The following is a 55,817-nucleotide window of genomic DNA, read 5'->3' as shown; positions in this document are numbered from 1 at the left end:
AAGCAGGTTCTCGCCGCCGCAGGCGGGCGTTTCCTGGGCGTTGGCCGGCGAAAGGGCCGCCAGCACGACGAGGAAGGAGAGTGCGAGGAGCACGTTGATCGCGGCGAGAAGCCACAGCCCGGTATCGGCCAGCCGGTCGGCGAGCGCTTCACGGCTTTTGTGAAGAAGGACTATCATGGTCGAACTCCCTGCATTTTCGGGCGGACCCTAGCGTCCTCTTCCTCATAATCCCTTAACGGGATCAGGCGCGGGGATGGGCGCGGTCGTAGATTTCGAGCAGGCGCGCCGAATCGACGCCGGTATAGACCTGCGTGGTGGAAAGGCTGGCATGGCCGAGCAGTTCCTGGATGGTGCGCAGGTCCCCGCCGCCGGCCAGAAGATGCGTGGCGAAGGAATGGCGCAGCGCATGGGGCGTGGCGCTGTCCGGCAGGCCGAGCGCGCCGCGCAGCTTCTGCATCTCGCGCTGGACGATGGCCGGCTGCAGGGGGCCGCCCCGCGCGCCGCGGAAGAGCGGCTTGTCTTCCGCAAGCTGGAAGGGGCAGAGCCTGATACAGTCTTCGACACCCGTTCGCGCCTGGGCGATCAGCGGCACGATGCGCGTCTTGTCGCCCTTGCCGGTGATGCGCAGGGAGGTGGGGCTGCCGGCAAAGTCCGCCGGGGTCAGCGACAGGGCCTCGGAAATACGCAGGCCGCAGCCATAGAGAAGGGTCAGCACGGCGGCGTTGCGCGTGCGGATCCAGGGTTCTTCGGCAAGCTGTTCCTGCGCATCGACGACGGCGATGGCCTGCTTGTCGGAAAGCGGCTTCGGCAGCGATTTCGGCTGTTTCGGCGAGCGAACGGCGGTCGCCCCGGCGGCATTGGCGAGGCCCTTGCGCTCCAGATGGCGCAGGAAGGAACGCAGGCCCGCAAGGCCGCGGCCGAGCGTGCGCGAACCCGCGCCGTCACGGCGGCGGGCGGCGAGGAAACCGCGCAGGTCCGCCGGGCGCAGGGCGCCGATGTCCTTCAGCCGGGCGGGGGCGGCGATATGCTGCGTCAGGAAGGCGAGGAACTGGCGCGTGTCGCGCTCATAGGCGTCCAGCGTGTTGTCGGAAAGCCGGCGTTCCTCGGCAAGGGCGCTGAGCCAGCCCTGCCGCTCGTCCATGAGCGTCTGGTCGGCGATGATGAGAAGTTCCGTCATGTCCTGTCTCTGATGTTCGGGGCAGGATGGCGGTTTCCGCTTAAGGATTTGCTAACGTTCTTCCTCCGGGCTGGGCAAGGAGTATCGCCTTCCTCTAGACACGGTGGGCTGTATAGAGACGGCTCTCTTTTCGAATCCGGGTCAATTCATGCTGCTGCGCTCCATGTCCGCCGAAAACTACCGCTCGCTCCGTTCGATCCGCATGGATCTCGGCCGGGTGAACCTCTTCGTTGGGGAAAACGGGGCCGGCAAGTCCAACCTCTATCGCTCGCTGCAACTGGTGCAGGCGGCGGTGCGTGGCACCTTCGCCAACGAGATCGCGGCGGAAGGCGGCATGGGATCGGCGCTGTGGACCGGCAAGCGCCGGCCGAACGAGCCGGTGCGCATCAGGCTCGAGGCCGAGCTGATGGACGAGGAGCGGGCGATCACCTTCCGCTACCGCATCGAGGCGGGCCTCAGGCCGCCGGCCTCCGCCGGCTTCGCCTTCGAGCCGCAGGTGAAGGCGGAGGAACTTTCCATCGAGACGGGCCGCCGGCCGGTGACGGTGATGAAGCGGTCCGGGCCGGGCATCATGGTGCGCAACGAGACGGGGCGCATGGCCGAATATCCCGAGCAGGCGCTGACGTCGGAGACGGCCATCGCGCTGCTCGGCGATGCCGGGCATTATCCAGAGATCGGCACCTTTCGCCGCGCCGTTTCGCAATGGCGGTTCTTTCACGGCTTCCGCACGGATCGCGATTCGGCGCTGCGCCAGCCCTGCCTTGCCGTCACCGCGCCGCTGCTCGACGAGGACGGGGCCAATATGGCGGCGGTCTTCGCCACGCTCGCCTGGACGCGGCAGGATACGGTCGATCTCGACCGGGCCGTCGCGGATGCCTTCGGCGGGGCGAAGCTTTCCGTGCCGGAGCCGGAGGAATTCGCCTCCTACGGGCTGGTCTTTCCGCATTTCCCGCAGCGCGTCTTCCAGCCGCGCGAGCTTTCCGACGGGCAGATTCGCTTCCTCTCGCTCGCCGCCGCGCTGCTCTCCTACCGCACGCCGCCATTGATCGCGCTCAACGAGCCGGAGGCCAGCCTTCATCCCGACATGCTGCCGGCGCTTGCCGAAATGATCGCGCGCGCCGCCCGCACGAGCCAGCTCTGGATCGTCACCCATTCGGAGCGGCTGGCGCGGGAGGTGGAAAGCCGCTGCGGGGTGCGGGCCAGGCGCGTCGTGCGTAAGGACGGGGCAACCTGGATCGACGGGATGCGGCTGACCGGCGAGATGGACGACGACGAATGAGCGGGGCGGCGATCTTTGCGGTTTTCTTCGCACGGCCGCGGGGGCATCTTCGCGGGCGATGAGCAGCGATTCGACCAATCTTTTCGGGGAAAGGCTTTTTCCGCGCACGGTGCCCGTGATGGTGCCGGTGCCGACGCCTGCGCCCTATTCCTATGCCGTGCCCGAGGGCATGGCGGTCGAGCCGGGCTCCATCGTGCAGGTGCCGCTCGGACCGCGGCTGGTGCCGGGCGTCGTCTGGGACGGCGGCGATGACGGCAGGGTCGATCCGAAAAAGCTGCGGCCCATCGAGAAGGTCTTCGACTGCCCGCCGCTTTCCAGGGAGATGCGCGATTTCCTCGACTGGGTCTCCGCCTATACGGTGACGCCGCCGGGCCTCGTCGCCCGCATGGCGCTACGCGCGCCGACGGCCTTCGATCCCGAGCCGATGATCGAGGGGCTGCGCTTCACCGGCCACCGGCCGGAACGGTTGACGAGCGCCCGCGAGCGCGTGCTGGAACTGGTCGAGGACGGCATTGCGTGGACCCGCTCGGGCCTTGCCCATGCCTCCGGCACCTCGACGAGCGTTATCGACGGGCTGGTCAAGCAGGGCAGTTTCGAGACTGTTTTCCTGCCGCCGCCGCCGGTGGTGGCCGCGCCCGATCCCGATTATGTCGCCCCCCGGCTCGAAGGGCCGCAGACGGAAAGTGCGGCGGAACTGGTCGAGAGCGTGCAGAAGGGCGTCTTCTCCGTCTCGCTGATCGACGGCATTACCGGCTCGGGCAAGACGGAGGTCTATTTCGAGGCCATCGCCGAGACGTTGCGGCGCGGCCGGCAGGTGCTGATCCTGCTGCCGGAAATCGCGCTGACGGCAAGTTTCCTTGAACGCTTCCAGGACCGTTTCGGCGCCAAGCCCGCCGAATGGCACTCGGACCTCGCCCCGCGGATGCGCGAGCGCGTGTGGCGGCAGGTGACGACGGGGGATGTGCGGGTGGTGGCCGGCGCGCGCTCGGCGCTGTTCCTGCCCTTCGAGAATCTTGGCCTCGTCATCGTCGATGAAGAGCACGACCCGGCCTACAAGCAGGAAGACCGTGTCTTCTACAATGCCCGCGACATGGCGGTGGTGCGCGCGCGCATCGGCGATTTCCCGGCCGTGCTGGTCTCGGCGACGCCTTCGGTGGAAAGCCGGGTCAACAGCGAGACCGGGCGCTACCGCAAGCTCCATTTGCCGACGCGCTACGGCGATGCGGCCCTGCCGGACCTGCATCTCGTCGACATGCGGCGGCATCCGCCGGCAAAAGGCGGTTTCCTCTCGCCGGTTCTGCTGCGCGGCATCGCCCGCACCATCGAGAAGGAGGAGCAGGCGCTGCTCTTCCTCAACCGGCGCGGTTATGCGCCGTTGACGCTCTGCCGGGTCTGCGGCCATCGCTTCCAGTGCCCGCAATGTTCGAGCTGGCTGGTGGAGCACCGTTTTCGCGGGCAGATCCAGTGCCATCATTGCGGCTATGCGGAGCGGACGCCCGAAGCCTGCCCGGAATGCGGCACCTTCGATCATCTGGCGGCCTGCGGGCCGGGGGTGGAGCGCATCGCGGAGGAGGTCGAGCGCCATTTCCCCGAGGCGCGGACCATCGTGCTTTCCTCCGATCTGATGGGCGTCAAGCGCCTGCGGCTGGAACTGGAAGCCATCGCGCGGGGCGAGGCGGATATCGTCATCGGCACGCAGCTCGTTGCCAAGGGGCACAATTTCCCGCTCATGTCACTGGTCGGGGTGGTGGATGCCGATCTCGGCCTCTCCAACGGCGATCCGCGCGCGGCTGAACGCACCTTCCAGCTTCTTTCGCAGGTCACGGGCCGCGCCGGGCGCTCGGGCCTCAAGAGCCACGGCCTCATCCAGACTTACCAGCCGGCCCATCCCGTCATGCAGGCCATCGTCTCGGGCGATGCGCAGGCCTTCTACGACCGCGAGATCGGCGAGCGGGAAAAGGCGCTGCTGCCGCCCTTCGGCCGGCTCGCCTCGGTCATCGTCTCGGCCGATACGCGCGGCGAGGCGGAAGCGCATGCGCGCGGATTGCGGCAGGCGGCACCCCATGCGGACGGAATTTCCATCCTCGGCCCGGCGGAAGCGCCGCTGGCGCTGGTGCGCGGCCGCCACCGTTTTCGCCTTCTGGTGCATGGCCGGCGGGGCAGCGACATGCAGGCCTTCCTGCGCGCCATGCTGGCCAACGGGCCGAAGGAGCGGGCCTCGCTGCAGGTGCAGCTCGATGTCGATCCGCAGAGTTTCCTGTGAAGTGCATGGTTAACAAAGAGTTGTGCGAAGTCGGCGCGTGCGCTTCAGTGCGCCGGGCGCTTGTGCGATAGAGAATCGCAGCAACCGACGGGAGAGGCGCCGAGATGGAATTCTACATCCCCACCGAGACGGGCGAGTTCCTGGCGTTCTGCGCGGCCATCGTGACGAGCCTGCTCGGCCTGATCGCGCTCTTCGCTCCCGGCACGGTGCTGAAACTCGCCGGTCTCCAGACGAAGGAAACCAGCCGCGAAGGGCTCGCCTTCGTCCGCTCCTCCGGCGGCTTTTATGCCGGCCTCGCCATCGTGGCGCTGATGATGGCGCAGAGCTGGATCTATATGGCGATCGGCGGCGGGTTCACCCTTGCCGCTTTCGGCCGCATCCTCTCGCTGATGTCGGATGGATCCTTCTCGCTGAAGAACCTTCTCGTGCTCGCCGTGCAGGCGGTGCTTGCCGGCCTGCCGCTGGGCTACGCCTTCGGCTTCATCTGACCCGAAAATCAGGCGATTGACGCTTTCCGGCGGCCGAACAGAGTGCGCGCAGTCAACTTTTGCCCCGACTGTGGCCGACTTATGGCGCATTCCTGCGTCCGGCGTGTTGCGAGTCCGGGTTTCCTATGCTAGACGAACCGCGAAATTCAGAAAAAGCGGGCGCCAAGGCCTGTGGGAACTGAAGATTACCGCAACGATTTCAGGTGGTTAGGACCGTAGCTTCGCTACTGCCCTGCGTCTTGAATGATAAGAAGAGAAGCTTGTGCCCGTGGCAGACACATCCCAGCTTGTTTCCGGTGTTGCAGAAAGATACGCGTCTTCGCTTTTCGACCTCGCTCAGGAAGCCGGTTCGGCTGACAGTGTCGGTGCCGATCTTGCCCGTTTCCAGGCTCTGATCAACGAAAGCGACGACCTGAAGCGGCTGATCGCCAGCCCTGTCTTCTCCGCCGAAGATCAGACCAAGGCCATTGCCGCCGTCGCCGCCAAGGCCGGCATCACGGGCCTCGTGGCAAACTTCCTCAAGGTGGTTGCGTCGAATCGTCGCCTCTTCGCCGTTCCCGGCATGATCCAGGCATACCGCGTCATCGCGGCCCGCGCCCGCGGCGAAATCACGGCCGATGTCACCTCGGCCCATGCGCTGACCGCAGCGCAGGAAAACGAATTGAAGGCGGCGCTGAAAGGCGTCACCGGCAAAGACGTGGCGGTTGCCGTCACCGTGGATCCGTCCATTCTCGGTGGTCTGATCGTCAAGGTGGGATCGCGCCAGATCGACACGTCCCTTCGCACCAAACTCTCTACTCTTAAGCTTGCACTGAAAGAGGTCGGCTGATGGATATCCGCGCCGCGGAAATTTCCGCAATTCTCAAAGATCAGATCAAAAACTTCGGCAAAGAGGCGGAAGTCTCGGAAGTCGGTCAGGTGCTTTCCGTCGGTGACGGTATCGCCCGCGTTTACGGCCTCGACAATGTCCAGGCCGGTGAAATGGTGGAGTTCCCCGGCGGCATCCGCGGCATGGCGCTGAACCTGGAAAGCGACAACGTCGGTGTCGTTATCTTCGGTTCGGACCGTGACATCAAGGAAGGCGACACCGTCAAGCGTACGGGCGCCATCGTTGACGTTCCGGTCGGTCCGGAACTGCTCGGCCGCGTCGTCGACGCGCTCGGCAACCCGATCGACGGCAAGGGCCCGATCAATGCCAAGCAGCGCGCCCGCGTTGACGTCAAGGCTCCGGGCATCATCCCGCGCAAGTCGGTTCATGAGCCGATGTCGACCGGCCTCAAGGCCATCGACGCCCTCATCCCGGTCGGTCGCGGTCAGCGCGAGCTCGTCATCGGCGACCGCCAGACCGGCAAGACCGCCATCATTCTGGACACGATCCTGAACCAGAAGGCCATCCACGACAACGGCCCGGACGGCGACAAGCTGTACTGCGTCTACGTCGCTATCGGCCAGAAGCGTTCGACCGTCGCCCAGTTCGTGAAGGTTCTCGAAGAGCGCGGCGCTCTCCAGTACTCGATCATCGTTGCCGCAACGGCTTCCGACCCGGCGCCGATGCAGTATCTCGCACCGTTCGCCGGCTGCGCGATGGGCGAATACTTCCGTGACAACGGCAAGCACGCCCTCATCGGCTACGACGACCTTTCCAAGCAGGCCGTTTCCTACCGCCAGATGTCGCTGCTGTTGCGCCGCCCGCCGGGCCGCGAAGCTTACCCGGGCGACGTCTTCTACCTGCATTCGCGTCTCCTCGAGCGCGCTGCAAAGCTCAACGACGACATGGGCGCTGGCTCGCTGACGGCTCTGCCGGTCATCGAAACCCAGGGTAACGACGTTTCGGCGTTCATCCCGACCAACGTGATCTCGATCACCGACGGCCAGATCTTCCTTGAAACGGACCTGTTCTACCAGGGTATCCGCCCGGCCGTTAACGTCGGTCTGTCGGTTTCCCGCGTCGGCTCGTCCGCGCAGATCAAGGCGATGAAGCAGGTCGCAGGCTCGATCAAGGGTGAACTCGCCCAGTATCGCGAAATGGCAGCCTTCGCCCAGTTCGGCTCGGACCTCGACGCCGCAACGCAGCGCCTGCTGAACCGCGGTGCCCGCCTGACCGAACTCCTGAAGCAGCCGCAGTTCTCGCCGCTGAAGACGGAAGAGCAGGTCGCGGTGATCTTCGCCGGCGTCAACGGCTACCTCGACAAGCTTCCGGTCGCTCAGGTCGGCAAGTTCGAACAGGGCCTGCTTGGCTACCTGCGCTCGGAAGGCAAGTCGATCCTCGACGCGATCCGCACCGAAAAGGCGATCAGCGACGACACGAAGGGCAAGCTCAAGGCTGCTCTCGACGCCTTCGCCAAGACCTTCGGCTGAGCTGACGGTTCCAGCCCTGCGCGCCGACAGGCGCGCGGGCGCTCCCGAACTTTGGATTTGACGCATGATCCTTCCGGATCGTGTTACAGGACGGAAAACGGATGCCTTCACTTAAGGATCTGAAAAACCGGATCGCCTCCGTCAAGGCGACGCAGAAGATCACCAAGGCGATGAAAATGGTCGCCGCGGCGAAGCTTCGACGCGCCCAGGAAGCGGCCGAGGCCGCCCGGCCCTATTCGCAGCGCATGAGCGCCGTTCTCGCGAACATCGGCCAGGACGACAGCGCGCCGCGTCTGATGACCGGCACGGGCAAGGACGATGTCCACCTGCTCGTCGTCTGCACGGCCGAACGCGGCCTGTGCGGCGGCTTCAACTCGCAGATCGCGCGTCTGGCGCGTGACCATACCCGCAAGCTTCTGGCAAGCGGCAAGACGGTCAAGATCATCTGCGTGGGCAAGAAGGGCTTCGATATCCTGCGCCGCGAATTCGCTTCGCTGATCGTCGACCGCGTCGACCTGCGCGAAGTCAAGCGCATCGGCTTCACCAATGCAGACGAGATCGGCCGCAAGGTCATCGGTCTCTTCGAGCAGGGTGAATTCGACGTCTGCACGCTGTTCTATTCCGAGTTCAAGTCGGTCATCGCGCAGATCCCGACCGCGCTCCAGCTCGTTCCGGCTTCCGCTCCCGCGGCCGCTGCCGAAACGACCGGTGCAACGGCGATCTACGACTACGAGCCGGACGCCAGCGCGATCCTCGGCGATCTCATTCCGCGCAACATTTCCGTGCAGATCTTCCGGGCCCTGCTCGAGAACGTCGCCGGCGAAATGGGCGCCAAGATGAGCGCCATGGACAACGCGACCCGCAATGCCGGTGAGATGATCAACAAGCTGACGCTCAACTATAACCGTCAGCGCCAGGCTCAGATCACCAAGGAACTCATCGAAATCATCTCGGGCGCTGAAGCGCTCTAAGGACCAGGACAAAGAGGGTAAGATACATGGCTAAGGCAGCTACCCCGAAAGAAACCGCAGTCGAAAAGAAGCCGGCTGCTGCGCGCAAGACGGCAACGAAGGCTGCCGATCCGGTAGCTTCCGCTGCTGCGACCGGCCGCGTCACCCAGGTTATCGGCGCCGTCGTCGACGTCGCCTTTGACGGCGCCCTGCCGCTCATCCTGAACGCGCTGGAAACCGACAACAACGGCAACCGCCTCGTTCTCGAAGTCGCCCAGCACCTCGGCGAAAACACCGTTCGCACGATCGCCATGGACTCGACCGAAGGTCTCGTCCGCGGTCAGCCGGTCGCCGACACGGGCGCTCCGATCTCGGTTCCGGTCGGCGATGAAACGCTCGGCCGCATCATGAACGTCATCGGCGAGCCGGTCGACGAAGCAGGCCCGCTCGTCACCTCCGCCAAGCGCGCCATCCACCAGGACGCTCCGGCCTATGTCGAGCAGTCCACGGAAGCGCAGATCCTCGTCACCGGCATCAAGGTCGTCGACCTTCTCGCGCCTTACGCAAAGGGCGGCAAGATCGGCCTCTTCGGCGGTGCAGGCGTCGGCAAGACCGTTCTCATCATGGAACTGATCAACAACGTCGCCAAGGCGCACGGTGGTTACTCGGTGTTCGCAGGCGTGGGTGAACGTACCCGCGAAGGCAACGACCTTTACCACGAAATGATCGAATCGGGCGTGAACAAGCACGGTGGCGGCGAAGGCTCCAAGGCTGCTCTCGTTTACGGCCAGATGAACGAACCGCCGGGCGCCCGCGCTCGCGTCGCCCTGACGGGTCTGACGATCGCTGAAGACTTCCGCGACAAGGGCCAGGACGTTCTGTTCTTCGTCGATAACATCTTCCGCTTCACGCAGGCCGGTTCCGAAGTGTCGGCTCTGCTCGGCCGTATCCCGTCGGCCGTGGGCTATCAGCCGACGCTCGCCACGGACATGGGCCAGATGCAGGAACGCATCACGACCACGACCAAGGGCTCGATCACCTCGGTTCAGGCCATCTACGTTCCCGCCGACGACTTGACCGACCCCGCGCCGGCCACCTCGTTCGCCCACCTCGACGCCACGACCGTTCTGTCGCGCTCGATCGCCGAAAAGGGTATCTACCCGGCCGTTGACCCGCTCGACTCCACGTCGCGCATGCTCGACCCGATGGTTGTCGGCGAAGAGCACTACGAAGTCGCCCGTAAAGTCCAGACGACCCTGCAGCGCTACAAGGCTCTCCAGGACATCATCGCGATCCTGGGCATGGACGAACTGTCGGAAGACGACAAGCTGGCCGTTGCCCGCGCCCGCAAGATCGAGCGCTTCCTGTCCCAGCCGTTCTTCGTGGCTGAAGTCTTCACCGGTTCGCCGGGCAAGCTCGTCGCTCTCGAAGACACGATCAAGGGCTTCAAGGGCCTCGTCAACGGCGAGTACGACCACCTTCCGGAAGCCGCCTTCTACATGGTCGGTTCCATGGAAGAAGCCATCGAGAAGGCCAAGAAGCTGGCTGCCGAAGCCGCTTGATGAAATCGGGGCGCCCGTCAGGGCGCCCTTTCCTGACCGGATTAGTCAAAAGAAGTGAATGGTCATGGCCGACAGTTTCAACTTTGAACTCGTTTCCCCCGAGCGCCTGCTGGTTTCCGGTAGCGTCAGCGAAGTCGTCATCCCGGCGACCGAGGGTGAGATGACCGTCATGGCCAACCATGCGCCGACCATGACGACGATCAAGCCGGGCATTGTCACCGTGAAGACGGCCGACGGCAAGAAGGACCGCTATGTGGTCTTCGGCGGCTTTGCCGACATCATCCCGACCGGCTGCACGCTGCTGGCCGAATCGGCCGTCCATGTCGACGAATTCAACAGCGACGACATCACGCGCCGCATCGATGTTGCCCGCAAGGAACTCGAGCATGTGAAGTCCGACGACCAGAAGTTCGGCATCGAGACCTATCTCGCCGAACTGACGACGCTGCAGGGCATCGTCATGCCGGTCTGATGGCAGGCATCATCGCGTAGACATCGAACCCGCCTCCGGCGGGTTTTTTGTTGCCCTGCATGCGCTGACAAGGTCCTCTTTACCTTACCGAAGGGAAAGCCGCTTCTTTCGTCGGCAACTTGCAGGCGATTTCCTCTTTCTTTACGGCCCTGCGCAAGATTGCGGTCAAACGCCCATCGCCATGAAGGCGAGGTCCAGCATCAGGATGGAATGAATGAGCACCAAGATCGTACCCGTCATCATGGCCGGCGGTAAGGGCACGCGCCTCTGGCCGCTGTCGCGCGCTTCCGCCCCCAAGCAGTTCCTCGAGTTCCTCGGCGAGACGACGCTCTTCCAGAAGACGCTGTCGCGCGTTTCCGACGCGGCGCTGTACGAGCCGCCCGTCATCGTCACCAATGCCGATTTCCGCTTCCTCGTCGCCGAGCAGGCGCGGGCGGCCGGCGTGCCGCTCACCTCGATCCTGCTGGAGCCGGTCGCGCGTAACACCGCACCCGCCCTTGCCGCCGCTGCCGCCGTGATCGCGGCCAAGCACGGCGAGGAGGCGATCATGCAGGTGCTGGCCTCCGACCACGAGATCGACGCCAATGCCGTCTATTTCGACTGCATCGCCAAGGCTGCCGCTGCCGCCCGCGCCGGCCGCCTCGTCACCTTCGGCATCACGCCCAGCGAGCCGGCCACGGGCTACGGCTATATCGAAACCGGCGAGGACCTCGGCAACGGCGCCCATGCCGTGCGCCGCTTCGTCGAGAAGCCGGATGCAGACCGTGCGACGGCCATGCTTGCGGCCGGCGGCTATCTCTGGAATTCCGGCATGTTCATGCTGCCGGTCGGCCTTTTCCTGCGCGAGCTTCAGCAATATGCGCCGGAGGTGCTGGCCGCGGCGAGCGAAGCGGTTTCCAAGGCGCATCACGACCTCGATTTCGAACGCCTCGACGAGACGGCCTTTGCCCGCGCGCCGGATATCTCCGTCGACTATGCGATCTTCGAGAAGACGCCGATCGCCGCCGTCGTGCTCTCGCCGATTTCCTGGTCGGACCTCGGTAGCTGGGATTCGGTCTGGAAAACGGGCCGGCAGGACGAGGCCGGCAACGTCGCCGACGGCAGCACGACGGTGCTCGACACGCGTAACTCGCTGGTCATCTCGCGCGATATCCATGTCGCCGTGCAGGGGCTGGAGAATATTGCGGTCATCGCCAGCGAGGATGCGGTCTATGTCGGGCGGCTGGAGGACAGCCAGAATGTCGGCAAGCTGGTGAAGCATCTTGCGGGCCTGCCGAAGACGGCGAAGCTGACCGAGACGCATCCGACGTCCTATCGCCCCTGGGGCGGTTATACCTCGGTGCTGAACGGCGAGCGCTTCCAGGTCAAGCGGCTGTTCGTGACGCCCGGCAAGCGGCTGTCGCTGCAAAAGCACCACCACCGTTCGGAGCACTGGATCGTCGTGCGCGGCACGGCGGAGGTGACCATCGGCGACCGCACGATCCCGCTGCGCGAGAACGAATCCGTCTATATTCCGCAGGGCGAGGTTCACCGGCTCTCCAATCCGGGCAAGATCCTGCTCGAGCTGATCGAGGTGCAGACCGGCTCCTATCTCGGCGAAGACGACATCATTCGCATCGAGGACGAGTTCGGCCGCGGCTGACCTCGCCTTTCAAAATTGCGCTGAAACGGGCGGGGCGTGGCGAGAGCCACGCCCCGCTTCACTTCGCCCCCTTGACATCCGGCCCCCGGAGGCCGACTTCACTTCGGCATCCCGACGCGAAGGAGACGAGCCATGAGCGAAGCAGCCCGCACGACGATCGACCAGGCCGAGGTCGACCGCTTTTCGGCGATGGCGGCCGAGTGGTGGGATCCGACGGGAAAATTCCGCCCGCTGCACAAGTTCAACCCCGTTCGTCTCACCTATATCCGCGACCTCGTTTCCGCCCAGTTCGGCCGCGACCCGCAGTCCCATCGCCCGCTGGAGGGCCTGCGCATCCTCGATATCGGCTGCGGCGGGGGGCTTCTGTCCGAGCCGATGGCGCGCATGGGGGCGGAAGTGCTCGGCGCGGACGCCTCTGAAAAGAATATCGGCATCGCGAAAGCCCATGCGGCGGGCAGCGGCGTGCCGGTCGACTACCGCGCCGTGACGGCCGAGGCTCTTGCGGAAGGCGGCGAGACCTTCGACGTCGTGCTCAATATGGAAGTGGTCGAGCATGTCTCCGACGTCGATTTCTTCCTGACCACCTGCGCCTCCATGGTGCGCCCCGGCGGCATGATGTTCGTCGCCACGATCAACCGCACGCTCAAGGCGGCGGCGCTCGCCATTTTCGCGGCCGAGAACGTGCTGCGCTGGCTGCCGCGCGGCACGCATCAATATGAAAAGCTGGTGCGGCCGGAAGAGATCGAAAAGCCGCTCACGGCCTCGGGCCTGACGATGACGGATCGCACGGGCGTCTTCTTCAATCCGCTGCTCAATCAGTGGAACCTGTCGAAGGACATGGACGTGAACTACATGCTGGTGGCGCGGCGCGCCTCCGCGTGATCAGTTCGTATCGTCGGGTAGCACGGGCAGGGCGGCGACCTCGACGCCTTCTTCCAGGAGATCGCGCACTTCTTCCGCCGTCGCCCGGCCGATGAGGCCGCGCTGCTCGGTTTCGCCGTAGTGGATCTTGCGGGCTTCCTCGGGAAAGCGCTCGCCGACATCCTCGGAATTGGCGCGGATGGTCGAGACGATCTCGCGAAGCTTCGTCATCATCTCGCGCTGGCCGGTCTGCACGGCGAGATCCTGCCGCTGCTGCTTCTTGCGCGCGGTGGAGACGGAAGGGGCCATCAGGCGCTTGGCGACATGGGCCGAGCCGCAGGTGGGGCAGGAGACGAGGGCCATCTTCTGCTGGCGGTCGAAATCGTCCGCCGAGCCGAACCAGCCCTCGAAAGCGTGCCCGTTGTCGCAGGTAAGTTCATAGCGGATCAAGCGGCAACGCCTCCCTTGACGGGATGATCGCCCGGGGCTTCGAGCGTGAAGGCGCGTCCGTTGCGCAGGTTCGGGATCTTGTCATGCGCCGCCTTGACGGCGGCGATGTCGATTTCCGCAAGCACGACCGCCTCGCCCGTTCCGCCCGCAGAGGCGAGCACGCGGCCCCAGGGGTCGACGATCATGGAATGGCCGAAGGTCTCGCGGCCGTCCTCATGCACGCCCCCTTGCGCGGCGGCGACGATATAGACGCCGTTCTCGATGGCGCGGGCGCGCAGCAGGATTTCCCAATGGGCTTCGCCCGTCTGGCGGGTGAAGGCGGCGGGCACGGAGATGATCTGCGCGCCCGCCTGAGCTTGCGTCTTGAAGAGTTCCGGGAAGCGCACGTCGTAGCAGATGGCAAAGCCGAGCCGTGCGAAGGGCAGGTCCGCCATGCGCGCCACCGCGCCCGGCGAATAGACCGCGCTTTCGCGCCAGCTCTCGCCATTGTCGAGGTCGACGTCGAACATGTGAATCTTGTCGTAGGCGCAGATGCGTGCACCGTCCGGGCCGAAGAGGAGGCCGCGGTTGGCGACCTTGCCGTCGGCAAGCGCGATGGCCGTGGAGCCGACATGGACATGGATGCCAAGCTCGGCGGCAAGCTGCGCGGCCGCCGCCACCACGAGGTCGTCCTCCTCTTGCCGCAGGATGGCGCGCAGGCCCGTGCGGTCGCGCTGGAGGGCCCCGGTCATTTCCGGTGTCTGGACATAGACCGCGCCCCTAGCGGCCGCCTCGCGCACGAGCCGGCGCATCGTCTCCACGTTGCGGACGGGGTCCGTCCCGGAGCACATCTGGATGGCGGCGATCGTGACGGGCATCGGGGTCTCCTCAGGCGGCCAGAAGCGCGTCGAGTTCGCCGGCGCGGTCCAGCGCATGCAGGTCGTCGCAGCCGCCGACATGGCGGCCATCGATGAAGATCTGCGGGAAGGTGTTGCGGCCGGCGCGCTCGATCATCTCCTGCCGCAGTTCGGGCGCGTGGGTGGCGTCGTGCTCCTGATAGGCGACGCCCTTCGTTTCGAGGAGTTTCTTGGCGGCGCTGCAATAGCCGCAGAACTGACGCGTGTAGATGACGACCGAAGCCATGCGTTTTCGCTCCAAAGCTTGAAAAACCTTATCTTTTATATAGGTCCGGGCAGCGCCCTTGCAAAGGTCAAAACGGTGACGTCCGCAACGCCGGCCCGTTTGAGGATGCGGGTGACGGCGGCAACCGTCGCGCCGGTCGTGTAGACATCGTCGACAAGCACGACGCGGCGGCCGAAAAGAGCCTCGCGACCTGCGGGGGTAATCGTGAAGGCGCCGCGCACATTGTCCTCGCGGGCGCGCGGGCCAAGGCCGATCTGGCGGCGGGTGCGCTTCGTGCGGCGCACGGCGTCGATCAGGACGGGCGTGCCGGAAAGCGCGCCGAGGGCCCGCGCCAGTTCGGCGGCCTGATTGAACTTGCGCCAGAGGAGGCGCAGGCGGTGCAGGGGCACGGGCACCACGACATCGGCCGCCTGAACGCTGCCGTCGCCGGCGCGCAGCATCCAGGCCGCCATCATCGGCGCAAGTTCGGTACGGTCGCGATATTTCAGCGCATGGACCAGACTGCGGGCGAGGTCGTCATAGAGCGCGACGGAGCGCAGCCGGTCGAAGGGCGGCGGGCTGGCTATGGCGTCGGCGCTGAGGATGCCGGGGCCGAGATCGTGCGAGAAAGGCGTGCCGAGCACCTCGCAATAGGGCCGTTCGATGAAGGCGAGCCCGGCCCAGCAAGCCGGGCAAAGGCTTGCCTTGCTGCCGAGAAGCACGCCGCAACCGGCGCAGACGGGTGGGTAGACGGTGTCGAGCGCAAGGCCCGCAAGGCCGCGCAGCCGGCGGGCGAGGGCCTGCCGGAGCGGGACTGCCGGCGCTTCATCGGCCCCGTTTTCGCTCATATGGTTGACAATAGCCGCGGTTCACGGCCAAAGCGACAGGGAATCCGAACTGGACCTTTCCCATGGAAACGCTTTTCGACCACGCCCTGATCGACACGAACCGCCTGCGGGCGCTGCGCGGCGAGCCGGCCGATTTCCTGCTCGACCTGGTGGCGCGCGAGCTTGCCGAACGGCTCGGCGTCATCGAGCGCCGCTTCGAGCACGCGGTCGAGCTGCACGGCCATACCGGCGCGGTGGCGCGCGCCCTTGCCGAAACCGGCAAGGTGGACGCCATCCTGCGCGTGGAGAGCGACGCGCGCTTTGCAGCGCCCGGCGAGGCGGTGATCGTCTCGCCGCTCGAGACCGTGCCGCTGGAGCCGCAATCGGTCAACCTGATCGTCTCGCCGCTCGCCCTGCATCTCACCAACGATACGCCGGGGGTCTTCGTGCAGATCCGCCGTGCGCTGAAGCCGGACGGGCTGTTCATGGCGGCCATTCCCGGCAGCGGCACGCTGCAGGAATTGCGCGAGGTCCTGCTGGCGGCGGAAAGCGAATTGACGGGCGGGGCCAGCCCCCGGGTGATCCCCTTCCCGGATGTGCGCGACGTGGGTGCGCTGCTCCAGCGCGGCGGCTTCGCGCTGCCGGTGACGGACAAGGAGACCTATACGGTCCGCTACGATTCGATCTTCCCGCTGATGAAGGACCTGCGCGCCATGGGCATGGCCAATCCGCTTGCCGGCCGCAGCCGCCGGCCGCTGGCGCGCGCGATCCTGCTCAGGGCGGCGGAGCTTTATGCCGAACGCTTCTGCGATCCGGACGGGCGCATCCGGGCGACCTTTTCGATCATCTATGTATCGGGCTGGGCGCCGCACGAAAGCCAGCAGAAGCCGCTGAAGCCCGGTTCGGCGGCGATGCGGCTTGCCGATGCGCTCAAGCAGACAGGTGGGCAAGAGTGATCAGTCCTCCAGTGTGAGGCTTTCGCTCAACATCTGGAACGTGTTGTCGAGGCTGTCGCCCAGGGCGGAAAGGCCGACGATCAGGCCGACGGCGACGAGGGCGGCCATCAGGCCGTATTCGATGGCCGTCGCGCCCTTGGCGTCGGCGAGGAATGACTTCAGAAATCGCATCATTCCCGCTCTCCCAAGGGTCTCGTTCAGCAGCCGCCGCCCGTTTCACTGCCGTTGACGATGCAGACGGCGCCCGGCATTTCCTGCAGGACGCTGCGGCGCACGGTATAGCGCTTGGTGCCGCTTTCCGCCGGGATCGAACCCGTCGAGATCATGTCGAAGTCGTCCGGCACATTGGCGATCATGCGCTTGTCGGTCTTCGCGGAGAGGACCGGGGTCAGGACCAGCGCCAGGGCGATCACGGCTGTACCGAAAAGGAGGGCAAGATTGAGGGCACCGGTCCGGGTGTCGCCGGCCGGCGTGAAATCCTTCTCCTGAACGGCTTTCCAGAAGTCTTCGTCACGCATCACAGGATCTCGTAAGCATTCATTGCAACGTTAGACCCAATCTTTGAACGAGGGTGCTAAACGTTTGCTTAACGGAGACTGAAAAATTGAGGGTAAATCCCTCGCTATCCCGCTCAGAGAAGGTCCATGAGGAAGGGGATGAGCGGTTCGTCGGCCGGCGGCATGGGATAGTCGCGCAGCGCCTTCGGGCGCACCCACTTGATCGCCTGCCCCTCGCGGCCCTGTGCGGTGCCCTCGAAGCGCCGGCAGACATAGAGCGGCATCAGCAGGTGGAAGTCGTCATAGGTGTGGCTGGCGAAGGTCAGCGGCGCAAGGCAGGGGATCTTCGTGGTGATGCCGAGTTCCTCGTCCAGCTCGCGGATCAGGGTTTCCTCGGGCGTCTCGCCCGGCTCCACCTTGCCGCCGGGGAATTCCCACAGGCCGGCGAGCTGCTTGCCTTCGGGGCGCTGCGCCAGAAGGATGCGGCCATCGGCATCGACCAGCGCGCAGGCGGCGACGAGAAGGATGCGGCGCTGTTTGGCAACGGTCTCGGTCATGCCGCGTTCGGTCCCCGGTAGCTGTATTCGTAGGCGTCCTTAAAGCCGGCGCGGCTGTAGAGCGCGCGGGCGGCGGCGTTATCCGCCTCGACCTGCACCCAGGCCTTGCGTGCGCCCTTGAGCTTGGCCCAGCGCAGGCTGGCATGCAGGATGGCGGTGCCGAGGCCCTGTCCGCGCCGTTCTTCGGCGACGCCGAGCTGGAGGATGCCGGCAAGGTCGTTGTCCTGCACGGCGATCGTCACGGCGGTCGGGCCGAAGTCGGGTTCCTCGAAGATGAAGAGGCCGGCTTCCGCCTTGATGGCGTTGATGATCTCGGTAAGGCCGGGCTTCAGCGCCGGGTCGTCGCCGGCCACGCGGATGCGCGCATCGACGAAGCGGCCGACATCGCGGCTCGGCAGGTGATCGAGGCCCTCGTCGCGCGGGAGGCTGGCGAGGTCGGCCATCATGACGGCGGTCCGGCCGGCATTCGCCCAGCCGGCCTCGTCCATGAAGGCGATCAGCTCCGGCGGCGCAAGCGGCGTCTGGCGCACGAGCAGCGGCCGGCCGTAATCGGCGAAGCGCTTTGCCGCCTTTTCAAGGCGGATCGCGATGTCGCGGGTATCGGACGGGTCGAGCGGGTTGACCGAGTTCAGCCGGCGCGAGGGGTGGCCCGCGGTCAGCCGGCAGAGCCAGCTTCCGTCATACTGAACCGTGGCCGCCGGCCAGGCACGAAAACCGACGGCCTCGAGCCGCCGGACTTTGGGGAGATCGCTCATCGTCGTCTTCTGTCCGGAAAGGGTCACGGATTCGCCGGTCTTTTAGCTGCGGTAGTCGCCGTTGATCTCGACATATTCCTTGGTGAGGTCGCAGGTCCACACCGTCGCGCGGCCCTTGCCAAGGCCGATCTCGACACGCACCGGAATGTCCTCGCGCTTCATGACGGCGGTGGCGGCGGCCTCGGAATAGGCCGGATCACGCTCGCCGTCGACGGCGACGCGCACGTCGCCGAACCAGATGGCGAGGCGGTCGCGGTCGGCCATCTCGCCGGACTTGCCGACAGCCATGACGATGCGGCCCCAGTTGGCGTCCTCGCCGGCGACGGCGGTCTTGACCAGCGGCGAATTGGCGATGGAAAGCGCGATGCGCTTGGCCGCTTCGTCGTTCTCTGCGCCTTCCACGGTGATCTCCACCATCTTGCGCGCGCCTTCGCCGTCGCGAACGACCTGAAGGGCGAGATCGCGCAGAAGGTCGTTCAGGGCGGCGCGGAAGCCGTCGAGCGTGGCATCGTCGGCCGTCACGGGCTTCTGGCCGTCGGTCGCGGCGGCGCCGGTGGCGAACAGCATCAGCGTGTCGGAGGTCGAGGTGTCGCTGTCGACGGTCACGGAATTGAAGGTCGGGCCGACGCCGGCCGAAAGCAGGGATTGCAGCACGGCGGCGGGAATGTCGGCATCGGTGACGACGAAGGAGAGCATGGTCGCCATGTCGGGCGCGATCATGCCGGCGCCCTTGGCGATGCCGTTGATGGTGACGGTGACGCCGCCAAGCGCGGCGGTGCGCGTGGCGACCTTCGGATAGGTGTCCGTCGTCATGATCGCCTTGGCGGCTTCGAACCAGAAGTCCTCGGTGCCGGAGGCGGCGAGGCTGTCGAGCACGCCGGAGAATTTCGTGGCGTCGAGCGGTTCGCCGATGACGCCGGTGGATGCGAGGAAGACTTCACCCTCGCTGCAGCCGATGGCCTTTGCGGCAGCTTCCGCGGTCATCTTCGTCGATTCGCGGCCCTTGCGGCCGGTAAAGGCATTCGCATTGCCGGAATTGACCACGACGGCGCGCGCGACGCCGCCCGGAAGGTTGGCGCGGCAGAAATCGACCGGGGCGGAGGGGCATTTGGAGCGCGTGAGGACGCCCGCCACCGTCGCGGGGCGGTCGAAGACCATCATCAGCACGTCGGTCCGGTTCTTGTACTTGATCCCGGCGGCGGCGGTCGCCATGCGCACGCCGCGCAGCGGCGGCATGTCGGCATAGGTTTTGGGAGCGAGCGGGGAGATCGAACCGGACATCGTTTGTTTCCTGCGTGAAGAAAGGCCCGGCGGGAAGCGCCGGGCCAAAGTCGTTTTACTGCTGGCCTTCCGCTGCCGGGGCGGCTTCGCCTTCACCTTCGGCGACCGGCTTGTTCACGGCGTCATAGGCGGTCTTCAGCGTGGCGTCCTGGATGTCGATCGGAGCGGCGGCCTTGGCCTTCTCCAGAAGCTCCAGATACTTGTCGCGCATGACAAGCTGGCGAACCTGCGGTTCGACCTGGTCCAGCGCCGGGGGCTGCTGCTTGCGCTTGTCCTCGACCTTGATGACGTGGAAGCCGAACTGCGTCTTCACCGGCTCCTTGGAATAGGCGCCCTTTTCAAGCGCGAAAGCGGCTGCTTCGAACTCCGGAACCATGCGGCCCTTGGAGAAATAGCCGAGGTCGCCGCCTTCCGACTTGTTCGGGTCGGTCGACTTTTCCTTGGCGATTTCAACGAAGTCCTTGCCGGCGTCGAGATCCTTGATGATGGCCTTGGCCTCTTCCTCGGTCTTGACGAGGATGTGGCGGGCGCGGATTTCGTCTTCCGGCGTGATCGCGGCGATTTCCTTCTCGTAGCGCGCCTTCACCTCTTCCGGGGTAACGGCATCGACGACGTGCTTCTTGAAGTAGGCGTTGTGCAACTCGCGGTCCGTGAGGAAGGCGAGGCGCTGCTTGAAGTCGGCGCTGTCCTTCAGGCCTTCCTTGTCGGCGTCGGCCGCGAGCAGCTTGACGTCGATGATGGAGGAGAGGGCGGCGACGCGCTTCTGGTCGTCCGGCAGGTTGGCGAGCTGCGGGTCGAGGCCGGCGATCGCGAGCTTCAGCTCCGATTCGTGGATCTCGACGGCGCCGACCTTGGCGATGACCGGATCGGCCGGAGCATCTTCTGCGCGAACATTGCTGCTGGCTGCGGCGATCGCGATCAGGGCGACTGCCGCGAGCTTGCTGTACTTGAACATTACGAAAAGACCTTTCACATCCTCGCCGGAATCGGGTCGATATCCGGTGCCGGACGGTTCAACACCACCAGAATGTGGCAGTTGTGCAACCGTCAGAGCCGTTGACATCATTCGACCCCCCTCTTATCTGTCACGCAATCCCGCGTCCAGAACAGTTTCCGGGCGTTTCACGGCTTTGCGCGCAATTATCGTGCGGCCCGTCACGCGCCGGGCGCCCATAAAGAAAGGACCATTCTGATGGTCAGCCTCGGCGGCATTGCCCGCAAGTTGTTCGGCTCCTCCAACGATCGCCGCGTCCGTTCCTATAAATCCCGCGTCGATGCGATCAACGCGCTGGAACCCGAGATCAAGGCGCTCTCCGACGAGGCGCTGCGCGCCAAGACCGTCGAATTCCGCGAACAGCTCGCAGCCGGCAAGACGCTGGACGACCTCCTGGTGCCGGCCTTCGCCGTCGCCCGCGAGGCGGCCTTCCGCGTTCTCGGCCTTCGTCCCTTCGACGTCCAGCTCATCGGCGGCATGATCCTTCACGAGAAGTCGATCGCCGAAATGAAGACCGGCGAAGGCAAGACGCTCGTCGCGACGCTGCCCGTCTATCTCAACGCGCTGGCCGGCAAGGGCACGCATGTCGTGACGGTCAACGATTACCTCGCCTCCCGCGACAGCGGCCTGATGGGCAAGATCTACGGCTTTCTCGGCCTTTCGACCGGCGTCATCGTGCATGGCCTCGACGACGACCAGCGCCGCGCGGCCTACGCCTCGGACATCACCTACGCGACGAACAACGAACTCGGCTTTGACTATCTGCGCGACAACATGAAGTACGAGCGCAGCCAGATGGTCCAGCGCGGCCACTTCTTCGCCATCGTCGACGAAGTGGACTCGATCCTCGTCGACGAGGCGCGCACGCCGCTGATCATCTCCGGCCCGCTCGACGACCGCTCGGACCTCTACACCACCATCGACGCCTACATTCCGCTGCTGGACGAGGCCGACTACGAGATCGACGAGAAGCAGCGCTCCGCCAACTTCTCCGAAATCGGCACGGAGAAGCTCGAAAACCTGCTGCGCCAGGCAGGTCTTCTCAAGGGCGAGTCGCTCTACGACGTGGAGAACGTCGCCATCGTTCACCACATCAACAACGCGCTGAAGGCCCACAAGCTCTTCACCCGCGACAAGGACTACATCGTCCGCAACGACGAAATCGTCATCATTGACGAATTCACCGGCCGCATGATGCCGGGTCGCCGTTATTCGGAAGGCCAGCACCAGGCGCTGGAAGCCAAGGAAAAGGTCACGATCCAGCCGGAAAACCAGACGCTGGCCTCGATCACCTTCCAGAACTATTTCCGCATGTATTCCAAGCTCGGCGGCATGACCGGCACGGCCTCGACGGAAGCCGAGGAATTCGGCAACATCTACGGCCTCGAGGTCGTGGAAGTGCCGACCAACCTGCCGATCCAGCGTATCGACGAGGACGATGAGGTCTACCGGACGGCGGAAGAGAAGTACAAGGCGATCATCGAGGAGATCAAGGCGGCGCGCGAGAAGGGCCAGCCGATCCTCGTCGGCACGACGTCCATCGAGAAGTCCGAGCTTCTGGCCGAACTGCTCAAGAAGTCCGGCTTCAAGGACTTCCAGGTGCTGAACGCCCGCTACCACGAGCAGGAAGCCTATATCGTGGCGCAGGCCGGTGTTCCCGGCGCCGTCACCATCGCCACCAACATGGCCGGCCGCGGCACGGACATCCAGCTCGGCGGCAACGTCGAGATGCGGCTTGAGCGCGAGCTTGCCGAGATGGAGCCGGGTGCCGCGCGCGACGCCAAGCGCGACGCCATCATCGCCGAGGTGAAGAAGCTGAAGGAACAGGCGCTCGCCGCTGGCGGCCTCTACGTCCTTGCCACCGAGCGCCACGAAAGCCGCCGTATCGACAACCAGCTTCGCGGCCGCTCCGGCCGTCAGGGCGACCCGGGCCGCTCGAAGTTCTTCCTGTCGCTGCAGGACGACCTGATGCGCATCTTCGGCTCCGAGCGCATGGATTCCATGCTGCAGAAGCTGGGTCTCAAGGAAGGCGAGGCCATCGTCCATCCCTGGATCAACAAGGCGCTGGAACGCGCGCAGAAGAAGGTCGAGGCGCGCAACTTCGATATCCGCAAGAACCTCCTGAAATACGACGACGTTCTCAACGACCAGCGCAAGGTCATCTTCGAGCAGCGCATCGAGCTGATGGACGGCGAGAATCTGTCGGAAATCGTCGGCGACATGCGCCATGAGGTGGTCGAAAACCTCGTGCGCCTGAACATTCCGGAAAACGCCTATGCGGAGCAGTGGGACGTCGCCGGCCTGAAGCATGGCGTTCTCGAACAGCTCAATCTCGACCTGCCGATCGACGCCTGGGCGGCGGAAGAGGGCATCGACGAGAAGGATATCCTGGAGCGCCTGCGGACGGCTGCCGATGCGGCGGCGCAGGATCGCGCGGAACGCTTCGGCCCCGAGATCATGACCTATGTCGAGCGCTCGGTGCTGCTCCAGACGCTGGACCACCTGTGGCGCGAGCATATCGTCAATCTCGATCACCTGCGCTCCGTCATCGGCTTCCGCGGCTATGCCCAGCGCGATCCGCTGCAGGAATACAAGGCCGAGGCCTTCGAACTGTTCCAGGCGCTGCTGGCGAACCTGCGCCAGACCGTGACCGCGCAGCTGATGCGCGTCGAGCTGGTGCGCCAGGCCGCCGATGCGCCCGCGCCGGTGCCGCCGGAAATGGAAGGCCATCACATCGACGGCACGACCGGCGAGGACGATTTCGGCGAAGGCAGCGGCTTCATGGCCGTCGCCGTCGAGGACCGCGACCCGAACGACCCCGCGACCTGGGGCCGCATCGCGCGCAACGAGCCTTGCCCCTGCGGTTCCGGCAAGAAATATAAGCATTGCCACGGCGCCTTCGAGCAGGCGTGACGCGCACTCTGAAATGCCGCCTCCGGGCGGCATTTTCTTTACGGGCGAGGCCCCGCGCGGCAGTCCATCCAACCGTTTGTTAACCCTGATCTGACAAGACTGGCGCTCGTTCAGTCCTGCGTAGCGTTCGGGTTCCTGTGTTCATGGCGGTCATACAGTCGGCGGAGAGGTTGCTGCCCGCGGGCCTGCGCGGCAAGGCGGAACCGTTCCTGCGCGCGCTCGCCAGCGACGATCCGCGCAATCGCGCGCAGCGCATGGCGCTCGTCACCTTCGCCATCCGCGTCGTCAGCGCGGCCATCGCCTTCCTTTCGCAGATCGTTCTCGCCCGCATGATGGGGGAGTTCGAGTATGGCGTCTTCGTCTTCGCCTGGGCGCTCGTCGTCATCTGCGGCGACCTGTCCTGCCTCGGCTTTCACACCACCGTCGTTCGCTTCCTGCCGGATTATGCCGGGCGAAACGCCCATGCGGAAATCCGCGGCCTCATTTCCACGGCGCGCGTCTTCGCCATGCTGTCCTCCACGGTGCTGGCGGCGGCCGGCTTCCTCTGCCTCTGGCTTTTCCATGGGGCCTTCTCCGACTACTATGTCATACCGCTGTTCATCGGCCTCTTCTGCATGCCGATGATCGCGCTCGGCGACGTGCTGGACAGCACCGCCCGCGCCCATAGCTGGGCGCTCGTGGCGCTCAGCCCCACCTATATCATCCGCCCTCTGCTGATCCTCGTCTTCATGGTTCTGGCGATGTGGCTGGATGAGCCGCATACGGCGCAGACCGCGATGGTCGCGGCGCTGGCCGCCACCTATCTGACCACCGTCGTGCAGTTCATCAATATCGTGCGACGGCTCGGCACGCGCTATGTTCCGGGGCCTCGAAAGGTTGAAATCTCCCTCTGGATCAAGGCGGCGCTGCCGATCTTCCTCATCGAGGGGTTCAGCTTCCTGCTGACCAATTCGGATGTGCTGGTCGTCGGCATCTTCCTCGATCCGGAGAGCGTCGCGATCTATTTCGCGGCGGCCAAGACCATGGCGCTGGTGCATTTCGTCTTCTTCTCGGTGAAGGCGGCGGCTGCTCCGCGCTTTTCGGCCCTGTTCGCCTCCGGCGACCGGGCGGCGCTGGCGCGCTTTGCCGGCGAGACGGTGCGCTGGAGCTTCTGGCCGTCGCTTGCCGTCGGGCTTGCCGTGCTGGCGCTCGGCCATGTCCTCCTGTCGCTGTTCGGCCCGGCCTTCACGGCCGGCCACAGCCTGATGGCGATCCTTCTGGCCGGCATTCTCGCCAAGGCGCTGGTCGGCCCCGGCGAGGTGCTGCTCACCATGGCCGGGGAACAGCGGTTCTGCGTCGCCGTCTATGCCGTGGCGCTCGCCGCCAACATCCTCTTCAACGTCACGCTCATTCCGCTCTTCGGCTTGACGGGCGCCGCCATCGCCACGGCCAGCGCCATGGTCGTGGAGGCGGTGCTCCTGCATATCGCGGTGCGCGGCAAGCTCTCTATCATTCTCTTCGCCTTCGCCAATCCGGTGACGGCAAGCCTTACCAACGGGATGGACCACCATGACCGATAGCCACGGCTTCGACCATGCGCTTGCGGGCGGGCGCGCCCAGGCCGCTATCCCGCCGGCAGCCCCGCTGGCGCAGCCGCCGGCCGACCAGCGCATCGCCACCGGCAAGCCGGGCCGCTCGCTCGCCCTCTATCCGGCGACGGCCGGCTACGAGCTGCAGCAGGAGCTGGACTTCCTGTCGAACCGCGTCATGGAGCCGAACGTGTTCTTCACCGGCCGGTTCCTTGCGCCCGCCATGCCGCGGCTCGAGGACCGCACAGTGCGCCTTGCCGTCATCCGCGACGAGGCAGCGGGGCGCAGCCGCCTTCGCTTCCTGATGCCGTTCTCCATTGAAAAGCCGGGTTTTTCCATCGGCTCCAGCATCCTGCGCGTCTGGTCGAATCCCTTCGGCCCGCTCGGCACGCCGCTCGTCGACGCCGAGGACGCCGCCGAAACGCTCGACAACCTGCTGGATGTGCTGGGTGGCGGGAGCGCCGGCCTGCCGCCGATCCTCGTCCTGCCCGATCTTCGCCTCGACGGTCCCTTCGCGCAGTTGATCCGCGCCGTCGCGATCGGCCGCAACCTTCCCGTCACGGTCACCGACACCTATCGCCGGCCGATGCTGGAAAGCCTGCTCGACGGCCAGACCTATCTCCAGCACGCCATATCGCCGGAGCATTTCCGAGAGCTGCGCCGCCAGTGGCGAAAGCTCGATCAGCTCGGCATGCTCAGCTACAACGTCGCCCGCCAGCCGGCCGATATCCGCTTGCGCATGGAGGAGTTCCTGCTGCTGGAGGCCTCCGGCTGGAAGGGCCGCGGCCGCACGGCGATGATCAACGACCGCTACCGCGCCGCCTTCGCCCGCGAGGCGATCACCAATCTGGCCGAGACCGACGGCGTGCGCATCCACACGCTCGATCTCGACGGCCGCGCCATCGCCTCCATGGTCGTCTTCCTGACGGGCGGCGAGGCCTATACGTGGAAGACGGCCTTCGACGAGGAGTTCGCGAAATATTCGCCGGGCAAGCTGCTCCTGGCGGAGCTGACCGAATGGCATCTCGACGACGCCAATATCGTCCGGTCCGATTCCTGCGCCGTGCCGGACCATCCGGTGATGAGCCGCTTCTGGGAAGAGCGCGAGGACATGGGCACGCTGGTCATCGGCCTGCAGCAGAACCGCGACCGCGACGTGCGGCAGGTGGCGACGCAGCTCCATCTCTATCGCAACACCCGCAATGTGGCGCGGCTGCTGCGCGAAAAAATCCGCTCACTGGCGCGGCGCTAGAGTTTGTCAGGTTCATTCTGAACCTGACAAACTCTAGATTCCCTTGTTTCCGTTTGTCTTATCGGGAAAACCGGGCTCCACTTTTCCCTGACAAACTCTAGCCAATCCCTGACAAACTCTAGCCAAGAGCATTTCCAGCCGAAGCGGGATCGCTTCGGCGCTGGATCATGCTGTTGGAACGAAATGCCCTATGCCGCGAAGGAGGCCTCTTCCGCCGCCCGCTTGCGCAGCAGGTGGCGGATGACCTTGCCGGAGGTCGTCAGCGGCAGGGAATCGACGAAATCCACCTCGCGCGGATATTCGTGCATGGAGAGCCGGGACTTCACCCAGTCGCGAATGTCGCGCGCCAGCGCCGGAGAGGGCGCATGGCCCGGGCGCAGCATCACATAGGCCTTGACGATTTCCGTGCGCACCGGATCCGGCTTGCCGACGGCGGCGGCGAGCTGCACGGCGGGATGCCCGGCAAGGCAGTCCTCGATCTCGCTGGGGCCGATCCGGTAGCCGGACGAGGTGATCACGTCATCGTCGCGGCCGAAGAAGGTGACGTAGCCCTCCTCGTCCATGCGGCCGAGATCGCCCGTCGTCATCCAGTCGCCGATGAATTTCTCCGCCGTCGCCTTCTCGTTCAGCCAGTAGCCGAGAAACATGACGGGGTCGGGACGCTTCACCGCGACCTGCCCAACGGTGCCGCGCGGCAGCTCCCGGCCCTCGGCATCGATGATCGCGATCACATGGCCCGGCACCGCCTTGCCGATCGGCCCCGGCCGCGAGACGCCGAGCTTGCCGATGGAGCCGAGCACGATGTTGCACTCGGTCTGCCCGTAGAATTCGTTGATGGTGATGCCGAGCGTATCGCGCACCCATTCCCAGGTTTCCCGGCCGAGCGATTCGCCGGCCGAGCCGATGGTGCGCAGGTTCAGCCGGTATTTTTCCCGCGGCTTCTCGACCGTCTTCATCAGCCGCAGGGCTGTCGGCGGGATGAAGGCGTTGCGCACGTCCATGTCCTGCATGATGCGATAGGCCATGTCGGGGTCGAATTTCTGGCCGGGCGAGGAGACGACGGGCACGCCGAGCAGCAGCGCCGGCAGCAGCACATTGAGCAGTCCGCCCGCCCAGGCCCAGTCCGACGGCGTCCAGATGCGGTCGCCCGGCTGCGGCAGGAATTCGTGATGCATCTGGAAGCCCGGCACATGGCCGAGCAGCACCCGATGGCCGTGCAGCGCGCCCTTTGGCGGGCCGGTCGTGCCGGACGTGTATATCATCATGGCCGGATCGTCCGGTCCGCTGTCCACCGCCTCGAAGGGACCGGCATGCCGGGACACCAGCTCCTGGAAGCCCTTGGCCTCCACGCCGTCCGCCGGCTCGGTGGAAATCACGAGGTCGAGCGTCGGAAGCTCCGCGCGAATCGAGGCCAGCCGCGTCAGGCCGAAGCCGTTGGTGACGATGGCCTTCGCCCCGGCATTCTTCAGGCGGTAGAGCAGGGCATCCGCGCCGAAGAGCAGGGCCAGCGGCAGCGCGATGGCGCCGAGCTTGTAGATCGCGACATGGGCGACGACCGTCTCGAAACCCTGCGGCAGCAGGATTGCGACGCGGTCGCCTTTCGTGACGCCTTCCGCCTTGAGCGCGGCGGCAAAGGCATCCGAGCGGGCGGTTAGAGCGCCATAGGTCATGGAAAGCGGCGGGGCATCTGGCAGGAAATGCTGGAGGCAGACCCGATCCGGCTCCTGCGCCGCCCAGGCGGTCGAGACGGCGGTGCCGATATTGAAGCGTTCGGGAATTTGCCAGTGAAAATCCCGGTACAGCGCGTCATAGGTCGGTCTTGCGGCAAGCATCCGGCATCACTCCAGTTTGCTGCACCGCAACTAGCATTCTGGAGGGGTAGGGGCAATGGTGGCTTTTTGCTAGAGCCAGGTGAGCCGGCTGTCGACCTCGCTCACATCCTTGAGCGAAGCAGCCACCGCCACCGCCCGCCCGGCCTCATCGGCAGAACCGACGCTGCCGGACAGCAGGATACGTGTTCCAACGCAGGTCACGGCGATATCGGACGCATCCACATCGCCCGCCATGGAGAGCGCATCGGCGACCGCCGTTTCCAGCCGTGCGGGATGCGGCCCATCGAAATGCTCGGGCAGCTCGCCCTTGAAGGTGCCTTCCTTGAAGACCATGACGCGCTCCTTCCGCTTGGCTTTGCAGGTCTAACGCGAGCCTTGCGGTTGTTTGCAGCGGCCGGCGCATGCTGTTTCTGGAAGAGAAATCCCCCGACATGGTTGAGACCCAAGAGCGTGCACATCGCTCTCGGGTCCCCCTCACAAACGCATCCGGGGGTGTTTGCAGTTGCATTCCTGAAATGCGGTGCTGCAAAATTTGTTCCCGCTAAAAAGCAAAATTTTACGAGGGTCGTATCGACACGAAGCCCGTCCCCAGGGGACAGCCTCCAGCATTGGACGTATACGGCCGACCGAAGTATGTTGCATCCAATATCGGCCCTTGCTAGAGCAATCTCGAAGATTCGCTTTGAGGTGCCGAGGCATCGCTGAGCGATCTGGCTCGGTGGGGCGTCGCCAAGCGGTAAGGCACCGGTTTTTGGTACCGGCATTCCCAGGTTCGAATCCTGGCGCCCCAGCCACCGCTCTAAAGTCAATATAAATCAATGGCTTGGATGTCTCTTTGGCTGACCAGTAGTACACGTCAGTAGTACACAGTGGGTGGACAACTGAGGCTTGCGTTTTATCTTTTACTCCTCTTATCCGGCTGCTATCGTCGCTCCAATGATTTGGGAGCGCATGCGTGGCAAAAGAGAATAATGGTGACCTCGGCTTTACCGTCGAGCTTTTTAAGGCAGCGGACAAGCTCAGGGGCAATCTGGAGCCGTCCGAATACAAGCATGTGGCGCTCGGCCTGATCTTCCTGAAATACATCTCCGATGCCTTCGATGGCCTTCACGCCAAGCTGGAAGCAGACGAATATGCCGATGCGGAAGACCCGGAGGAATATCTTGCGGAAAATGTCTTCTGGGTACCGAAGGAGGCCCGCTGGGGCCACCTTCAGGCCAATGCCAAGCGGCCGGAGATTGGCAAGCTGATCGATGAGGCAATGGAGGCGATCGAGCGCTTTCCGTCGAATGAGGGCCTGAAGGGCGTTTTGCCGAAGAACTACGCCCGCCCGACGCTGAACAAGACCATGCTCGGCGAGTTGATCGACCTCTTCTCCAACATCGGCCTGCATGACAGCAAAGATACGGCGAAGGACCTGCTGGGCCGGGTCTACGAATATTTCCTCTCCGGTTTCGCCGGCTCAGAAGGCAAGCGCGGCGGCGAGTTCTTCACACCCCGTTCCGTTGTGCGCACCCTGGTCGAAATCCTGGAGCCATACAAGGGACGCGTCTATGACCCTTGCTGCGGTTCGGGCGGCATGTTCGTGCAGTCGGAAAAGTTCATCGAGGAGCATGGCGGGCGGCGCAATGACATTGCCGTCTATGGCCAGGAGATCAACCACACCACCTGGCGTCTGGCCAAGATGAACCTCGCCGTGCAGGGAATCGATGCCGATATCCGCTGGAACAACGAGGGCAGTTTTCACCGTGATGAACTGCCGGACCTTAAGGCCGATTTCATTCTCGCTAACCCGCCCTTCAACATTTCCGATTGGGGCGGCGAGCGGCTGGCGGAAGATGCCCGCTGGAAGTTCGGCATTCCGCCCAAGGGCAATGCAAACTTCGGCTGGCTGCAGCATATCATCCACCACCTTGCCCCCCGTGGCACGGCTGGGGTGGTGCTGGCCAATGGCTCCATGTCCTCGCAGCAGTCCGGCGAAGGCGATATCCGCAAGGCAATGATCGAGGCGGATCAGGTGGATTGCATGGTGGCTCTGCCAGGCCAACTTTTCTATTCCACCCAGATTCCTGCCTGCCTCTGGATATTGGCCCGCGACAAAAGCGCCAATGGCCACCGCGACCGACGCGGCGAAATCCTCTTCATCGATGCCCGCAAGCTGGGCTTCATGGTAGACCGTGTGCGCCGCGAGTTTACGGCAGAGGATGTCGAGAAGATTGCGGGCACCTATCATCGCTGGCGCTCGAAGCCGGAAACACGGACTAACAACGGTTGGCCGGACTATGCGGACGAGCCGGGTTTCTGCAAATCAGCAAGTCTTGAGGAGGTGCGTGGCCACGGTCATGTACTCACGCCGGGGCGCTATGTGGGTGCGGCGGATGCCGAAGATGATGGCGTGTCATTTGCCGAGAAATTTGATGGATTGAGAGAGGCGCTGCTGGCTCAGTTCGAGGAAGGGCGGCGATTGGAATCGCAGATCGAAGCCAACTTGGTGCGCCTCAATGACTAAATTCGTCTTGTTGCAAGATCTCTTGGAATACACCCGCGATGGGGAGTGGGGAAAAGGTGAAGCCGGCAACGGATTGGTGGAAATGGCCGTAATCCGTGGCACAGATTTCGCGGCGGTCCGTTTTAACAACTTCTCCTCCGTTCCCACGCGGTACATTCCTGCAAGCGTGGCAGCCAGGAAGAAGTTGCAGCCGGGCGATATCCTGCTTGAGACTGCGGGCGGAACCAAGGACCAACCAACAGGACGGTCTGTCTTCCTGTCAGATAGACATTTTTCTCAAATCGACGTCCCGCTGACCTGCGCCAGCTTTAGCCGGTTCCTTCGTGTCAAAAGGGACTTGGTCAGTCCACGGTATTTGTTCTGGTACCTTCAATCAATTTACGAAAATCGGGAGATGCTCCCGTATCACATCCAACATACTGGTGTGGCTCGATTTCAGTACACGGATTTCGCATCTCAGTGGCGAGTTCCCATTCCGAGCCTTGGTTATCAAAATGCCATCGCTGACATCCTCGGCTCTCTGGACGACAAGATCGAACTAAATCGGTGTATGAACGAGACGCTCGAGGCGTTGGCACAAGCGATCTTCCGCGACTGGTTCGTGGATTTCGGCCCTACCCGCCGCAAGCTGGGAGGCGCAACCGATCCCCTGACCATCATGGGCGGCCTCGTGCAGGACACCGAATGTGCACAAGCCCTTGCAGATCTGTTCCCGGCTGCTCTTGGGGATGATGGGCTGCCGGAGGGGTGGGCACATCGACCGTTTGGAAGCCTTTTATCAGACACCATTGGAGGGGACTGGGGCAAAGACACCTCTGAAGGTGAAAACGCCCACCCTGTAGCGATAATTCGCGGAACAGATTTTCCCGAAATAGAAGCTGGAGGTGTGGGCAAGGTGCCAACTCGCTACACTACAGTCAAGAAAGCAGTACGACGGAAGCTCCTCCCCTCAGACATACTGATTGAGGTCTCAGGAGGCAGCCCTACGCAACCCACCGGACGCTCAATCTGATCGTGTCCCTGGAGGTGGTGTAGCAGGGTAGCGGCGGTCACCAGTGTTTTTCCGGTAGGGTCGGGTTGTTGAAGACCAACCTGATGGAAAGATCACCGATGACCGACGACATGATGAACCTGCGCTCACTCGTTGAGAAGAGTGCCGACGCCGATTTGCTGCGCGAGATGATCGGCTTTGCTGCCGAGAAGCTGATGGCGCTGGAGGTCGGCACGAAGACCGGCGCGGGCTACGGCGAGAAGAATGAGTTCCGACTTGCCCAACGTAACGGCTATCGCGACCGGGATTGGGAGACACGTGCTGGCACCGTCGAGCTGCGCATTCCGAAGCTTCGCACAGGCAGCTATTTCCCGAGTTTCCTTGAGCCGCGCCGGATGGCTGAGAAGGCTCTGACGGCGGTGATCCAGGAAGCCTATATCCAGGGCGTTTCGACTCGCTCCGTCGACGACCTGGTCAAGGCCATGGGCATGTCGGGCATCTCCAAGAGCCAGGTGTCTCGGTTGTGCGAAGAGATCGATGACAAGGTGAAGGCCTTCCTCGACAGACCCATCGAAGGGGAATGGCCCTATCTGTGGATCGATGCCACCTACCTCAAGGTTCGTCGCGGCGGCCGCATCGTCTCCGTTGCCGTCATCATCGCCGTGGGTGTGAACACCGACGGTCGACGCGAGGTGCTTGGGATGGAGATCGGCACATCCGAGGCTGAGCCAATCTGGACAGAATTCCTGCGCAAGCTGACCAGGCGAGGCCTGCGCGGAGTGAAGCTCGCGGTCTCCGATGCCCATGAAGGGATCAAGGCCGCTGTCTCCAAGGTTCTATCGGCTACCTGGCAGAGGTGCAGGGTTCACTTCATGAGAAATGCGCTGGCCCATGCCGGAAAGAGCGGCCGACGAGTGGTCTCCGCCTTCATCGCCACGGCCTTCGCCCAGGATACGCCGGAGACCGCAAGCACTCAGTGGCGCAACGTCGCCGACCAGATCAGGCAGAAAGTGCCGAAGCTCGCCCAACTCATGGACACCGCTGAAGAAGACGTGCTCGCCTATATGACCTTTCCCAGGCAGCACTGGACCAAGCTTCACAGCACCAATCCCATCGAGCGCCTCAATGGCGAGATCAAGCGGCGCACCGAGGTCGTCGGCATCTTCCCCAACGATGGCGCCATCGTCCGCCTCGTCGGCGCACTGCTGCTTGAACAGAACGACGAATGGGCCGTCCAGCGGTCCCGATACATGACCCTTGAGACCATCGCCACAATGAGCGATGATCCGCTCATCAGCCTGCCAGCGGCAAGCTGACACGTTCCCGGCTCTGTCCGGAAGGCACGGCGAGCGCCGAAGCTACACCACGCTGCGGGACACGATCCTCAATCTTCATAACCCAGTCGGTACTCGACCGTTTCAATAGCGATGTCGTGTGCGCGAGTTTTTGTCGCCGATTTCGGGCGATCAGCCACGACTCTGCGGTTCTGGCATTCGAACATCTCCGGAATTTGTACTCTGAAGGCGGGACCTGGGAGTACCAAAACCAGAGCACAGGGATTTCGAATTTCCAGACGACGCATTTTCTCGAAGCAGAAAAGGTCGTGTTCCCCGGTGAAAAGTTGATGGAACACTTTGCATCGCTTTCTGGACCAATGATCGAGGCCAGGTATCGCAATGAAAGCATGACCCTCGCCGCTACACGCGATCTCCTCCTCCCCAGGTTGATGTCAGGCGAAATCCGCCTGTCTGAAGCCGAAGACTTGGTGGAGGGGGTGCAGTGAGCACTGAAAGTGACCTGATCAAAGACCACGCGGTTGACTGGCTGGATCGCGAGGCGGTGGTTCATCGCAAGGGGCATCAGAATGTCCAGGCGCGGCGCTACGTTCTGACGCGAGCGGGCGAGCAGAGTATCGAGATCATGATCATCGTAAAGGGAACGCATCTCCAGCTCTGGTGCGAAACAGGCGCAATCGACCGTATGACGGGTGCATCGCTGGGCGGCGAATTCCGTCACGGCAGCGAGACCTACCAGCCGGACAAAAACGGCAAGATCCAGTACGGGAGACATTCTGGGTTGAAGGTGATGGACAAACTGCATCGGGGAGATGCCTGGCGCTTTGTGCCGAAGACGATCGGCGAGCTTGATCGAATTCTCGATGTGGTGACCGGACGCACGGTGACCTGAGCGCCTGAATTGCACCGATATGGGGGTATTTGCCGTGCACATTGATCGCCGAATGTCCGAAGCTGAGGGCGCGTTGTCTGTTGCCGCAGAGAATACGCTCAATGAAGACTTTACGATGAAAGTGCCTGAAGGCACTACGGGAGGCTATGACCTGCCTGAGGCAGCCCAGTCGGCTGTGTTCCGGCTAGCGGAGGAGATCAAGCAGCGAGCCGCAAGGCGATTGGCTTATCGACTTCAGCGCGTCTCGGCGTCCGGTTGCTATGGAGATAGCTACCATCACCGAAGTCTCTGGGATGAGTTTCGTCATGAGCAGAATTGCGGCCCATACTTTGGGGGAGACGTATGGGGTGATGTCCTGGAGGGTCTGCTGCGAGCCGAAGTGGAGCGTCTGACGCCGGGTGAATTCGAAGTCGTCTGGCTCGCATCCCTGCCGAACGTAGAAGATCTGAAGACTGCGACGCGCAGCCGGGCTGACGTATGCGAGGAATTTCGTTCTGCCCTGGCGGAGCTCGCTTCAGGAAGAGGCCTTGAGCGCTTTGGGGGGTGGTCATGACGGATGATGTTTTCTACAGCCAGGCCGAGGCGAAAGGCGCAAGCGCCGGCTTCTCCGAAGGTCTTGTCGAGGAGGCTGTTCTCGCAACCTTCAAAGACCTTGGCTACCTCTATCAGCCCTCGCAGGTCATCTCCCCCGATGGCTCTGCTCCCGCCCGTCTGGCTTATGGCGATGTGCTGCTATTGCAGGTGCTGGCCGCTGCCGTTGAGCGCTTGAACCCGAACATTCCGCCGGACGCCCGCGATCAGGCGATCCGCCAGCTTTCCATAAGCGAAACGCCGTCTCTGGTGGAGGAAAACCGCCGCATCCACCGTCTGATCACCGAGGGCGTCGATGTCGAATTCGGTATTGGCGATGGTCAGGTGAAGGGTGACAAGCTGTGGCTGATCGACTTTGATCACCCGGAGGCTAACGACTTCTGGGTGACCAACCAATTCACCGTGGCCGAGGGCAAATACACCAGACGCCCCGATGTTATGGTCTTCGTCAACGGCTTGCCGCTCGGCATCATCGAGCTGAAGAATGCAGGCAGCGAGGCGGCGACGATCGACCACGCCTTCCAGCAGCTCCAAACTTACAAGGCCCAGATACCATCGCTCTTTCGCACCAATGCCGTGATGATTGCCTCTGACGGCATGTTGGCCCGCATCGGCTCGCTGACAGCGGACGAGGAGCGCTTCATGCCCTGGCGCTCGGTGACCGGGGCAGACGGCGATTTCACGCCGCACGGTCCCTATGAAATGGACACGCTGCTACGGGGTGTCTTCGACAAGGAACGGTTCCTGGCCCTCATCCGCGACTTCATCGTGTTCGGGGATCAGGGAGCCGGAGCCTTCAAGATCATCGGCGGCTACCACCAGTTCCACGGCGCCCGCAAGGCGATTACCAGCGCGATCGAGGCGGTAAAGCCGGACGGTAACCGCAAGATAGGTGTGATCTGGCACACTCAGGGTTCAGGCAAGAGCTTCTTGATGGCATTCCTGGGCGGCTTGATTGTCCGATCGCGTGAGCTGGAAAATCCCACGCTGATCGTGCTTACAGATCGCAACGACCTCGATGATCAGCTCTTCGGCACCTTCAGTCTTTGCAAGGATTTGATCCGTCAGACGCCCGAACAGGCCAACGGCCGGGATGATTTGCGGCGGCTTTTGAACCGGGCATCGGGTGGGGTGATTTTCACCACGGTGCAGAAATTCACGCCTGAAGCGGGCGAGGAACGCTTCCCGATGCTGACGGATCGCCGCAATGTCATCGTCATGGCGGACGAGGCTCACCGTAGCCAATATGGGTTCGACTCCAAGCTGGACAAGGAAACCGGCAAGCGGCGCTACGGGTACGCTCACTATATCCGCGAGGCGCTGCCTAAGGCCTCCTTCATTGGCTTCACCGGGACCCCAATCGAGGGGGACGACGTCAACACGCCCGCGATCTTCGGCGAGTACATCGACATCTACGACATCAGCAGGGCGGTCGAGGACAAGGCGACGGTCCCGATCTATTACGAGAGCCGCTTGGCCCGCATCGAGTTGAACGAGGACGAGAAGCCGAAGATCGATGCTGAGATCGAGGCTATGCTCGAAGACGACACGCTGAGTGAGCAGGAGAAGCAGAAGGCCAAGTGGACGACCGTCGAGCGGTTGGTGGGCTCGAAGAAGCGCCTCACCCAGATCGCTGCCGATCTTGTCGTACACCTCGAAAAGCGCGTTGAAGGCCTGCCTGGCAAGGCGATGGCGGTTTGCATGAGCCGCCGCATATGCGTCGACCTCTACAACGAGATCGTGGCACTTCGGCCCGAATGGCATTCGGACGATGACGACAAGGGTGCGATCAAGATCGTCATGACCGGTTCGGCGCCAGACCCCCTCGAATGGCAGCCGCATATCGGCAACAAAAGGCGGCGCGACGATCTCGCCAAGCGAGCCCGAAAGCTCGACGATCCGCTTAAGCTGGTGATAGTGCGTGACATGTGGCTCACCGGCTTCGATGCGCCATGCATGCACACAATGTACATCGACAAGCCGATGCACGGCCACGGCCTGATGCAGGCAATCGCTCGCGTTAATCGCGTCTTCAAGGACAAGCCGGGTGGGTTAATCGTCGACTACATCGGCATCGCCCAGAACTTGAAGAAGGCGTTGGCACAGTACTCGCAGTCCGACCGTGACAAAACCGGCATCGACGAGGAGGCAGCCGTGGCCGTGCTTCTGGAGAAGTACGAGATCGTGCGCGCTATGTTCAACGCCCATGACTACAGCCTCGGAATGTCGGGCACACCACAGCAGCGTTTGAAGGCGTTGGCTGATGGAATCGACTGGATACTGAAGGGGCAGGAGAGGGAGGCCGCGAAGGTTGAGGGTATCGAGGCGAAGAAAAAGGCGCACCGCCGCTACCAAGATTCTGTGCTTGAGCTGAGCAAGGCTTATGCGCTGGCATCAGCAAGCGATGCAGCGGCGGAAATTCGCGACGAGGTTGGCTTCTTCCAGGCGGTGCGTGCCGCGCTGGTGAAGACCACCGCAACCGGCAAGATGTCGGACAAGGCCAAGTCGCTCGCTGTCGAGCAGCTCCTTAATCAGGCCGTCGCCAACGCCGAGATCGTCGATATTCTGAAAGCTGCCGGACTGCAGTCTCCCGACATCTCGGTTCTTTCGGACGAGTTCCTTGCTGATGTTCAGCGCATGGAGAAGAAGAACCTTGCGCTTGAAGCTCTGAAGAAGCTGCTGAATGGCGAAATCAGAAGCCGCTCGCAATCCAACGTCGTTCAGTCGAAAGCCTTCTCCAAGCGACTGGAAGATGCGGTGGCACGTTACCACGCCAACGCGATCTCCACGGTCGAGATGATCCAGGAGCTAATCGCGCTTGCTAAGGAGATGCAGGTTGCAGTTGCGCGCGGGGAAGAACTGGGACTTTCGCCGGAGGAGATCGCTTTCTATGACGCGCTCGCAGCCAATGACAGCGCCGTTGAGGCCATGGGCAGTGAGCAGCTTCGCGTGATCGCCCATGAGCTTGTCCAGCAGATGCGCAACTCAGCGACGGTCGACTGGCATCACAAGTCAAGCGCTCGAGCCAAGATGCGGGTGCTGGTCAAGCGCGTCCTCAAGAAGTTCGGCTATCCACCCGATCTGGAGCAGGAGGCGGTTCAGACCGTGCTGGCACAGGCGGAGCTGTTGTTGAGGGAGGTGGCTGGGCCGCACTGATGATCCGATAGTGCAACGGTAAATGATTGGAGGAGGGTGAAATGAACATCAATGTCAGTAAGTGGCTCGTTTCACGCGCCCGTGGCTATGACAACCTAGACCCAAGCGAGGTCCAAGCGATCGAACAGTTCTCGCTCGTTTGGACCTACTTCGAGAATGTGATCTGCAACCGAAACGCTAACCTGACTACCATAAGGGCGGCCGTTGACAAGCTTCAGCATAGCGACAACGGCATTGAGGCGAAGGCTTTTGAGCCAGCGTTGACGTACTTCAGCGAGCGGTATTTTCCAGGTGGGCAGCAAGACGGGAGATTTGATGGTCTAAGATGGAGAAACGGAGGCGAAGCTGCTGCGAAGGCCCTGGCGGTTGAAGTGCTGACGGGCAAGGCAATGGCTCCGAGCGACCAGCTCACAGCCCTGCTTTTCATCACATATCGACTTCGTAACAACCTATTTCACGGTGAGAAATGGGCCTATGGAATCAGGGATCAAAAGGCCAACTTCATCAGCGCAACGCACACTCTGATTAACGTGATCGAACAGTTTGAAGCTGCCGGCCTACGCTAGCTCAGAAAAGACATTATCGGGGAGTGAGAAAGCCGGCTGACCAACTAAGGGGAGGCCGACGAAGCTGTGCGCTTCGACAATCGTGACAATGTCGAGCGAGAACATCCGGTTGCCTTAACAATGCTGCTCCAGCTCTGCCTTGAACCGCACCGGGTTTGCCGGAGACCCCAACTTGTGAGAAGTAGGGTCTATGACAAGCAAGACGACGAACAAGTTTTCTCCCGAAGTGCGCGCCCGCGCCGTTCGAATGGTTGTCGAGCATGAAGCAGAGCATCCTTCGCGGTGGGCGGCCGTGTCTTCCATAGCTGCCAAGATCGGCTGCTCGGCGCATACGCTCAATGAATGGGTGAAGAAGGCTGAGGTGGACAGCGGCAAGCGAGCTGGCCTGCCGAGTGACGTCGCCGAGAAGATGAAGGCTCTGGAGCGGGAGAACCGCGAGCTTCGTCAGGCCAACGAGATTTTGCGCAAAGCCTCTGCGTATTTTGCGATGGCGGAGCTCGACCGCCCAATGAAGCGATGATTTCCTTCATCGACGAACACCGCTCGGTGCTCGGGGTCGAGCCGATCTGCAGGCTGCTGCCGATTGCCCCGTCCACCTATTATGAAGTCGTCGCCAAGCGCACGGACGTGGGTCGCCTATCGGCCCGCGCCCGGCGCGATATGGCTATGAAAGTCGAGATACGCCGGGTGTTCAACGAGAACTTCCAGGTCTATGGCGTGCGGAAAGTGTGGCGACAGTTGCAGCGAGAAGGCTTCGATATCGCTCGCTGCACCGTCGCAAGGCTCATGAGAATGATGGGTCTTCAAGGCATCATTCGTGGCAAGCCGATCAAAACCACTGTATCGGACAAGTCTGCCCCGTGTCCGCTCGACCGCGTCAATCGCCACTTCAAGGCTCCCGCGCCGAACATGCTGTGGTTATCCGATTTCACCTATGTCGCGACCTGGCAGGGCTTCGTTTACGTGGCCTTCGTGATCGATGCCTTTGCCCGACGTATCGTCGGTTGGCGGGCAAGCCGGACTGCCCATGCGGGCTTTGTCCTCGATGCTCTGGAGCAGGCACTTCATGATCGGCGGCCCGTCAAACGGGGCGGGCTGGTTCATCATTCCGACCGCGGCTCGCAATACGTGTCGATTCGCTATTCTGAGCGGCTGGCGGAGGCGGGCATCGAGCCGTCTGTCGGGAGCGTCGGTGATTCCTATGACAACGCTCTCGCCGAAACGATCAACGGCCTTTACAAAGCCGAGGTCATCCATCGCCGGGGACCATGGCGCAACTTCGAAGCCGTGGAGTTCGCCACACTCGAATGGGTGGACTGGTTCAACAACCGACGCCTTCTGGAGCCCATCGGCAACATACCGCCAGCCGAGGCAGAAGAACGATACCATGCCATGCTGGACGCGCCAGCCATGGCCGCATAACTTAAACCAAACGGTCTCCGGTAAACTCGGCGCGGTTCACCTGTTGGCAAGCATCTGCATGATTGCTTCATTGCGATCGATGTCTTCCGGGCGCCCTCTATAGATTCCTTCAGACTTTGCCTTGGCGATGCCCTGTGCTTGCCGTCTCCTGCGATCCTCATAGTCCTTGCGGGCGATGGCCGCGAGCATGTCGAGCATCATCCCATTAATTGCATCGAGCATGCGGCTTTGAATGTCGTCCTTGTCAGCGGTGGCCATCATCCAAGAGGTCGGCAGGTCTAGGGCCACCACCTTCACCCGACGCGCAGTTATCTCTCCCTTCAGTCGTTCCCAGTCGGCAGCATTGAGACGGCTGAGACGGTCGACCTGTTCCACGAGAAGGACATCTCCGGGGTGACAGTCGGCAAGCAGCCTGAACAGCTCGGGACGAGCTAGAGATGCGCCACTCTCGTTCTCGACATACGAGGCAGCGATCGATAGCGTCCGTCAAGTTGGTGTAATTTCGGGTGTAGGACCGGGCCGTCATGATCAGGCGGCTCTGGGTGTAATCTGAAGTGTAGTTTCCTCTTCGATTGTTGGTGGGTTTAGCTCGGCCATTGCCTCGACCTGCATGTATCGGCTCAGGAGCTGCCATTCGTCGTTGGCTTCGAGCAGAACCGCGCCGATGAGGCGAACGATGCTGTCCTCGTTGGGGAAGATGCCGACGACATCGGCACGGCGCTTGACCTCCTTGTTGAGGCGTTCGAGTGGATTCGTTGAATGTAATTTCGTGCGGTGCTGGGCGGGGAAGGCCATGTAGGCCAGCACGTCGGCTTCGGCATTGTCCATGAAGGTACCGAGCTTGGGCCATCTGGCGCGGAGCTGGTCGGCGACATGCCGCCAGGTCTGCACGGCATTGTCATGGTCGGGCTGGATGAAAGCCTGACGGATCGCGGCGGCGACCATGGTGTGCTGGCCCTTGGGAACGTAGGCCAGCGCATTGCGTGTCGCATGAACACGGCAGCGCTGCCATGTCGCGCTGAGGATACGGGTAATGGCCGCTTTCAGCCCTTCATGGGCATCGGAGATGACCAGCTTGACGCCGGTGAGGCCTCGGCGGACCAGATCACGCAGGAAGCTCGTCCAGAACGGCTCGGCTTCGGAGGGGCCGATGTGCAGGCCGACAATCTCCCTCTTCCCGTCCGTGTTGACCGCCACCGCGATTATCGCCGCCACCGACACGATGCGACCGCCCTCACGCACCTTCAGATAGGTGGCGTCGAGCCAGAGGTATGGCCAGTCACCGGAAAGGGGGCGCTTGAGGAAGGCGTTCACCCGCTCGTCGATATCCTTGCACAGCTTGGAGACGGAGGATTTGGAGATGCCGGTCATGCCCATGGCCTGCACCAGCTCATCGACCTTGCGCGTCGAGACGCCGTTGATCCACGCCTCCTGGATCACGGCCACCAGCGCCTTCTCCACCATCTTCCTCGGCTCCAGAAAGCCGGGAAAGTAGGCTCCCTGTCGCATCTTCGGTATCTTCAGGTTCAGCGTGCCGAGCCGGGTGTCGAGCGAGCGGTCGCGGTAGCCGTTGCGCCATGTCTGGCGGCTGTCGCCACGTTCATAGCGCCCAGCGCCGATCAGGCCATCAACATCGGCTTCCATGATCAGTTGCAGCACGCTTTCGGCAATCGTGCGCAGAAAATCGCTATCGCCACTCTTCGCGGCAAGCTCGGAAAGAGCTAATCTGTCGTCGGTCATCGGGGTTCCTTTCGGCTGGTTGAAGCTTTGCAACTCCACCTTCTCCGACAGGCCCGGTGCCCACCTTGCGCTCAACGAATTCGGCAGCTCATTCTCCACCGCCGTTTCCACCTCAATGCGCCTCCGAAATTACACCACGTGCGCGGACGCTACCCAGCGATCTTCAAGCCTCGCTCGGCAGCGAAACGGAATAGGTCTTCCCTTGCGCGGCTGGCATCTTGGCTCTTGGTGCTGGCTCGCAGATAGGCGCGGACATACATGATAGACCACCTTGGTTCGTTTAGGCTGGTTCTTATATCAATGGTTCGATATGAGTTGTCAATTGGGTATTATCGAACCAGTTTGAGGCAGTTCTTTTGATCTGTACTCAAATGGAATCATGCATGTGGGCGTAGCTTGTGATACCGAGAGCGCGGGCCATGATTGGGGAACTGTCGAATGGAAATGGTTGGCACTCTGGAGCATTGTCGCCAAAAACTTTGGGATGATGTGCAACGACTGGCCGAGGCAACAAGGAGGTTCTCGGCGAGCGCGCTGCATTCAATTGACCAGGCGGTGCCAATCCTTGCTGACTACAGGAAGGAAATCTACGAGGACTTGAACCAAATTCAGCACGAGTACGCTCTCGTCAGGGCCATGGAATGGTTCAACGCCCATCGACCAGACCTCGGAGGTCTTGTCTGGTACTGGAACCCAAGGGCTGGTGGGGCGAAAGACGAGCCGGATTTACGTGGGGCGGACTTGCATGGCGTGCGGATATCAGCCGAAGTGACCACATCGCCACATGCGATAGGCGTGCTTCACAGCCGCATGGTAAGAACCCTTGCAAAGCTTTCATTCATGGAGGGAGAGCGCTTCTATTTTGTTGTCGGGACAAGAATGGAACGACAGGCGCAAAACAGCGTCGAGAAGAAGGGTTACAGCATCTCTGTCGTTAATCTTGCAGGACTGCGCGCCCCCTAATCCCCAGCACCTGACCGCTGCGGCGCTTTCGTCTCCAACTTCAAGCCCAAGACTTGCTGATGGGGGGGCAGAGGGGGAACCTGGCGGAGCCTTCTATCTGATCTGGGGTCAGAGATGCGCGATGTAAACATTTCGGGGTGGTTGGTGATGACCAGCCCTCTTACGGAGCAGCGTCTGGATAACACAACGGTTCTCACATGGAGTGCATTGGGGGGCCGCCCGCAAGAGGGATGGAGGGACCGCTATTTGCGGTTACGCGGTGGTGGGCATTTAGAGGCGTTGTAGATTGCGGAGGCTGAGACACCGGCCAAACGCCCAAGGTCCATTTAGGCCGATACGCCATAGGCGAGAATGACTGGCGGGAGTGGTCACTCTGGGACCGGAAAGACGGGCGCAGCGATCACGCTTCGATAGTCATTTTTCGTGGTGTTGTACTCTTCCGTATAGGCCCAGGCGACACAAGTACTACGGCTTGGCTTCGAACTGGGCCATCGAAACGATTGGCCTTCAGGGCTTTTGCCTCCCGCAACTGGTTAGACCGGATTGATATAAACCGGCTCACCAACTGCTGAGTGACATCAAGAACGCTGCCTATCTGCTCCTGCGTCAGACCGGGGAGGAAATCAGCCAGCCAGCAGAGCTTCATCTGGACCGTCATTTCCTTGCGACCATAAGCAGCTTCGAAGTCAGCGAGAGCAGCCTTGGCCTCGGCCACTGGTCCGCTGAAGGTCTCCCGTTCAATGGCGGTGACCGCACCTTGCCAGCGTTCCTTGATCCATTGGACGGCCTCAGGTCCGACCACATCGAAGGGGAACTTGTCGGTCTTGCGGTGAAGGCGTTTGCCCCAGCCGCGTTGAACGACCCAGTCAGCAATGCGGTGGCGACTGTCGCGGCCACCTCCCTCGACTTGCAGGAAGTCCAGATGACGAAGGACAGTCGTGGCCCGCCTCCGACCGAGACCAAAGAGTGTTGCGAGTTCAGTGATGGTGATCCAATCACCCTTGTCGACCGAGACCAGTTCGCCGGTCTTCCGGTCCAACATCTCCTCGACATAGATCATTCTGCCGCCCCTGCCACGAAGGTGGAAGATAAGAACGGCTGATAAGGCACGATGCGGGGACCGTGTGCGGCACCCTCGGCGACCGTGAGTTTCGCTGCCCTGCTGATGTCGGGGATTACCATGCGCGGAAATGGCCGCTCATCGTCCCAGACCTCAAGACGGCCCGAGAGACCGAGAGCGACCAGACGGCGGCAAGCATCGGCGGTAGGGTTGCGGGTCTTGGTGATGAGGGTCTTTGCTTCGAGGGAGACCGAGTAATTCTGCCCGCGCTTGTCGAGGTGGACGGGCTTGATGACGATTTTCGTAGTCGAGATAGCTGAAGGCATAGCTTCGCCATCCTCCCGACCGGGGGAAGTTTCGTTGTGCATGGATTTCTCTAATGGCTGTGCTGGTGACGATGTGGCGGGGTGGCGAATTAGACCGGCCCTCTCGTCAGCAGGACCACGAGGCTAAGCCAAGCAGTTGCAAAAAGAGGACCGAGGGTCACCACACCCATGAGAACGGGCCAGCCATGACGATGATGGCGGACCACTGCACTCTCAGATGTCGAGCGTCCGTCGAAAGGGACTGTGCGGGATGGGATGGTTTTCTCGTTCCCGGAAAGGGTACCTCAGGGGAGACGTGAAGGGAGACTATAAGTGCATAAGGGTTCTTTCATTAATATCATATCTATGAAGAACAAATAGAGATCATCCTGATTTCATCAGTCATCCTCTGTTTCCAGTTCATTCTCGATATTGGTCTTCTCCTCTCTCCTTAAGGGCGGGGTAATTTAGGGTTGATCTTTCTCTTGTCGAATACAACCTTCCTCTTTCTCTTCCCCTTAAGTGGGTGGCAATTCGAGATTGTGATTTCTGGTCTTCACACGCGAGGTCTTCCGAAGGCGGGGTCTGAGGTGTCAATACCTCCGGGATGATGCTTACAAACGGCAAGCCAGCCTTGGCCTCGAAGAAGAAGTCGGTGACGCTTTCCCCTTGCAGCACGATTTCATGCAGTAAGCTACAGATGAAGAAATCCGAGAAGGCTTCCCCTTATTCTCGAATTTCCGATAGCAAGGCGTCGACGAAAAAGTCCGAGAGGTTTCCCCTTGCTGCACAATTTCGTGCATCAAGGCGTCGATCTCCATGGGCTGAAAATTCAGCCCAGAGGTGGGAGCTATACTGCGGAAGATCGTGTCCCTGGAGGTGGTGTAGCAGGGTAGCGGCGGTCACCAGTGTTTTTCCGGTAGGGTCGGGTTGTTGAAGACCAACCTGATGGAAAGATCACCGATGACCGACGACATGATGAACCTGCGCTCACTCGTTGAGAAGAGTGCCGACGCCGATTTGCTGCGCGAGATGATCGGCTTTGCTGCCGAGAAGCTGATGGCGCTGGAGGTCGGCACGAAGACCGGCGCGGGCTACGGCGAGAAGAATGAGTTCCGACTTGCCCAACGTAACGGCTATCGCGACCGGGATTGGGAGACACGTGCTGGCACCGTCGAGCTGCGCATTCCGAAGCTTCGCACAGGCAGCTATTTCCCGAGTTTCCTTGAGCCGCGCCGGATGGCTGAGAAGGCTCTGACGGCGGTGATCCAGGAAGCCTATATCCAGGGCGTTTCGACTCGCTCCGTCGACGACCTGGTCAAGGCCATGGGCATGTCGGGCATCTCCAAGAGCCAGGTGTCTCGGTTGTGCGAAGAGATCGATGACAAGGTGAAGGCCTTCCTCGACAGACCCATCGAAGGGGAATGGCCCTATCTGTGGATCGATGCCACCTACCTCAAGGTTCGTCGCGGCGGCCGCATCGTCTCCGTTGCCGTCATCATCGCCGTGGGTGTGAACACCGACGGTCGACGCGAGGTGCTTGGGATGGAGATCGGCACATCCGAGGCTGAGCCAATCTGGACAGAATTCCTGCGCAAGCTGACCAGGCGAGGCCTGCGCGGAGTGAAGCTCGCGGTCTCCGATGCCCATGAAGGGATCAAGGCCGCTGTCTCCAAGGTTCTATCGGCTACCTGGCAGAGGTGCAGGGTTCACTTCATGAGAAATGCGCTGGCCCATGCCGGAAAGAGCGGCCGACGAGTGGTCTCCGCCTTCATCGCCACGGCCTTCGCCCAGGATACGCCGGAGACCGCAAGCACTCAGTGGCGCAACGTCGCCGACCAGATCAGGCAGAAAGTGCCGAAGCTCGCCCAACTCATGGACACCGCTGAAGAAGACGTGCTCGCCTATATGACCTTTCCCAGGCAGCACTGGACCAAGCTTCACAGCACCAATCCCATCGAGCGCCTCAATGGCGAGATCAAGCGGCGCACCGAGGTCGTCGGCATCTTCCCCAACGATGGCGCCATCGTCCGCCTCGTCGGCGCACTGCTGCTTGAACAGAACGACGAATGGGCCGTCCAGCGGTCCCGATACATGACCCTTGAGACCATCGCCACAATGAGCGATGATCCGCTCATCAGCCTGCCAGCGGCAAGCTGACACGTTCCCGGCTCTGTCCGGAAGGCACGGCGAGCGCCGAAGCTACACCACGCTGCGGGACACGATCGATAATTCCCGCCAACTGATCCGGATCAATATCCCCGCGCACCCGCACAACGACATCACCCAGAACGATCTCTACGGTCGCGCTGCCGTCCGTTTCAAAGCGCGCGAACTTCATCGGCTCGCTTTCCGACATGGTTCGACCGCCCAATGGCACCGTCAATGGCGCCATCGCCCCCGAGGAAAGGGCCTTCCTGCGCCATGCGTAGAGTTGCGACACGTCCAGTTCATAGGCGCGCGCAACCTCCGCCACCGTCCCTCCCGGCGAAAACGCTTCCGCCACAAGCCGCGCTTTCTCGTCATCAGACCAATGCCGCGGCGAACGTCGCGACGGCGTCGCCGTCAAAACTTCGAATGTCCGAACCTGATTCACCTTGTCGCTCATATGACTCTCCGCATGATTCATGCAGAAAATGAGCTTCCGAGCACAAACGCGCTACGTGGGATCGCCTACACGCTTACCCTGGAGTGGCGCTGCCTGATCCAGCGCATTGATCTTCTGCTCGATCAGCGGCAGGTAATGGACAGGGTCGAATATGACGTCTTCGCGTTCCCAGCATCGCGGATGACGCGCGATAATCTCGCCGCGGCAGCCGATCACCACCTTGTCCACATAGCCCCGAACCCAGACGTCCTGATGGCCGTAGGCGACCGGCACGGAATAGTCGTTCGTCTTGTAGCGCACCAGCGACTGGGCAGTCACAACAGCGCTGGCCTGGTCGCAGGCATCAAACGACGACGCCGGCAAGGGACGCATGGCCGCAAGATCGCGCTGCAGCCGTTCTCCGATCGTCTCGCTCTCGCCCCGCAGCTTGTCGCGCTGGCGTTTGCGGCACTGCTCTTCCAGAAAAGCGTTGAACGCATCCCATGTCGGGAACTGTGGGATCGGTACCATGAAGTTGCGACGGGCATAGCCCACGAGACCCTCGACATTCCCCTTGTCGTTGCCTTTCCCCGGACGACCGTAGCGATCCCGGATCAGATAGTGGGACAGAAAGCCGCTGAACAGCGCTGCCCGCTTGCGTGTGCCGTCGGGCAGGATCTTTGCCACCAGGCAACGGTCGTTGTCGTAGACGATCGACTGCGGCACGGCTCCAAAGAACGCGAACGCATGGATGTGGCCATCCACCCAGGCCTCAGCCACCGCCGCCGGATAGGCCCGCACGTAGCAGCCGTCGCTATGCGGCAGATCGAGGACGAAGAAGCGAGCTTTCTGCTCGACGCCGCCGATCACCACCGTCGCCTCGCCGAAATCGGCCTGCGCATGGCCCGGCGGATGCGACAACGGCACGAACACCTCCTGGCGGCGTTGATCCCGCTCGCGCATATAGTCCTTGATGATCGTGTAGCCGCCGGTGAAGCCGCACTCGTCACGAAGCCGGTCGAATACCCGTTTGGCAGTATGCCGCTGCTTGCGCGGCATCACAATGTCAGCTTCCAGCCACTGCTCGATCGTTGACACAAACGCATCCAGCTTCGGCCGTCGGATTGGTGTTCGTCGCTGATAGCCGGGCGGTGTCGAATAGGCCACCATCTTGGCAACGCTGTCACGCGATATGTTGAAATGCTTTGCTGCCTGACGCTGCGTCATCCCTTCGGAAACAGCCAGGCGAACCCTCAAATAAAGTTCCACGGTGTAGATCCCCTGTCCCTCCTGCGATCATTGCAGAAAGGAAATAGGTGGCCGGATTTTACTCCGCCCGCGGCTGGATTATTCCGCCGCTACCGTGGCCGACTTTTCCACCGCCGCTCTCATGCTCAACATATGCGCGAACTCAAACGTAGTCGCACAGCAATCGGGTTTCGCAGGAATGTCCCCTGATTGGATAAAACAGGAAAACTGCCCGAAACTGAAGTCGAAATGACGTTCAATTTGACGGGGGCTTAGCAATGGCTGTGGAGACTCTACACGCCGAGCACCGGCACATCGCAGCTCCCCACTTCGACGTGCGTCAACCGGCCGGAATCAATTCATTTGGCGCTTAGAATTGGTGATGTAGGGCGTCCCACTCATAGCGCCACGGTAAAAGCCTTCATCCAAGAAATGGAGCAGTTTTTTTGCGTCCGCCCGGCTTCCCGGAAGGACGATGCGATTATGTTCGATGACAATCGGAAACTCATGTTCCGCCGCAGCAGCGCCAATTGCTGCGACATTATACATATCCAAGGTGCCTCGGGAGCTGATTGCGTTCACGAGCTTTCTTATCCCTTGGTCCGCAATGCCTTTGAAGCCCGCGACATCCGCGACGCTAAGGCTCGCGTGTTGAGCGAAGGTTTCAATCTGTGCGTCCGTTGCCTCGGCATATAGCGACGCGAGATCGAATATCATCCTGACGTTAGAATAGCTTTTAAACCGGAGCGATTGGTGGTCCATTATTCCCGCGAGACGATCGTGTCCCGCAGCGTGGTGTAGCTTCGGCGCTCGCCGTGCCTTCCGGACAGAGCCGGGAACGTGTCAGCTTGCCGCTGGCAGGCTGATGAGCGGATCATCGCTCATTGTGGCGATGGTCTCAAGGGTCATGTATCGGGACCGCTGGACGGCCCATTCGTCGTTCTGTTCAAGCAGCAGTGCGCCGACGAGGCGGACGATGGCGCCATCGTTGGGGAAGATGCCGACGACCTCGGTGCGCCGCTTGATCTCGCCATTGAGGCGCTCGATGGGATTGGTGCTGTGAAGCTTGGTCCAGTGCTGCCTGGGAAAGGTCATATAGGCGAGCACGTCTTCTTCAGCGGTGTCCATGAGTTGGGCGAGCTTCGGCACTTTCTGCCTGATCTGGTCGGCGACGTTGCGCCACTGAGTGCTTGCGGTCTCCGGCGTATCCTGGGCGAAGGCCGTGGCGATGAAGGCGGAGACCACTCGTCGGCCGCTCTTTCCGGCATGGGCCAGCGCATTTCTCATGAAGTGAACCCTGCACCTCTGCCAGGTAGCCGATAGAACCTTGGAGACAGCGGCCTTGATCCCTTCATGGGCATCGGAGACCGCGAGCTTCACTCCGCGCAGGCCTCGCCTGGTCAGCTTGCGCAGGAATTCTGTCCAGATTGGCTCAGCCTCGGATGTGCCGATCTCCATCCCAAGCACCTCGCGTCGACCGTCGGTGTTCACACCCACGGCGATGATGAGTAACCGCCCGATTGCGACCGCCTGTCGGGAATGTCCAGGCTCGTTTATGAGCCGTCTATAACGACGTCGTTAGCGACGTGTTTTAGGCGAGGTCTGCGATGCGCGTGGAAATTCTCGGCGATGAACGTCGCCGACGTTGGAGTGATGAGAGCAAGCTGGAGGTCGTGCTGTCGGTAGGCATCGACGGTGCGTCGGTGACGGAGGTTGCGCGCCGGCATTCGGTGACGCGGCAGCAGGTTTACACCTGGCGGCGTGAATTGCGGAAGAAAGGCTTGCTCGCGCCGCCATCGACGACGGTGTTTCTGCCGCTGGACATGCCACCTCTCGGGGGCAGCAAAGAGGCTCCGGCTTTTGATGGCATGCAGGCTTTGCCTGCGATGATGGAATTGCACTTACGCTGCGGGCGAAGCCTTCGCTTCAGTGGCGATCTTGATGTGGTTGCACTGAAGCGCCTGATCCGGGCAATCGAGGCGGCATGATCGGGCCTGGGACAGGTGTTCGTGTTTATCTCGCCTGCGGTGTCACGGACATGCGCAAGGGGATCGAGGGGCTGGCAGCTCTTGCCCAGGATGTGCTGCGCCAGAAGCCGACGGGAGGCGCGGTCTTTGCGTTTCGGGGCAAGCGGGGCGACCGTTTGAAACTTTTGTATTTTGATGGCCAGGGGTTCTGCCTCTATTACAAGGTTCTGCAGAAAGGTCGGTTTCCCTGGCCGTCGGCAGCAGATGGGACAGCCCGGTTGACGTCTGCTCAACTGGCGATGCTGTGGGAAGGGATTGATTGGCGACGACCCGACTGGGGCGCTCCTCCAGCCCGTGTTGGTTGATTTTATCCCACTGAATCTGCGTGTTTTTATGGATATTGAGCCTGACCTGTGGTAGTCAGGTTCATGTCGAATGTTAGCCAAAATCTTCCCGACGATCCGGCCTTCCTGAAGGCGATGATCGCGTCGCTTGAGGCGAAGAACGCGAAGATGTCGGCGACCTTGCAGGCGCATGATCAGTTGATCCAATCCCTGCGGCTACGCATCGCCAGGCTCAAGAAACATGGCTTCGGCAAGTCATCGGAAAAGATCGAACGGGAAATCCAGCAGTTGGAACTGGCCCTGGAGGACCTGATGATTGCCGCCTCGGAAAGCAGAGCCGAGCCGCTCGCCGAGGTCAAGGAAACGGAGCTTGGGCCTCCTGAGGCAAGCAAGCCGGAAAAGACCATGCGACGCCGTCCGCGCGTGTCGGACAAGGCTGCTCGCGAGCGCAGGGAACTCGACCCCGGAACGCACTGCCCCGCTTGTGGTGGCGAATTGCGGCTTGTTGGTGAAGACGTCAGCGAAATCCTCGACATGATCGCCGCACAGATGAAGGTCATCGAGGTTGCTCGGCTGAAGAAGTCCTGCCGTTGCTGCGAGAAGATGGTGCAGTTGCCCGCGCCCAGCCGTCCGATACCGGGCAGCATGGCGGGCGCAGGACTGCTCGCCTACATCCTGGTCTCGAAGTTTGACGACCACCTGCCGCTCTATCGCCTGAACGAAATCTTCGCCCGCATGGGCGTTGATATCCCCGACAGCACGCTGGTCGATTGGTGTGGCCGCGCCATGCGGGTGCTCCTGCCGCTGATCGAGTTGATCGAAGCCGCGATCATGAGCAGCGATCTTCTCCATGCCGACGACACGCCGATCCGGGTTCTTGATCGTTCTGTGCGAGACAAGGGGCTGGGGAAAGGGGTGAAGAAGGGCAGGCTCTGGACCTATGTCCGGGACCAGCGCCCATGGGCGGGCACAGCTCCGCCCGGTGCGGTCTATTACTTTGCTCCCGACTGGAAGCAAGAGCATGTTCAACGTCACCTCAGCCAAGCAAGCGGCATCCTTCAGGCCGACGGCTACAAAGGTTATGCGAAGTTGTATGAGGCCGGAGCGGACGGGACACGCCGCTTCCGCGAGGCTTCGTGCTGGGCGCATTGGCGGCGCGACTTCCATGATATATGGACCTCAAACAAGTCCGAGATAGCCCGCGAGGCTCTCGACCGTATCGGCGCGCTTTACGATATCGAGCGTGAGGTTGCAGGCAAGCCTGCCAATATCCGTTTTGCCGCGCGCCAGAAGCACAGCAAGGCAAAGGTCGAAGCCTTGCGTGTCTGGGCCGAGGCGCAACTTACCCGCATCCCCGGCAAGAGCGATCTGGCGGGAGCTTTCCGGTATGGCCTGAGCAGGTGGTCCTCGTTCTGCCTGTTCCTGGAAGACGGTCGTGTCGCAATCGATAACAATGCAGCAGAACGGGCGTTGCGTCCTATCGGCGTTGGAAGGCGCAACTGGCTCTTCGCGGGTGCCGACACTGGAGCAGAAACCTTGGCGCGGGCCATGACAATTATCGAAACCGCCAAGATGAATGGCCTTGATCCGCAGGCCTATCTGGTTGACGTGCTGGACCGCATTCAGGATCACAAGATCAATCGCCTGGCGGAGCTGCTTCCATGGAACTGGAAGCCGATGACGGCAGTTATCTGCGCCGAGGCGGCCTGATGGCAGCGGTTCGCTTCGTCTTCACTGTCGATTATGTCGCCGAGATCCTCGATGAGGACGTCGACCTCCTCCGGGAGATCATCAGCAATGATGACAATCTGACCTATGGCAATATAATCAGCGTCGTAACCGGAGACGACGAGAGTACGTCAGCTTTAACAGACGATGGCGTTGACGAACTCAGGCAGATGCTCAGCGACGCGCGTAGGTCTGCAGAAACATGGCAGGAGTTCCTCGATTGCTTCGTCCTCGACGAAGACATCGCCGCACGCGTCAAGACATATTCCCCACGGTAACAATCGGGCGGTTACGATGATGACGGCAACGGAGACGATGCGGCCGCCGCGACGAACCTTGAGGTAGGTGGCATCGATCCACAGATAGGGCCATTCCCCTTCGATGGGTCTGTCGAGGAAGGCCTTCACCTTGTCATCGATCTCTTCGCACAACCGAGACACCTGGCTCTTGGAGATGCCCGACATGCCCATGGCCTTGACCAGGTCGTCGACGGAGCGAGTCGAAACGCCCTGGATATAGGCTTCCTGGATCACCGCCGTCAGAGCCTTCTCAGCCATCCGGCGCGGCTCAAGGAAACTCGGGAAATAGCTGCCTGTGCGAAGCTTCGGAATGCGCAGCTCGACGGTGCCAGCACGTGTCTCCCAATCCCGGTCGCGATAGCCGTTACGTTGGGCAAGTCGGAACTCATTCTTCTCGCCGTAGCCCGCGCCGGTCTTCGTGCCGACCTCCAGCGCCATCAGCTTCTCGGCAGCAAAGCCGATCATCTCGCGCAGCAAATCGGCGTCGGCACTCTTCTCAACGAGTGAGCGCAGGTTCATCATGTCGTCGGTCATCGGTGATCTTTCCATCAGGTTGGTCTTCAACAACCCGACCCTACCGGAAAAACACTGGTGACCGCCGCTACCCTGCTACACCACCTCCAGGGACACGATCGCTAGAAACGCCGAGCGCGCCCACTAACAACCGCTGACTGGTGATTTGCGCCGACGTTCCTATCCTGACTAGCAGTCTCGTTCGGACTGTTTTAATCGGTCTTGTCGGATGGATTACTGAGCGAAAAGATCGCGATTTTCCGCGTCTGAGGTTAGCAGTTGTGGGGCCGATAGCGGACTTCGGCGAACCGCGGCGGTCTTGCCGCTTTCGTCTCTCGCGTTCGAGAAGCAGTCAGACCGCAGGCGGCCCCATATTAGTCATTCAATATGATCGCTTAACTTCCTTCGTGATTTTCAGATACCTGTAAAAGTATACACAACGACAACCTCGTGAATACAGATCGCAGTCAAATGATTGCTCCCGTCAGAGAAGGCCTTTGGCCTTGAGGTCGGCGGCGAAGGTTGCAAGCGGCATGACCAGCGTGAGTGGGCGGTTCTCAAGCGGCTCGGCCCCGTAGCCGGCATACCATTGCGCTGCCCGCGCGCCCTTGGCGTCGATGATCAGCAGCACGCCGCCGGCCTCGGCCGCGATCCGTAGGCAGCGCAACGCAACGGCCGCGAGGAGTTGGCCGCCCAAACCCTGGCCCGCTACCGTCACGTCGGTTGCGATGCGTGCCAGCTTGAAACCGCAAACCTCGTGCTGGGCCAATCCTTTCGTCATCGATGCCGGCACAACTTCATGGGCTATGGCGGAGGGAGCGACGGTGTAGAATCCGAGCACGCGATTGGGCGTGGCAACGTCGATCGCGCAGAAAGTCTTTGAGGCATTCTGTTCGTGGCTTTGACGCGCGTAGCGCCGGAGGAAATCGTTCATCGCGGGATCGCCGCAGTCGAAGGACTGTCGATCATGCGACTTCGCGATTGCTTCCTCTCTCCAGGCGGGCAGTGTCATAGGGTGTCGGGCAACGCCGCGATTGCCGCCCGCAGCTTTGCGTTGGGCTTGGGCGGATTTTCCAGCAGCTCAAGCACGCGCGCATGATCGCGCGACGAGAGCCGAACGACCTCGGCTGCCTCGATCACGGCTTCGGCCTCCCGCAAGACGGTCTGGGTCACGAAGTTGGTCAGGTCGGTGTTGCGCAATGCGGCCGCGCGCACGAGCTTGGCCTTCGTTTCCGGCGAGACACGCAGATTCATGCGCTTGTTGTCATCCACGGCAGCTTGGGGCATCTCCGTCTCCCTTGTGAAGTGTACTTGTTCAAGATGTACGTGATCTTGGTCTGATTTTCAAGACTGTGCGTCTTGATGGCGTACATTATCCTCCGGTCGTCGCTGCTATGGTGCGTTTAGGTGGTCCCGCAGGGGAGGGCTTCCTATTAAGCCTTTCCGGTCAACGCCCCAAGGCCTCCGTATACCGGCCGTAAGATTCCGCCGGACTGTCGTATCGGATTGTAGTACAAGACTGTCGTACAGGAATATCAGGTGATAAGGATTTAGTAAGCTTCTCAACGGCTTGAAATGAGGTGGATTCTCTAGCTGGGAATCCTGGCGCCCCAGCCATTTCTCGTTTGTTAATCTGAAGGGCGATTTCTAATCTCGTGACCTGCGAATTAACCCTCGCGTCGCTGTTCTCGCGACTGCTATCGCGCACCAGATCCAAAGAGGACTGTGCGTATTGTTTTAAATAGGACAAGCAGATCAAGGTCGAAAGAGAGGTGTTTTATATAGTAAAGATCGTAGGAAAGTTTGATTAATGCCTCTTCCGGGTTGCTTGTATATCCACTATTGACTTGTGCCCAGCCTGTTATCCCGGGAAGAACAAGAAGTCGATGGGTATATTTTGGAATTACGCGCTCATATTCCCGAGAAAGGTCCATTGCTTCCGGGCGCGGGCCGATAAGAGACATGTCGCCAATTAAAATATTATAAAGTTGGGGTAATTCATCTAGGCGAACTCTGCGGATAAATCTGCAGCCAGGCATAATTCGATTATCGCCGATATTTGTCGCGCCGCCGCTGGTACCTTTATACATTGTGCGGAATTTGTACATGCGGAAGCGGCGACCGCCAAAGCCGCGTCGAATCTGAACGAAAATCACCGGCTTCCCATCAAGGAAATACAGAAAAAGTGCGACAAACGATGCGATTGGTAGCGTTAGCGGTAGCGTGATAATAACAGCCAGAACGTCTAGGCTACGCTTGAGGCGGGCATATATTAACTGGCTTGGGCTATAGTTAAGGTGCGTAATATCGAAGCTGGAAATATCCAGCCGACCGCGCTGTACTTCAAGATAACGTGTCCAAGGCATGATTTCGATGCCGCCCAGATAGCAGTTGGCGAGAAATGCCGACCAGGCCTCACTATGATGCTCATGCGGGTCGATCAACACGATTTCGTTGTTTGCAAGGTCTGCGTCGGGGCCAGATAGAATTGGTAGGCCACCCAGTTCACTCATCACATCTGTGGCTCGGTCGAAGGGTGCAAGCGCTGCCCGTGCTCCAAACTGGCGGTGAAATCTGAGATTGGCATAGACCATCACCGTCAACACGATTGGGAGGCACCACAACAACGCCAGGTAGCTTACTGGAATGCGTAGGGCCGAAAGGACGCTTACCGCGACGCTGAATAAGCCTATGCTGACGATAGAGGCGGCGACGACTGGTGCTTCGTGCCGGCGAAAAGCCGACAGGATGGCGGCAGAAAATACCGGTACGCAGGCGAGTGTGCCGATCGTCGAGAGAATATTGAGCCAATCGTCACGGCCCCAACGAGTGGTAATGGCGACATAAGTCAGCGCCAGCAACCCTATGGTTACAGCGACAGAACCTGCAAAACTGCGCAGCTCGCGCAAATATTTATGGCGGCGCGTCCGCCCACCCTGCGCAGTGACATAGGAAAGATCGCGTACGGGATAGTGCGGGCCAGATTTGCGGCGCACTCGTCTTGCCCGTTTTTCCACTTGCAGCCCCGATAAACGTTCGGAGCTTCATCACAGCTCCATGATTTCCATCATTCGCGCGTTGATTGCCTTTACATCAAAGCGCTCCTCGGCCAAAATACGGCTCTGTCTGCCCATCTCGACGATCAGGGCGGGATTGTCAATGAAATGCTGCATGGCGTCGGCGAGCGATGAGGCATCGCGAGGCGGCACCAGAAAGCCGTTACGGCCTTCGATTACGGTTTCGCGGCAGCCAACCCAGTCGGTTGTAATAATGGGACGTGCCATGGCCATCGCTTCTTGAATGCTGCGGGGAACGCCTTCTCGATAAAAGGAAGGTAGGACGAAAACACTGGTCTGTTCCAACCAGGGACGCACAGGTACGTGTCCGGTCCATTCCACCGATCCATCGGCCACCCAAGCTGAAAGCTCTGCCTCGCTTACGGACTCGGGGTTGCTGTCGCGTCCGCCTACCAACAAAAACCGGATTTGTGGATTGCGCATTCTTATGAGGCGGGCTGCTTCGACGAACTCGACGACCCCTTTGTCCCGCAAGAGGCGGGCTACCAAAGTAAAGGTCACAGGGGCCAGGACCGGTGGGGCCGATCGC

Annotated in this window: 52 protein-coding genes, 1 tRNA gene, 5 pseudogenes and 1 other annotated feature (2 of these 59 running past the window's edge); of the genes and pseudogenes, 30 read left to right on the top strand and 28 right to left on the bottom strand. The window is 61.9% G+C overall.

All coding sequences use genetic code 11. From position 1 onward, the window contains the following. Both MOE34_RS18370 and MOE34_RS18365 read right to left on the bottom strand, forming a co-directional pair. Positions 1-177, bottom strand: partial view of a TraB/GumN family protein gene (locus MOE34_RS18370; RefSeq protein ID WP_160787094.1) — the start only. Its footprint begins 900 nt before the window's first position; the window shows 177 of its 1,077 coding nt (coding positions 1-177); its start codon is at positions 175-177; its stop codon lies beyond the left edge, outside the window. 64 nt (positions 178-241) lie between these two features. Then, positions 242-1,177 (bottom strand): tyrosine recombinase XerC, encoded by a 936-nt coding sequence (locus MOE34_RS18365; RefSeq protein ID WP_160787093.1) that lies wholly within the window; start codon positions 1,175-1,177, stop codon positions 242-244. 148 nt (positions 1,178-1,325) lie between these two features. Here MOE34_RS18365 and MOE34_RS18360 point away from each other — a divergent pair, with 148 nt between their 5' ends. The 10 genes from MOE34_RS18360 (at position 1,326) to ubiG (ending at position 13,073) form a co-directional block, all read left to right on the top strand. Beyond that, positions 1,326-2,456 carry an AAA family ATPase gene (locus tag MOE34_RS18360; RefSeq protein ID WP_160787092.1) on the top strand — a complete coding sequence of 377 codons (1,131 nt, stop codon included), beginning with the start codon at positions 1,326-1,328 and terminating at the stop codon, positions 2,454-2,456. A 58-nt stretch (positions 2,457-2,514) separates the two neighbouring features. Next, positions 2,515-4,719 carry a primosomal protein N' gene (locus tag MOE34_RS18355; RefSeq protein WP_160787091.1) on the top strand — a complete coding sequence of 735 codons (2,205 nt, stop codon included), beginning with the start codon at positions 2,515-2,517 and terminating at the stop codon, positions 4,717-4,719. A gap of 104 nt (positions 4,720-4,823) precedes the next feature. Beyond that, positions 4,824-5,207, top strand: a complete 384-nt coding sequence (locus tag MOE34_RS18350; protein ID WP_160787090.1) for a DUF4345 domain-containing protein — start codon at positions 4,824-4,826, stop codon at positions 5,205-5,207. Between the two features lie 262 nt (positions 5,208-5,469). Then, positions 5,470-6,036, top strand: a complete 567-nt coding sequence (locus tag MOE34_RS18345; protein WP_160787089.1) for a F0F1 ATP synthase subunit delta — start codon at positions 5,470-5,472, stop codon at positions 6,034-6,036. After that, the gene (gene atpA, locus MOE34_RS18340; protein WP_160787088.1) at positions 6,036-7,565 is read left to right on the top strand and encodes a F0F1 ATP synthase subunit alpha; all 1,530 of its coding nucleotides are present in this window, start codon (positions 6,036-6,038) and stop codon (positions 7,563-7,565) included. Before MOE34_RS18345 ends, atpA begins: the two co-directional genes overlap by 1 nt. Positions 7,566-7,666: 101 nt before the next feature. Continuing rightward, a complete protein-coding gene (locus MOE34_RS18335; RefSeq protein WP_160787087.1) occupies positions 7,667-8,536 on the top strand; it encodes a F0F1 ATP synthase subunit gamma in 870 nt (289 codons plus the stop codon). Between the two features lie 26 nt (positions 8,537-8,562). Further along, the gene (gene atpD / locus MOE34_RS18330; RefSeq protein WP_160787086.1) at positions 8,563-10,077 is read left to right on the top strand and encodes a F0F1 ATP synthase subunit beta; all 1,515 of its coding nucleotides are present in this window, start codon (positions 8,563-8,565) and stop codon (positions 10,075-10,077) included. 64 nt (positions 10,078-10,141) lie between these two features. Then, positions 10,142-10,549 carry a F0F1 ATP synthase subunit epsilon gene (locus MOE34_RS18325; protein WP_160787085.1) on the top strand — a complete coding sequence of 136 codons (408 nt, stop codon included), beginning with the start codon at positions 10,142-10,144 and terminating at the stop codon, positions 10,547-10,549. A 214-nt stretch (positions 10,550-10,763) separates the two neighbouring features. Next, positions 10,764-12,191 carry a mannose-1-phosphate guanylyltransferase/mannose-6-phosphate isomerase gene (locus tag MOE34_RS18320; RefSeq protein ID WP_160787084.1) on the top strand — a complete coding sequence of 476 codons (1,428 nt, stop codon included), beginning with the start codon at positions 10,764-10,766 and terminating at the stop codon, positions 12,189-12,191. 132 nt (positions 12,192-12,323) lie between these two features. Then, positions 12,324-13,073: a bifunctional 2-polyprenyl-6-hydroxyphenol methylase/3-demethylubiquinol 3-O-methyltransferase UbiG gene (gene ubiG / locus MOE34_RS18315; RefSeq protein WP_160787981.1), complete on the top strand. Its 750-nt coding sequence runs from the start codon at positions 12,324-12,326 to the stop codon at positions 13,071-13,073. Here the strand turns inward: ubiG and MOE34_RS18310 are convergent, their stop codons facing one another. From MOE34_RS18310 to MOE34_RS18295, 4 genes are read right to left on the bottom strand one after another with little or no spacing between them, the layout of a single operon-like run. Beyond that, on the bottom strand, positions 13,074-13,502 hold the full coding sequence (locus MOE34_RS18310) for a DUF1178 family protein (protein ID WP_160787980.1): 429 nt from the start codon (positions 13,500-13,502) through the stop codon (positions 13,074-13,076). It abuts the gene before it with no gap. Then, on the bottom strand, positions 13,499-14,359 hold the full coding sequence (locus MOE34_RS18305) for a carbon-nitrogen hydrolase family protein (protein ID WP_160787979.1): 861 nt from the start codon (positions 14,357-14,359) through the stop codon (positions 13,499-13,501). Before MOE34_RS18305 ends, MOE34_RS18310 begins: the two co-directional genes overlap by 4 nt. Before the next feature lie 10 nt (positions 14,360-14,369). Then, entirely contained in the window at positions 14,370-14,624 is a 255-nt protein-coding gene (gene grxC / locus MOE34_RS18300) for a glutaredoxin 3 (protein WP_160787978.1), read from the bottom strand. Between the two features lie 35 nt (positions 14,625-14,659). Next, on the bottom strand, positions 14,660-15,451 hold the full coding sequence (locus tag MOE34_RS18295) for a ComF family protein (RefSeq protein ID WP_160787977.1): 792 nt from the start codon (positions 15,449-15,451) through the stop codon (positions 14,660-14,662). 62 nt (positions 15,452-15,513) lie between these two features. Here MOE34_RS18295 and MOE34_RS18290 point away from each other — a divergent pair, with 62 nt between their 5' ends. Continuing rightward, positions 15,514-16,386 carry a methyltransferase domain-containing protein gene (locus MOE34_RS18290; protein ID WP_160787976.1) on the top strand — a complete coding sequence of 291 codons (873 nt, stop codon included), beginning with the start codon at positions 15,514-15,516 and terminating at the stop codon, positions 16,384-16,386. Here MOE34_RS18290 and MOE34_RS18285 read toward each other — a convergent pair whose 3' ends face one another. From MOE34_RS18285 to MOE34_RS18260, 6 genes are all read right to left on the bottom strand, one after another. After that, complete coding sequence (locus MOE34_RS18285; protein WP_206366712.1) at positions 16,387-16,560, bottom strand: Flp family type IVb pilin; 174 nt, start codon at positions 16,558-16,560, stop codon at positions 16,387-16,389. It abuts the gene before it with no gap. Positions 16,561-16,583: 23 nt separating this feature from the next. Then, a complete protein-coding gene (locus MOE34_RS18280) occupies positions 16,584-16,904 on the bottom strand; it encodes a hypothetical protein (RefSeq protein ID WP_160787975.1) in 321 nt (106 codons plus the stop codon). A gap of 113 nt (positions 16,905-17,017) precedes the next feature. Next, on the bottom strand, positions 17,018-17,440 hold the full coding sequence (mutT, locus tag MOE34_RS18275) for an 8-oxo-dGTP diphosphatase MutT (RefSeq protein WP_160787974.1): 423 nt from the start codon (positions 17,438-17,440) through the stop codon (positions 17,018-17,020). Further along, positions 17,437-18,195: a GNAT family N-acetyltransferase gene (locus tag MOE34_RS18270; protein WP_160787973.1), complete on the bottom strand. Its 759-nt coding sequence runs from the start codon at positions 18,193-18,195 to the stop codon at positions 17,437-17,439. The genes mutT and MOE34_RS18270 overlap by 4 nt, the downstream gene beginning before the upstream one ends. A gap of 42 nt (positions 18,196-18,237) precedes the next feature. Then, positions 18,238-19,476 carry a bifunctional glutamate N-acetyltransferase/amino-acid acetyltransferase ArgJ gene (gene argJ, locus MOE34_RS18265; RefSeq protein WP_160787972.1) on the bottom strand — a complete coding sequence of 413 codons (1,239 nt, stop codon included), beginning with the start codon at positions 19,474-19,476 and terminating at the stop codon, positions 18,238-18,240. A gap of 55 nt (positions 19,477-19,531) precedes the next feature. After that, the gene (locus tag MOE34_RS18260; RefSeq protein ID WP_160787971.1) at positions 19,532-20,431 is read right to left on the bottom strand and encodes a peptidylprolyl isomerase; all 900 of its coding nucleotides are present in this window, start codon (positions 20,429-20,431) and stop codon (positions 19,532-19,534) included. A 237-nt stretch (positions 20,432-20,668) separates the two neighbouring features. Between MOE34_RS18260 and secA the strand changes: the two genes are divergently transcribed. From secA to MOE34_RS18245, 3 genes are all read left to right on the top strand, one after another. Then, positions 20,669-23,383: a preprotein translocase subunit SecA gene (gene secA, locus MOE34_RS18255; RefSeq protein WP_160787970.1), complete on the top strand. Its 2,715-nt coding sequence runs from the start codon at positions 20,669-20,671 to the stop codon at positions 23,381-23,383. A 143-nt stretch (positions 23,384-23,526) separates the two neighbouring features. After that, positions 23,527-24,942, top strand: coding sequence for a lipopolysaccharide biosynthesis protein (locus MOE34_RS18250; protein ID WP_242218955.1), 1,416 nt, complete (start codon positions 23,527-23,529; stop codon positions 24,940-24,942). Beyond that, complete coding sequence (locus MOE34_RS18245) at positions 24,932-26,203, top strand: GNAT family N-acetyltransferase (RefSeq protein ID WP_242218954.1); 1,272 nt, start codon at positions 24,932-24,934, stop codon at positions 26,201-26,203. Before MOE34_RS18250 ends, MOE34_RS18245 begins: the two co-directional genes overlap by 11 nt. A 188-nt stretch (positions 26,204-26,391) precedes the next feature. On the opposite strand, the gene MOE34_RS18240 is transcribed toward MOE34_RS18245, so the two are convergent. After that, positions 26,392-28,035, bottom strand: a complete 1,644-nt coding sequence (locus MOE34_RS18240; RefSeq protein WP_242218952.1) for an AMP-binding protein — start codon at positions 28,033-28,035, stop codon at positions 26,392-26,394. A gap of 69 nt (positions 28,036-28,104) precedes the next feature. Then, positions 28,105-28,368, bottom strand: coding sequence for a BON domain-containing protein (locus MOE34_RS18235; RefSeq protein WP_242218951.1), 264 nt, complete (start codon positions 28,366-28,368; stop codon positions 28,105-28,107). 386 nt (positions 28,369-28,754) lie between these two features. Between MOE34_RS18235 and MOE34_RS18230 the strand changes: the two genes are divergently transcribed. The 10 genes from MOE34_RS18230 to MOE34_RS18185 all read left to right on the top strand — a co-directional run bounded on the left by MOE34_RS18230 (position 28,755) and on the right by MOE34_RS18185 (position 39,457). Next, positions 28,755-28,829 (top strand) — tRNA-Gln (locus MOE34_RS18230). 161 nt (positions 28,830-28,990) lie between these two features. Beyond that, a complete protein-coding gene (locus MOE34_RS18225) occupies positions 28,991-30,544 on the top strand; it encodes a type I restriction-modification system subunit M (protein WP_242218949.1) in 1,554 nt (517 codons plus the stop codon). Beyond that, entirely contained in the window at positions 30,537-31,556 is a 1,020-nt protein-coding gene (locus MOE34_RS18220; protein ID WP_242218947.1) for a restriction endonuclease subunit S, read from the top strand. Before MOE34_RS18225 ends, MOE34_RS18220 begins: the two co-directional genes overlap by 8 nt. A 98-nt stretch (positions 31,557-31,654) precedes the next feature. Then, positions 31,655-32,851: an IS256 family transposase gene (locus tag MOE34_RS18215; RefSeq protein WP_024899827.1), complete on the top strand. Its 1,197-nt coding sequence runs from the start codon at positions 31,655-31,657 to the stop codon at positions 32,849-32,851. Between the two features lie 194 nt (positions 32,852-33,045). After that, positions 33,046-33,318: a hypothetical protein gene (locus MOE34_RS18210; RefSeq protein ID WP_242218945.1), complete on the top strand. Its 273-nt coding sequence runs from the start codon at positions 33,046-33,048 to the stop codon at positions 33,316-33,318. Next, positions 33,315-33,722 (top strand): hypothetical protein, encoded by a 408-nt coding sequence (locus tag MOE34_RS18205; protein WP_242218943.1) that lies wholly within the window; start codon positions 33,315-33,317, stop codon positions 33,720-33,722. Before MOE34_RS18210 ends, MOE34_RS18205 begins: the two co-directional genes overlap by 4 nt. A 52-nt stretch (positions 33,723-33,774) precedes the next feature. Further along, positions 33,775-34,275: a hypothetical protein gene (locus tag MOE34_RS18200; protein WP_242218942.1), complete on the top strand. Its 501-nt coding sequence runs from the start codon at positions 33,775-33,777 to the stop codon at positions 34,273-34,275. Further along, positions 34,272-37,469, top strand: a complete 3,198-nt coding sequence (locus MOE34_RS18195) for a type I restriction endonuclease subunit R (protein ID WP_242218940.1) — start codon at positions 34,272-34,274, stop codon at positions 37,467-37,469. The genes MOE34_RS18200 and MOE34_RS18195 overlap by 4 nt, the downstream gene beginning before the upstream one ends. 41 nt (positions 37,470-37,510) lie before the next feature. Further along, positions 37,511-38,035 (top strand): hypothetical protein, encoded by a 525-nt coding sequence (locus MOE34_RS18190; protein ID WP_242218938.1) that lies wholly within the window; start codon positions 37,511-37,513, stop codon positions 38,033-38,035. A 190-nt stretch (positions 38,036-38,225) separates the two neighbouring features. Then, a protein-coding gene (locus tag MOE34_RS18185) for an IS3 family transposase (protein ID WP_129567183.1) occupies positions 38,226-39,457 on the top strand; the annotation gives its coding sequence in 2 pieces (ribosomal slippage) (positions 38,226-38,517 and positions 38,517-39,457; 1,233 coding nt in all). After that, positions 38,510-38,626: a sequence feature (AL1L pseudoknot), on the top strand. (Overlaps the previous gene by 117 nt.) 48 nt (positions 39,458-39,505) lie before the next feature. Here the strand turns inward: MOE34_RS18185 and MOE34_RS18180 are convergent. The 3 genes and pseudogenes from MOE34_RS18180 to MOE34_RS18170 all read right to left on the bottom strand — a co-directional run. After that, positions 39,506-39,943, bottom strand: a pseudogene (locus tag MOE34_RS18180) (recombinase family protein); the annotation flags it as partial. A gap of 42 nt (positions 39,944-39,985) precedes the next feature. After that, positions 39,986-41,197, bottom strand: coding sequence for an IS256 family transposase (locus MOE34_RS18175; RefSeq protein WP_160788268.1), 1,212 nt, complete (start codon positions 41,195-41,197; stop codon positions 39,986-39,988). Positions 41,198-41,352: 155 nt separating this feature from the next. Next, positions 41,353-41,457, bottom strand: a pseudogene (locus MOE34_RS18170) (recombinase family protein); the annotation flags it as partial. Positions 41,458-41,635: 178 nt separating this feature from the next. On the opposite strand from MOE34_RS18170, the gene MOE34_RS18165 reads away from it, so the two are divergent. Continuing rightward, positions 41,636-42,160, top strand: a complete 525-nt coding sequence (locus MOE34_RS18165) for a hypothetical protein (RefSeq protein WP_242218936.1) — start codon at positions 41,636-41,638, stop codon at positions 42,158-42,160. Between the two features lie 400 nt (positions 42,161-42,560). On the opposite strand, the gene MOE34_RS18160 is transcribed toward MOE34_RS18165, so the two are convergent. Both MOE34_RS18160 and MOE34_RS18155 read right to left on the bottom strand, forming a co-directional pair. Continuing rightward, positions 42,561-43,220, bottom strand: a complete 660-nt coding sequence (locus MOE34_RS18160; RefSeq protein WP_242218935.1) for a hypothetical protein — start codon at positions 43,218-43,220, stop codon at positions 42,561-42,563. Further along, the gene (locus MOE34_RS18155) at positions 43,217-43,588 is read right to left on the bottom strand and encodes a hypothetical protein (protein ID WP_242218933.1); all 372 of its coding nucleotides are present in this window, start codon (positions 43,586-43,588) and stop codon (positions 43,217-43,219) included. Before MOE34_RS18155 ends, MOE34_RS18160 begins: the two co-directional genes overlap by 4 nt. 900 nt (positions 43,589-44,488) lie before the next feature. On the opposite strand from MOE34_RS18155, the gene MOE34_RS18150 reads away from it, so the two are divergent. Then, entirely contained in the window at positions 44,489-45,685 is a 1,197-nt protein-coding gene (locus tag MOE34_RS18150) for an IS256 family transposase (RefSeq protein ID WP_024899827.1), read from the top strand. On the opposite strand, the gene MOE34_RS18145 is transcribed toward MOE34_RS18150, so the two are convergent. The 4 genes and pseudogenes from MOE34_RS18145 to MOE34_RS18130 all read right to left on the bottom strand — a co-directional run. Continuing rightward, a complete protein-coding gene (locus MOE34_RS18145; protein ID WP_242218931.1) occupies positions 45,663-46,133 on the bottom strand; it encodes a transposase in 471 nt (156 codons plus the stop codon). The genes MOE34_RS18150 and MOE34_RS18145 overlap by 23 nt on opposite strands. A 75-nt stretch (positions 46,134-46,208) precedes the next feature. Beyond that, positions 46,209-47,381, bottom strand: a pseudogene (istA, locus tag MOE34_RS18140) (IS21 family transposase); the annotation flags it as partial. Positions 47,382-47,714: 333 nt separating this feature from the next. Further along, complete coding sequence (locus MOE34_RS18135) at positions 47,715-48,122, bottom strand: hypothetical protein (protein ID WP_242218929.1); 408 nt, start codon at positions 48,120-48,122, stop codon at positions 47,715-47,717. Between the two features lie 81 nt (positions 48,123-48,203). Beyond that, positions 48,204-48,869 (bottom strand): annotated as a pseudogene (locus MOE34_RS18130) (IS256 family transposase); the annotation flags it as partial. Positions 48,870-48,967: 98 nt separating this feature from the next. On the opposite strand from MOE34_RS18130, the gene tnpA reads away from it, so the two are divergent. The 4 genes from tnpA (at position 48,968) to MOE34_RS18110 (ending at position 51,677) form a co-directional block, all read left to right on the top strand. Continuing rightward, positions 48,968-49,348, top strand: a complete 381-nt coding sequence (gene tnpA, locus MOE34_RS18125) for an IS66-like element accessory protein TnpA (protein WP_242217622.1) — start codon at positions 48,968-48,970, stop codon at positions 49,346-49,348. Between the two features lie 50 nt (positions 49,349-49,398). Next, positions 49,399-49,692, top strand: a complete 294-nt coding sequence (tnpB, locus tag MOE34_RS18120; protein ID WP_242217624.1) for an IS66 family insertion sequence element accessory protein TnpB — start codon at positions 49,399-49,401, stop codon at positions 49,690-49,692. Positions 49,693-49,755: 63 nt separating this feature from the next. Then, positions 49,756-51,381, top strand: a complete 1,626-nt coding sequence (gene tnpC / locus MOE34_RS18115; protein WP_242217625.1) for an IS66 family transposase — start codon at positions 49,756-49,758, stop codon at positions 51,379-51,381. Next, positions 51,381-51,677, top strand: coding sequence for a hypothetical protein (locus tag MOE34_RS18110; protein ID WP_242223907.1), 297 nt, complete (start codon positions 51,381-51,383; stop codon positions 51,675-51,677). Before tnpC ends, MOE34_RS18110 begins: the two co-directional genes overlap by 1 nt. Positions 51,678-51,692: 15 nt before the next feature. Here the strand turns inward: MOE34_RS18110 and MOE34_RS18105 are convergent. The 5 genes and pseudogenes from MOE34_RS18105 to MOE34_RS18085 all read right to left on the bottom strand — a co-directional run. Next, positions 51,693-52,232: pseudogene (locus MOE34_RS18105) on the bottom strand (transposase); the annotation flags it as partial. 463 nt (positions 52,233-52,695) lie between these two features. Further along, positions 52,696-53,223 (bottom strand): GNAT family N-acetyltransferase, encoded by a 528-nt coding sequence (locus MOE34_RS18100; RefSeq protein WP_242218926.1) that lies wholly within the window; start codon positions 53,221-53,223, stop codon positions 52,696-52,698. Then, complete coding sequence (locus MOE34_RS18095; protein WP_242218922.1) at positions 53,220-53,498, bottom strand: DUF1778 domain-containing protein; 279 nt, start codon at positions 53,496-53,498, stop codon at positions 53,220-53,222. Before MOE34_RS18095 ends, MOE34_RS18100 begins: the two co-directional genes overlap by 4 nt. Before the next feature lie 410 nt (positions 53,499-53,908). Beyond that, positions 53,909-55,228, bottom strand: coding sequence for a sugar transferase (locus MOE34_RS18090; protein ID WP_242218920.1), 1,320 nt, complete (start codon positions 55,226-55,228; stop codon positions 53,909-53,911). Between the two features lie 30 nt (positions 55,229-55,258). Next, a protein-coding gene (locus tag MOE34_RS18085) for a glycosyltransferase family 4 protein (protein WP_242218918.1) crosses the window boundary here: on the bottom strand, positions 55,259-55,817 show its 3' portion. It continues 563 nt past the right edge of the window; only the last 559 of its 1,122 coding nucleotides appear in the window; its start codon lies off the right edge, out of view; the stop codon is at positions 55,259-55,261.

It is taken from the genome of Shinella zoogloeoides (assembly GCF_022682305.1).
GTDB classification, from domain to species: domain Bacteria; phylum Pseudomonadota; class Alphaproteobacteria; order Rhizobiales; family Rhizobiaceae; genus Shinella; species Shinella zoogloeoides_B.
Note: the sequence above shows the minus strand (reverse complement) of the source record. Positions and strands in the feature narration are given on the sequence as shown.

Excerpts from the sequence above, each read along its gene's own strand:
- MOE34_RS18365 (WP_160787093.1), bottom strand. The coding sequence starts at position 1,177 with ATGACGGAACTTCTCATCATCGCCGACCAGACGCTCATGGACGAGCGG.
- MOE34_RS18360 (WP_160787092.1), top strand. The coding sequence starts at position 1,326 with ATGCTGCTGCGCTCCATGTCCGCCGAAAACTACCGCTCGCTCCGTTCG.
- MOE34_RS18355 (WP_160787091.1), top strand. The coding sequence starts at position 2,515 with ATGAGCAGCGATTCGACCAATCTTTTCGGGGAAAGGCTTTTTCCGCGC.
- MOE34_RS18350 (WP_160787090.1), top strand. The coding sequence starts at position 4,824 with ATGGAATTCTACATCCCCACCGAGACGGGCGAGTTCCTGGCGTTCTGC.
- atpA (WP_160787088.1), top strand. The coding sequence starts at position 6,036 with ATGGATATCCGCGCCGCGGAAATTTCCGCAATTCTCAAAGATCAGATC.
- MOE34_RS18335 (WP_160787087.1), top strand. The coding sequence starts at position 7,667 with ATGCCTTCACTTAAGGATCTGAAAAACCGGATCGCCTCCGTCAAGGCG.
- atpD (WP_160787086.1), top strand. The coding sequence starts at position 8,563 with ATGGCTAAGGCAGCTACCCCGAAAGAAACCGCAGTCGAAAAGAAGCCG.
- MOE34_RS18325 (WP_160787085.1), top strand. The coding sequence starts at position 10,142 with ATGGCCGACAGTTTCAACTTTGAACTCGTTTCCCCCGAGCGCCTGCTG.
- MOE34_RS18320 (WP_160787084.1), top strand. The coding sequence starts at position 10,764 with ATGAGCACCAAGATCGTACCCGTCATCATGGCCGGCGGTAAGGGCACG.
- ubiG (WP_160787981.1), top strand. The coding sequence starts at position 12,324 with ATGAGCGAAGCAGCCCGCACGACGATCGACCAGGCCGAGGTCGACCGC.
- MOE34_RS18305 (WP_160787979.1), bottom strand. The coding sequence starts at position 14,359 with ATGCCCGTCACGATCGCCGCCATCCAGATGTGCTCCGGGACGGACCCC.
- grxC (WP_160787978.1), bottom strand. The coding sequence starts at position 14,624 with ATGGCTTCGGTCGTCATCTACACGCGTCAGTTCTGCGGCTATTGCAGC.
- MOE34_RS18295 (WP_160787977.1), bottom strand. The coding sequence starts at position 15,451 with ATGAGCGAAAACGGGGCCGATGAAGCGCCGGCAGTCCCGCTCCGGCAG.
- MOE34_RS18290 (WP_160787976.1), top strand. The coding sequence starts at position 15,514 with ATGGAAACGCTTTTCGACCACGCCCTGATCGACACGAACCGCCTGCGG.
- MOE34_RS18285 (WP_206366712.1), bottom strand. The coding sequence starts at position 16,560 with ATGATGCGATTTCTGAAGTCATTCCTCGCCGACGCCAAGGGCGCGACG.
- MOE34_RS18280 (WP_160787975.1), bottom strand. The coding sequence starts at position 16,904 with ATGCGTGACGAAGACTTCTGGAAAGCCGTTCAGGAGAAGGATTTCACG.
- mutT (WP_160787974.1), bottom strand. The coding sequence starts at position 17,440 with ATGACCGAGACCGTTGCCAAACAGCGCCGCATCCTTCTCGTCGCCGCC.
- MOE34_RS18270 (WP_160787973.1), bottom strand. The coding sequence starts at position 18,195 with ATGAGCGATCTCCCCAAAGTCCGGCGGCTCGAGGCCGTCGGTTTTCGT.
- argJ (WP_160787972.1), bottom strand. The coding sequence starts at position 19,476 with ATGTCCGGTTCGATCTCCCCGCTCGCTCCCAAAACCTATGCCGACATG.
- MOE34_RS18260 (WP_160787971.1), bottom strand. The coding sequence starts at position 20,431 with ATGTTCAAGTACAGCAAGCTCGCGGCAGTCGCCCTGATCGCGATCGCC.
- secA (WP_160787970.1), top strand. The coding sequence starts at position 20,669 with ATGGTCAGCCTCGGCGGCATTGCCCGCAAGTTGTTCGGCTCCTCCAAC.
- MOE34_RS18250 (WP_242218955.1), top strand. The coding sequence starts at position 23,527 with ATGGCGGTCATACAGTCGGCGGAGAGGTTGCTGCCCGCGGGCCTGCGC.
- MOE34_RS18245 (WP_242218954.1), top strand. The coding sequence starts at position 24,932 with ATGACCGATAGCCACGGCTTCGACCATGCGCTTGCGGGCGGGCGCGCC.
- MOE34_RS18240 (WP_242218952.1), bottom strand. The coding sequence starts at position 28,035 with ATGCTTGCCGCAAGACCGACCTATGACGCGCTGTACCGGGATTTTCAC.
- MOE34_RS18235 (WP_242218951.1), bottom strand. The coding sequence starts at position 28,368 with ATGGTCTTCAAGGAAGGCACCTTCAAGGGCGAGCTGCCCGAGCATTTC.
- MOE34_RS18220 (WP_242218947.1), top strand. The coding sequence starts at position 30,537 with ATGACTAAATTCGTCTTGTTGCAAGATCTCTTGGAATACACCCGCGAT.
- MOE34_RS18215 (WP_024899827.1), top strand. The coding sequence starts at position 31,655 with ATGACCGACGACATGATGAACCTGCGCTCACTCGTTGAGAAGAGTGCC.
- MOE34_RS18200 (WP_242218942.1), top strand. The coding sequence starts at position 33,775 with ATGTCCGAAGCTGAGGGCGCGTTGTCTGTTGCCGCAGAGAATACGCTC.
- MOE34_RS18195 (WP_242218940.1), top strand. The coding sequence starts at position 34,272 with ATGACGGATGATGTTTTCTACAGCCAGGCCGAGGCGAAAGGCGCAAGC.
- MOE34_RS18190 (WP_242218938.1), top strand. The coding sequence starts at position 37,511 with ATGAACATCAATGTCAGTAAGTGGCTCGTTTCACGCGCCCGTGGCTAT.
- MOE34_RS18175 (WP_160788268.1), bottom strand. The coding sequence starts at position 41,197 with ATGACCGACGACAGATTAGCTCTTTCCGAGCTTGCCGCGAAGAGTGGC.
- MOE34_RS18165 (WP_242218936.1), top strand. The coding sequence starts at position 41,636 with ATGGAAATGGTTGGCACTCTGGAGCATTGTCGCCAAAAACTTTGGGAT.
- MOE34_RS18160 (WP_242218935.1), bottom strand. The coding sequence starts at position 43,220 with ATGATCTATGTCGAGGAGATGTTGGACCGGAAGACCGGCGAACTGGTC.
- MOE34_RS18155 (WP_242218933.1), bottom strand. The coding sequence starts at position 43,588 with ATGCACAACGAAACTTCCCCCGGTCGGGAGGATGGCGAAGCTATGCCT.
- MOE34_RS18150 (WP_024899827.1), top strand. The coding sequence starts at position 44,489 with ATGACCGACGACATGATGAACCTGCGCTCACTCGTTGAGAAGAGTGCC.
- MOE34_RS18145 (WP_242218931.1), bottom strand. The coding sequence starts at position 46,133 with ATGAGCGACAAGGTGAATCAGGTTCGGACATTCGAAGTTTTGACGGCG.
- MOE34_RS18135 (WP_242218929.1), bottom strand. The coding sequence starts at position 48,122 with ATGGACCACCAATCGCTCCGGTTTAAAAGCTATTCTAACGTCAGGATG.
- tnpA (WP_242217622.1), top strand. The coding sequence starts at position 48,968 with ATGCGCGTGGAAATTCTCGGCGATGAACGTCGCCGACGTTGGAGTGAT.
- tnpB (WP_242217624.1), top strand. The coding sequence starts at position 49,399 with ATGCGCAAGGGGATCGAGGGGCTGGCAGCTCTTGCCCAGGATGTGCTG.
- tnpC (WP_242217625.1), top strand. The coding sequence starts at position 49,756 with ATGTCGAATGTTAGCCAAAATCTTCCCGACGATCCGGCCTTCCTGAAG.
- MOE34_RS18110 (WP_242223907.1), top strand. The coding sequence starts at position 51,381 with ATGGCAGCGGTTCGCTTCGTCTTCACTGTCGATTATGTCGCCGAGATC.
- MOE34_RS18100 (WP_242218926.1), bottom strand. The coding sequence starts at position 53,223 with ATGACACTGCCCGCCTGGAGAGAGGAAGCAATCGCGAAGTCGCATGAT.
- MOE34_RS18095 (WP_242218922.1), bottom strand. The coding sequence starts at position 53,498 with ATGCCCCAAGCTGCCGTGGATGACAACAAGCGCATGAATCTGCGTGTC.